The following is a 57,671-nucleotide window of genomic DNA, read 5'->3' on the forward strand; positions in this document are numbered from 1 at the left end:
TTAGAAACTAACAAAACATCCAAAAGGCTAAATCAAAATTCCCCTTAATATATTTGTCTAAACCCTTGCTAAAAATGTAAATACGTTTTGATAATCAACAAGTAAAGACGTATATTTTTACAAGGGTTATAGCTAATATACTTCTACTAAATATAAGATAATATAATTTGAAGACTAGGGAATGTTTAGTGTAATAACTTTCATGCCCTAGTTGATATTTAGCGATTTAATTCAAAGAGAAACCTTGCTATTAATAGGCTGATCCAGCCATTGATAAGGGCGATATTCCACTAAGCGGATATTCCAAGGCCCTTTAACCCGATAGCTGACACCGCGCCAGGTAACTGTTGATGTCCACAGGGATGATAGCATCGCTAACCCATAAACCCACTGTGTCAACGGAATTCCAATCAACATTTTAATGATTGTAGCAGCTGATAATTTGGCGATCGCCTGGTCATTAGAGCGAACCACTCGCTGTATCTCTAATTCCAACACCAGCATTATCAAGAGTAATCCGACAGTGTAAACTCCATAGCAGACTAACAACAGAGCCGCAGCTTCCCATTTTGCCTCTAACAACGACTCTAGAACTAACACGCTCAGTAGAGTCGGAAACAAAATGCTAGAAACAGCTTCACTAACAAGAGCTAACCAACGGGGATGATACAGTCGAGAAAAAAGGATAAGGCGCTTGAGATAGTCTATTAAGTTGAATAAATCAGTCTCTTCACGATTAACTATTAGCAGCGAAGGCACAAACTTTACCTGAAAACCATGTTTTTTCAGGATGTCGTGCATCATAAAATCTTCGCCTAAAGCTTGTCCCCACTTATCTAGCAGTTCTGTTTGGCGAAGCACTTCTGTTTTCACAGCCAAAGTTCCACCCCAAGGAATCTGGAAGATAAACATTTGCACTACTGTGGATACATTGCCGACGTACCGCACTAAAGAACCCCAATACCTACCTGTTGGTACGTACCAACGATTGCCGGTTGTTGCTCCCACTTTGGCATCGCCTAGAGGACTGACTAATTCTCGCAGCCAATTCAGATGAACTATAGTATCAGCATCGACTAAAGCAACCACCTTGTAGGAGTCGTCCAACTCTCGGACAGCTTGGATTAAAGAACTGCATTTGAGACTACAACTGTTACGTACTATTCTCAAAGGACTGATTTGAACGTTGGTCGCTTCTTGCTCTGTGATGGTTTCACTAGCAATTTTCCAAGCAGGATCTTCGTGACTATCAACGATTAACTTTAAATCATACTGTGGATAGTTTTGATTTAGGAGCGATCGCAAACATCTAGGCAAAAACGGATCGGCTCCGCGTAAGCAAAGAATTACTGCTGTTTTGGGCAGCTGGTCATCTGGTAATAAGTTTTTTTTAGACGAGCGCAGATACCATATAAAGACAAGCGTAAAACACACCTGAATAACCAGCCAACCCATCAAAGACTTAGACAGAAATATTGCCAAATCTTCCATTAAATTTTTAATCTCCGACAGAATAATGGATTGGGCATTGGGCATTGGAAAGAGGACAAGGGGTGTGGGAGGTGTGGGAGGTGTGGGGGGTGTGGGAGGTGTGGGGGGTGTGGGGAGTGTGGGAGGATGGGGAAGATAGTCTTACCCCCCCACACTCCCCACACTCCTCTTCCCCCTCTGCCCCCTGCTCCCCTGCTTCTTCCCCACTCCCCATTCCCTTTACGAATCCAGCGAATATTTCATGATGATGTTAACTGTCGTATTTTTGTTTACAACAAAACTGGCATCACGAAACTTTGGTGTACCTGTTTGTATGGACACAGTTGGATTTTTGGAAATTCCAAAACCTTCTTTGGGAATACCGAAAAAGTCTTTATTGAGTTTGCGATCGCCATTTTGATCGTCAACCACAGCGACAGCATAAGTTCCAGGTTTCAAACCGGAGAATTCTTTTTTTACAGAAGTGCCAGTAATCTTAGCGCAGCCACTTTGAGCTTCACTAGTACTACTCATTGGAAATCCTTTTTCATTTGCATAAACTCGGAAGCAAATCTCACCTTTTTGGTGATGTATTCCATTTACTACAACATTAAGTGTTGCAGTTGGCTCTGCGTTCACTGTTTTAGCAAAGCTGATGCTCACTAAAGTAGCAAGCAAAACATGAGATAGTTGAGATAGTTTCAGCATAGTTTTGTAGTCAGAATAGGTGATTTTGATTCGTTAAAAGTGTGGCTTTTTGTTTTTTTATTGATGCTTTTCGCCAACCTTTCCAAAGTCTTGGCAGCACTATTAGTAAATCTTTCAGCAAAAGATATTCTGTCCCTTTTAACTGCTGGTGTAGACTTATATGACAACATAGCCGCTCATTCAAACTCAGTGGACTACGCCATATAGAGAGTATATACTCCCAGATTATTCTCCAATGTGGGAATAAAATTTGTCCTTTCTTTGCTGAATCAAACCACACTGTATACCCATAAAAATCGGGGAGCATACTCAATAATGGTTTTTTGGTTTTGTCAGCAAACAGCAAGTAATTTGGAAAGAACATACTCATTGATTGTTGCGGATGACTTCTGATGAAAAACAGGGATTCAGGAATTTCATAAAACCTACCGAGAATACCAAGTCTTAACAAGAGAATTCCATCTGCATTACCGTAACCACCCATAGGTGGTATCCTTTTCAAAACACTAGCGCGAATTACCCCGTAACATTGATAACATAAATGCTTGGTTAGCAATTCGTGAAAACGCTCCTGTGGCTTTAGTGCATCGGCCTTGACTTTGATATCGTAATTTTGGATAAAATTCCCCTGTTCATCAATGAAATATGCCTGGGAATGACACAAGATTATAGTAGGATCTTGGTCAAGCACCTCGACACACTTCTTGATAAAATCTGGAGAATGTAGATCGTCATGGGCAGCCCATTTAAAATACTCACCCGAAGACAGTTTTAAGACGCGATTAAAGTTACCAGCACAACCGATATTCGTGTCATTGCGGTAGTAACAAATACGTTGGTCTTGCTCGGCATAAGCTCTACAAATTTCCTCAGTTTTATCTGTCGATGCGTTATCTGAAATAATCAGTTCAAAATCTTCAAAGGTTTGAGCCAAGAGTGAATCTATGGCTTCTTTGAGAAATTTTTCACCATTGTATACAGGTAATCCGATGCTCAATCGTGGCTGATTGCTACTCATAGAAAATAAGTATTCGGAAAATCTGTGGATTATTGTATGGTTAATCGTAGTAAGGTAAATGCAATGTAAGAATTCAGAAGTCAGAATCCAGGAGTCAGGATTAAGGATACTTTCATACCAAGCTGAAAATCATTTCAAGTCAATCAAGTGTCTTCTAGCTTCTTCATTTTGCAATCATTCTGTTAGCGGATAGCTAAGGTTTAGCCAATTCTGACTCCTGAATTCCCGAAAATCTGTAAACTATTTCATCAAGCTTTGAATATCTGTTTTTTGCAGCCATTCATGTGTTTGCTGCATTCCTAATTCTAGATCAACTGCTGGTTTGTAATTTAACAGATTTTGGGCTTTGGCAATGGAACAAGCATAAGGACGAGTCATAAAATCTATGGACTCTGGTAAGATATCAACTTTTTTCCGAAAAAGTTTTTGTCCTTGAACGCGTAGCTTTAGAAACAACTTGATTTCATCTTTCGATAATGAAAGGGGTGCTTGCAAATCTTCCATTGCTGCTAAACGCATAAAATACTCTCTCCACGAAGTTTCTTGTCCATCGGTGATATTAAATATTTCACCGTAGATTTCTTTTTCTATCGCGAGAAAGATACCATCAATCAGATTATCTATATATACGTGATTGATAACTCCCTTAGCATCATTGGCACAAGCAAATAATTTTTGACGCATCATCAGAATTGGTCTGACTATCCAGGGAATACTTCCTGGGCCGTAAACATCTCCGGCTCGAATAATGATGATCCCAAAATCTGAGGGATTATTAAGTTCTAATACTGCTGTTTCGGCTTCTATTTTCGTTTGACAGTAGGGATTATTGTCGCCAGAAAGTGGCCCGGATTCTGTAACACCATCAGGATAGTTAAAACCGTAAACCATCACACTAGATAGATGCACAAATGTTTTGACACCAGCTTGTTTAGCGGCTTTAGCCATGTTGACAGTACCGCCAACATTCACATCACGAAAATGCTTAATTGCACCAGCTTCTTCGGCAATTTGCTCTGTATGTAAAACGATATCTACTCCCTGACAAGCCTTTTGAGCAATCGCAGAATCGGTGATACTACCAATAATTACCTCTACACCTAAATTCTGTAATTGTTTGTTTTGTTCTGTCGAACTTTGCAGTCCACGAACCTTCATTCCTTGCGCTATTGCTAACTCGGCTGTACGCAAACCGACAAATTCATTAATTCCGGTAATTAGGAGAGTTTTGTCTTTGAGGTTCATATAGTAAGGGTTATACCAATTTTGGATTTTTGATTAAAAGAAAAGTGCTAGTTTTGATGGTTTGTAGTAAGGACTTTAGTGCTTAGAAAACAAGGACTAAAGTCCTTACTACGAACTTGCTTGTCTTTAACAAGTTACTCCGAGCAAGTTATCTTGCTTAGAAAATATCTCCCGGATCTGCGGAGCGGAGTTTATTGATAGCAAGTGCTCCTGATGTTATACACATTAAAACTGTTGAAGTTAAGACAATAACTGCATTATTAGTGGTCATCATTATTGGTAGTTTAGTTGCTTCTGCTGCAAAACTATATAACAAGACAGAAGTAATAAATCCTGGAATATAACCTAAGATTGCCAAAATCAAAGCTTGCTGAAATACCACATTTAATAAATAGCTATTGGCATAACCTATGGCTTTTAAAGTGGCATAAGCAACGAACTGTGTAGCAATATTGCTGTAAAGAATTTGATAAACAATAACCACACCAACGACCGCAGCCATTGTCAACATCAAGTTAAGAATAAAACCAATGGGTGTTCTGACAGCCCAATATTTTTTTTCAAAATCAATGAAGCCTTGGCGGGTAAAAACTTGGACATCATTAGGCAAACTTGCTTGTAAATTTTTCAGTACTGTTTCTGCATTAGTACCAGGTTTGAGGGAAATCAAACCAATATCGATCATATCGGCCGGACGAGTATTGGGATTTATCCTCAAGAAAGTGGAGTCACTAACAAGTAAGTTTCCGTCTACACCAAAGGAAGGCCCTAATGTGAATAAGCCACCAATTCTGACTCTATAGCCAATTAATGAATTGAAGGGAAATATTTCAATTGTCTGTGCAGTTTCTCCCGCATTAAATTTTTCAGCTATTGGGCCAAACTCTGGGCGAGAACCCCGGTCAAAAAGCATGACATCGGGAGTTTTGAGTCTATCTAAATTTTTCTCAACTTCTGGGAGATTTATCACAGGTCTACCGGGATCGAAACCAATAACGTATATTGAATATTTCTCACCAGTTGCCGGATTTTTCAGTTTGGCAAATTGCAAATACATGGGGCTAACTGACTCTACGCCATCAAACCCCAAAGATTGATATAAACGAGTCCGCGAAAAACTTTGATTTGAGGTCAAGGATTTATATTGCGAACTAACTAAAAATAAATCTCCTTTGAGATTCTGATGAACTGCGGTTGCACTGGAATAGAGGGCATCTTGAAAACCAAGTTGCACAAACATTAGCAGCACAATAAAACCAATCCCGGCTACAGCTACTAATAAACGAACTTTTTGCTGGGCTAGCTGTAGCCATGCTAAAGGAATTTTCAAAATCATGGATTTATTTGTTATTTGTCATACCCTGCGGGAAGGCAAAGCGCCTATGTCATTGGTCATTGGTCATTGGTCATTTGTGAATGATTAATAACTAATGCCTAATAGACTAAATATGAATGGCAACATCCACTTGTAAATTGGTTAAACGGGCGACCTTTTCACTATCGGCGGGATTATCGATGGAGATTTTAACTTCCACTATTCTGCGGTCTGTATCTGAACCAGGGTTTAGGCTAAAGATGTTTTGTTTGTCAACTTGCCAACCAATCTCTTTCACAGTTCCTTTTAATGTTCCGGTAAATGCAGTGCTGTTAATGGTGGCTTTTTGTCCTACACGCACTTTTTGAACATCGGTTTGATACACCTCTGCAATCACATACATTTGAGATGTCTTACCTATTTCAGCAAATCCTCTGGTGGTACTAATTACTTCTCCGGTTTTGGCGTGAATTTTCAAAATTTTGCCATTTATGGGAGATTTGATGTAGCTTAAATCCAAGTCGGCTTTTGCTTGTTGAACAGAAGTTGTTGCACTATTGACTTCGGTTTGTGCAACTTGAACATCTACGCTACGCACTTCGCTAATACTGGTGAGTTGCGCTTGCGCTTGTTTGCGTTGTTCTTGGTATGTATCTTGAGTGCGCTTGAGGGTGGCTTGAGCTTCTGTTAGCTGCTGTTGTGTAGTCTTTAGTTGCAAAGCTTTGCTATCTGCTACAGAAGCCGCGATCGCACCTTGTCTATATAATTGCTGATAGCGATTATTCTCGGCTTGAGCGTTGTCTACTTCTGCCTGGATGCGGTTTATTGTCGCCTGTTGTGTCGCAACATCCCCTTTATATTGTGGCTCTAACCGGGCAATTACAGCCTTTTGAGCATCAACATCTCCGGTTTTACCTCCAGATTTCACCTGCGCTAATTTGGCTTTGGCAACTTGCAGTTGGTCTAAAGCCTGTTGTAATGCGGTTCTAGAACGACCATAATTTTCGAGATAGGCCAATAGTTGCCCTGCTTTAACCGTATCTCCTTCTTTTACCAACAGTCTGTCTACTCGTACCCCATTATTAGAAGTAGGAGCAGTCAAAGTAGTAACTTCGCCTTCTGGCTCCAAACGTCCCAAAGCTGTTACAGCAACTTTCGCAGGCGTGGCAGCTTTTGGAGGGTTGGCTGGCGCTGTCACAACTTTCGGTTTAGACCAATAGGGTGTCAAACTATAGAAAGCGATTAATCCAGCCGCTAAAGTCAGAGAAGCTGCTAAAATTAGTTGCGATCGGCCTACGGGTTTTGTGAATAATCGACTTTCTTTATTTACTGCCATATTTTCATTCCAATTCTGCTTTTTTAGAGAATATCCTGGTTATATTTAGTCGATTAGAATAGACTCATCCGCAAATTACCAAGAGGGCTTTTCCTCTAGGGTTTCTACCTTAAATTCCGTGGATGGATCTAAATTGGTTTTATATGAATTGTTGTACGCTTTTACCGCCCAAACTTAGTATTGTGGCGTGAAAATTAATGGCGTGTTACTTCAAAGCTTCCTAAGTTATATCCTATTTTGTCATCTAATCCCGTAGCGTAAAATACAATAGCGCTAGTCAGAAAACTGAACTTTTAAGAACAACGAAGCGCTAATAAAAATGAACTCAGAATTGGGATAAACTTGTCATTAATTATGGCGTAAAAATTAAATTTTGTCAACCAAATAACTTTGCATAAATCCTGATTCTCTCACGAAAATATTTCATCACAGTAAGATTAGATGCTGAAAAAGTTACTTGTCACTAATCCCTTGTATAGCAATTGAATACCAACAGATAGTTAGCTATTAAGCAGATTTGATATTACTAACAGATTATTATTAACAAGGTTGTGTACTATAAGACATTATTATTGCTTTTGATTCTACTAATTCAATGCATGAAGTGATACCTTTGGTGAGTTAACGGACGTTAAAAGGGCGGGTAAAAACTGCGTCTACACAGGCAAAACCCACACTTCTCTACGAGACGCTGCGCGTAGCTTGCTTCCCCGGAGGGGTACGACAAGTTCAGTGACCGCCTCCGTGAGTTTAAAACACCTAATTTTTCTTAGTCCGCGCAGGCGAATTACTCTGCGGGTTTGCTGTTGGAGGTTGTTTGAAAAGTGTTTCGCTGTGAATTTAGGTACTTTTCGATCCCCCCTAACCCCCCTTAAAAAGCTACCGTGTATACACAAGTTGAATTACCCCCCTTAATCCCCCCTTGTAAAGGGGGGAAACCGGAAAATCTTGTTCCCTCCCCTTTGCAAGGGGAGGGTTAGGGTGGGGTAAAACTGAGGCATAAACCAGGTGAGTAAACTACTTCAGACTTGTGTATACACCGTAGCCTTAAAAAGGGGGGAACCGGAATTAAAGTCCCCCTATTTAAGGGGGATTGAGAGGGGGATCTAAAACTTTTGATACTGACAAAAGGACTTTTAAAACATCCTCTTAGCGTTCTTGTAGAGTAGCCGCAAATTCTATTCGCCCTAGCTTTCTAACCGTCCTTTTAACTGATGCAATCATGATTATGTTTATCAAGTAACATACTAAAAATTAATATTTGCTTTATAAATAACCGCTTTGCTTTTTAACTTGACTTATATTGAAAAATAACCAAAAACTTTGATTAAATTATGATGTTTCTCTGAGAAAACATACTTCATCGCTATTCAATTTATCTATGTATTCATTGAATTGTGACTTATTAGACAACAGATTTCATTGTTAACTTAATTCAGGACAAACTTATGGCTAACTCGTAGACAACAAAATCTTTCACAAATTTATAGAGTTACAAATTATACTTTTCTGCTTAATTTTATTCAAATCAACATCAGTAATTGTGGATGTTTATTTATAAAATAACTTTAAAGAAATGATTTAGTTTCTGTAAAGTATGCTAATGTTTTTATTAATTCAATGCTTTAAAGTGGTTAGACAAACTAGTTATTCAATTGAAATTTTTAAATTAAAAATAACTAAAGATAACTGCTTTGTCATTACCTTGTAACCGTTTAATTACTTGTTCAAGTTACATAAATTCGGATTAAAGGTGGTGTCTTTTGTGTAACAAACTTGTCAACTTTCCTGGTTTAAATAGCATAAAATATATTATCCCGGACGTTGAAACTGGCTATGACATTGAACAAGATACAGAACGTTGTCATAAACAACAGTTATGTTGCTGTAGTTAGCCTAGATAATCAAATGCTTTTGGGTGAAAAAACGTTTCTGTTCTCTTAGCTACTCCTCAGTTCCCATCACTCCAGTAGGATACCATTACTCAAAATCTTTACCATTACAAATGGATTAAATTCACTGGTCAAGCAGCTATTACACTCCAAGACTATTTTACCAGTTTTAACAACGTCATTGACCTATTGCCACAATTTAAAGAGTCTAGCGTTGGATAACATTTTTGTGCGATGTCTACGACGGGCTACGCCTACGCAGTGTGCCAAAGTCGTCTGGAAACATCAGGATTTCCACTGGCAGTATGTGTCGTGTGGTGTCGATTTGGAAACAAGCATTTAGCGGAGATAGGATAGCTAACTGCTTACAAAACGAGAGTTTTTCATTATTTAGTAGGCAACAGAAATTACTGTAGCTACACAATTCACAGTACTAACTATGCCCTATGTCTGCTTATTCAATTGATACTGCCTTAGCGGAGTTAGAAAGCCTTGTCAATAATTGTGAACAGGCTGTGATTAAGTCTATCGAGGGAAAAAAAATGAAATCGGATAAATCAGTGTCAACCAATAAAATTAACAGACAATTACAACACAATCCTATCGCCATTGTTGGGATGGCTTCTCTATTGCCTAAAGCCAGAAATTTACGGGAATACTGGCAAAATATTGTAAACAAAATTGACTGTATTACTGATGTTCCTTCCACTCATTGGAGCGTCAAAGATTATTACGATCCAAATCCCAGAACTACTGAAGATAAAACCTATTGTAAAAGAGGCGGGTTTATTCCAGAGGTAGATTTCAACCCGATGGAATTCGGTATTCCGCCCAGCATTTTGGAAGTTACAGATGTATCGCAACTATTAAGCTTAGTGGTTGCGAAAGAGGCGATGGAAGATGCTGGTTATGGCGAAAAACGTGATTTTAACCGCGAGATGGTTGGGGTAATCTTAGGCGTGGCTATGGCCAAGCAATTAGGAATGCCACTTTCGGCGAGATTGGAATATCCTATTTGGGAAAAAGTTCTCAAAAGCAGTGGTTTATCTGACGAAGATACCCAAAAAATCGTTGATAAAATCAAAAGCGCCTATGTGAAATGGGATGAGAATGCTTTCCCTGGAATGTTAGCTAACGTAGTCGCGGGTAGAATTGCCAATCGCCTAAATTTTGGCGGGATGAATTGCGTAGTTGATGCCGCTTGCGCTAGTTCCTTTGGTGCTTTAAAAATGGCAATCAGCGAACTAGTTGAGCATCGTTCTGACATGATGCTGACTGGTGGCGTTGATACCGATAACACCATCATGGCTTACATCTCATTCAGCAAAACACCGGCTGTTACTCCCAGTGAAAATGTCAAACCTTTCGATGCTAAATCTGATGGGATGATGCTGGGTGAAGGTATTGGGATGATTGTCCTCAAACGGTTAGAAGATGCTGAACGGGACAACGATAAAATATATGCCGTAATTAAAGGTATTGGTACTTCCAGCGATGGGCGTTACAAGAGTATTTATGCTCCCCGCAAAGAAGGCCAAGTCAAAGCCTTAGAACGTGCTTATGAAGATGCCGGCTTCTCTCCCGCTACTGTTGGTTTGATGGAAGCACACGGCACCGGTACAATGGCTGGAGATCCGACAGAATTCGGTTCTTTAAAAGACTTTTTTGATGTGCATGATGACAAAAAGCAGCACATCGCTTTGGGTAGTGTAAAATCACAAATCGGACACACAAAAGCGGCTGCGGGTGCGGCGAGTTTGATTAAAACTGCTTTGGCTTTACATCACAAAGTATTACCGCCGACAATTAACATTACTGAGCCGAATCCCAAACTCAACATTAAAAATTCATCCTTTTATTTGAATACTGAAACCAGACCTTGGATTCGTCCAGAAGGCGAAGCGCCAAGACGCGCGGGTGTGAGTTCCTTTGGATTTGGTGGAACCAACTATCACGTTGTTTTGGAAGAATATGAAGCCGACCAAAACGCCGCTTACCGCTTACACAGTGGTGCTAGTGAAGTGTTGTTGTTTGCTCCTACAGTAGAGCAATTGTTGAGCAAATCTGAAGAGATTTTAGGTAAGTTGCGATCGCCTGAAGCACCTACACACTACGCACAATTAGTCAATGAGTGCAAATCACAACAAATTCCCCTTTCTGCTGCCAGATTTGGGTTTGTCGCTGAAAATATCGAAGAAGCTTGCAAGTTGCTGCAAACTAGCATTGACTGGCTGAAACTCAAAGGGTCAGCAGCATCTTGGGAGCATCCCCAAGGGATTTATTACCGTTCCTCTGGTATGGAGTTGGGCGGAAAAGTTGTCTCTCTATTTTCTGGACAAGGTTCGCAATACTTGGAGATGGGACGCGAACTGGTGATGAATTTTCCTTTGATGCGCCGTCTGCATGGTTATATGGATAGCCTGTTAATCAAAGATAATTTGCAGCCGTTGTCAGAAATCGTTTTCCCTCATCCTGTGTTTGGAGAGGCAGAAAAAAATGTCCAAATTGCTGCCTTGCAACGCACAGAATATGCTCAACCAGCCATCGGGGTGTTGAGTGCAGGGATGTACAGCATACTGCAACAAGCTGGATTTAAATCAGATTTTGTGGCGGGACATAGCTTTGGTGAATTAACCGCACTATGGGCTGCGGGGGTTTTGAGTACAGAAGATTACTTGTTCTTAGTGAAAGCTAGGGGTCAAGCAATGGCTGCACCCGAAGATCCGGATCATGATGCGGGAAGTATGCTGGCTGTCAAAGAAGACATCAGCAAAGTAGAAGCAGTGTTGAAGCAGTTTCCGCAAGTTGCGATCGCTAATCAAAATTCTCCAACTCAATTTGTCTTGGCTGGGCCTACCGCAGAAATAGCGAAAGTCAGAGAGATTTTACACGAGAAAGGATATACAGCTGTACTCTTACCTGTTTCCGCAGCGTTCCATACACCGCTAATCGCCTTTGCTCAAAAATCATTTGCGATCGCCACCAAGTCAGTCAAATTCCAAAGTCCGAAAATCCCTGTTTACAGCAACGTTACCAGTAAGCAGTATCCCAAAGAAGCCCAAAATATTCAAAAAATCCTGGAAACGCACCTTTCAAACTCAGTGCTGTTTAAACAGGAGATTGAAAATATCTATGCGGCGGGTGGTACTTGCTTCGTGGAATTTGGGCCGAGGAGAATTCTTAGCAATTTGGTGAAAGAGATTCTTGGCGATCGCCCACATATTACCGTATCTTTGAACCCTAGCACTCAAAAGAATAGCGATCGCTCTTTGCGAGAAGCAGTTGTGCAGTTGCGAGTGATTGGTTTGGCTTTGAATGACCTCGATCCTTACCAACTTCCCCAAACTATCCCCCCAATTGAGACGAAGAAGACATTAAATGTCCGTTTAAACGGCATCAACTACAGATCCGAAAAAACGAAAAATGCCTTCGCTCTTGCTTTGCAGGATGGGCATAAAGTCACATTACCCACTCCCGAATCTTCTGAAACTGTGGCTCCTTTGTTTAGCAGCCCCGGTGTAACTCCACCTGTAGCAGTGATAGAGACTAACGGACATAAAAAACTTACCCCAGTAATGAACGGTGTGACTGCTAATATCATCACCCAGCCAGAGCAACAGATGAATCCTGTTACCCTGTCACAACCAGTCCAGGAATCTAAGATGCAACCAACACCAGAAAAACTTACAAATTACGAACAACTTTTAGCAAGTTTAGAATATCTCCTGACACAGTTCCAGGAAAATCAAGCCGAGAATTTACAAGTTCACGGTACTTATCTCAACCATCAAATGGAATACGCTAAAGCGTTTTTCCAACTGATGCAGCAGCAGAATTCTTTGTTGAGTGAAAGTAAATCAACAGCCGAAACTGCCAAAATGAAGCTAGTTGTCATGGAAAGCTTAGAGCGTAGCATGATGCAGTTTCATTCCCAACAAGGTGAAACTCTACGCATCCATGAGCAATATCTCCAAGAGCAGTTGGAATATACTAAGAGCTTTTTCCAACTCATCCAGCAAGAATATTCTCTAATCATCTCAGGTGACGGAGCAACTCAACTAACAGAGAAACTCAGCAATTTCACTCCGTTCACCACAGAAACAACTGTTACTGACGCACCCGTACCTGCTACTACCAAGATAGTAGAAAGCCAGCCTTTGCCTGTAACTGAGCCTGTAGCTAAAAACGGCTCAACTGTTATCCAAGAACCTCTCCCACCTGTTGTAGAGCCTGTAGTTGCAACTTCTGTATCCACTACTTCTAAGAAGGATGAAAATTCCTCTTCTTTGCTCCCCAATCTCTTCTCTCCACTCCCTACTTTTGAGACAGTGGAGCCTGTAGCGGCATCACCTGTTCCTCCAGTAGTAGAACCTCAAGCCGAGGTTGTAGTCAAAATTAGCTCACCTCCAGCCAACGAAGTTGTTGCCTTTATCCCAGAACCAGCACCCACAACTGCTGCACCTGTATCTGGCGCAACCATCGATATTGTTGACTTGGATAAAAACCTCTTAGCCATCACCAGCGATAAGACCGGCTACCCAGTCGAGATGCTGGAAATGGACATGGACATGGAGGCTGATTTAGGAATTGACTCTATCAAACGGGTGGAAATCTTGGGGGCGCTACAAGAAATGTACCCCAACTTACCCAAGCCCAATTTAGAAGAACTGTCAGAAAAACGCACCATCGGCCAAGTTGTAGAGTATCTGCAATCTCACGCTTCCAAAAGTATTACTGTAGAAATTGCAGTTCACGAAGTACAACAAGCAACTGAGATTCCAGTAGAGGCTGCACCAGTAGTTGAGGTAGTCATTGCACCGGAACCAAGCGTAGTTGTCGCATTCACTCCAGAACCAGAAGCCGCTACAAGTGATGAATTTGCAAACTTAGGTGAAACCCTGTTAGCCATCACCAGCGATAAAACTGGTTATCCAGTCGAGATGCTGGAACTGGAAATGGACATGGAAGCTGATTTAGGGATTGACTCGATTAAACGGGTAGAAATCTTAGGGGCGATGCAAGAAATGTACCCCAACTTACCCAAGCCAAATATCGAAGAACTCGGCGATCTCCGCACCATCGGTCAAATAGTTGATTACCTACAGCAGTTGGCTGGAGGTGAAAAAAAAAAGTCTGAACCTGAGTTTGTCCAACAGCAGCCACCCCAATTAGAGCATAATATCCAGCGCCATCTCGTCAAACTCAGAAGTCTACCACAGCCCGATTACTTGGATTTCACGTTACCAGAGGGACACATCGGTTTAATTACCGATGATGGTTCCCTCACCACTTATAAATTAACTGAATCCCTAATCGAGAAAGGCTGGAAAGTAGTAGTTATCAGCTTTCCCCAATCGCTCATCGCCCAACAAGCGCCCTTACCCACAGGAGTAACCCGCGTCACCTTAGCAAACTTGAGTGAAGAACATCTCCAACAACAATTGCAAGCGATCGCATCTCACTGCGGAACGATTGGGGCTTTCATCCACTTACATCCGATGTTTGTAGGAAATCACACCGGAAGTATTTCTTATAACGAATCAGAAAAGGCGATCGTCAAGCACGTATTTTTGATGGCGAAACACCTCAAGCCCTCTCTAAACGAAGCTGCAAAGCATGGACGTAGTTGTTTCTGCACAGTAGCTCATCTCGATGGAGCCTTTGGGTTAGAGTACAAAGTTAACTTCGGTGCGATCGGCGCTGGTTTATTTGGATTAACCAAAACTCTGAGATGGGAATGGCCCAAAGTTTTCACTCGTGCGATCGACCTAAGCCCCAGACTCGATGCCAAACAGTCAGTACAAAATATCATCGCCGAACTTCACGATCCCAACCTTTATATAAGTGAAGTTGGGTATGGTTCACAAGGACGAGTCACTATTATCGCCGATTAATTAGTTCTTTGATATAGCAGTCTTATTTGAGTTGTGAAAATTCCTGTTTTTAACGAACCGCAAAGGACGCAAAGAGCGCGAAGAAAAGAAATAAACAGAGAATTTCACAAACTTTTAAGACTGCTACTAGTATATTTTTCCTTTCTTGCTACTAGAAGAATATTGCTTATCTCTCTTACTTTGCGTCCTTTGCGCCCTTCCCTTTGCGGTTCGTATATCAAAAAACCCAATTTATGCAGGTATTCACGAGGATTTATGACACAAACAGCCCAGCTTAGTCCATCATCTGTCTTTGTCGTGAGCGGCGGTGCAAAAGGGATTACGGCTGAGTGTACTATCAGATTAGCCCAACAGCAACCCTGTAAATTCATCCTCCTCGGTCGCTCCGAACTATTAGAAACCGAACCAGATTATGCTCAAAATTCCGATGACTCCGCATTGAAAAAATGCATCATGGAAAATCTTCTTTCTCAAGGAGAGAAGCCCACACCCATGAATGTGCAAAAAATATATAACAAAATAACCTCCAGCCGCGAAATTAAAAAGACTCTAGCAGCAATTGAAAAAACCGGAGCTAAAGCAGAATATATCAGCGTCGATGTCACAGATACGCCAGCTTTGCAAGAAAAACTTGCCACTGCTGTACAACATCTCGGCCCAATTACTGGAATCATTCACGGCGCGGGAAACTTAGCTGATAAGTTAATTGAAAAGAAAACAGAAGAGGATTTTGAAAAAGTTTACACCGCCAAAGTTCAAGGTTTAGAAAACCTGCTAACTTGCGTTAACCCTAATCAACTTCAGCATTTAGTTTTGTTTTCTTCAGTCACAGGCTTTTACGGAAATCCTGGACAATCTGATTATGCGATCGCAAATGAAATTCTGAACAAATCAGCCCATATATTTAAGCAAACTTATCCCTCATGTCACGTAGTCGCTATCAACTGGGGCGCTTGGGATAGTGGGATGGTGACAGCAGAATTAAAGAAGATTTTTCAAGAGCGAAAAATTGAAATAATTCCCATTGCAGTCGGCGCACAAATGCTTGTTAAAGAAATGGATAATACCAATCATGCAACCGCACAAGTTGTTATTGGTAGCCCACTCGTTCCGATGGCAGCGGAGTTAGATTCAGAACTGCGAACTTATCGTATCCGTCGCCAAATGACATTAGAGGCTAATCCATTTTTACACGATCATACTATTGCTGGTTCTCCAGTTTTACCAGCAACTTGTGCAATGACTTGGATTATTAATGCTTCTGAACAATTATATCCAGGTTACAGATTGTTCAATTACCAAGATTTTAAAGTTTTGAAAGGAATTACTTTCAATGAAACATTAGCGAAAGAACATATTTTAGAAATTGAAGAAATTTCCAAGGTTAATCTTGAAAGTATCGAACTTAAAGCCAAAATTTCGAGTAAAAACCCAGAAGGCAGAATCCATTTTCATTTTAGCGCTCAACTCAATCTCCAGCGAGAAATTCCAGTTGCACCCACTTATGAATCTCTCAATCTCCAAGAAGATAATATTATCACCGCTACAGGAAAAGCATTTTACCAAAATGGTGGGGCTACATTATTTCACGGCCCCGGTTTTCAAGAAGTTAAGAGAGTTTTAAACATCAGTCCTGAAAAAATCACAACAGAATGTCTGTGGCCAGAACTCACCCTACAGCAACAAGGACAATTCCCTGTTCAATGGGTAAATCCTTATACAACAGACTTGAGTATGCACGCCTTATGGATTTGGACACAACACTTTCATGAAGAAGGTTGTTTACCTGGAAAAGTAGAAAAATTTGAACAGTTTGAAGCGATACCACATAACGAAACATTTTATGTTTCTTGTGAAGTACTAGCTAAGACACCAAGTAGTGCGATCGCAAACTTCATCATACACGATCGCCAAGGTAAAATTTATTCACGAATGCTCGGCGCTCATGCCATTATCTGGTCAATGAAAATGCTTAGAAGCTAATAATCTTCTTTTACCACTCAACACCTATAGCATTCCTAAAATCCCTGTGAAATTCTTTCTCTTCTTTGCGTCCTTCGCGCCCTTTGCGGTTCGTTAAAAAGAGTATTTATCACAACTCAAATAGGATTGCTATAACTTGCCTCGTTCAAAGTTTGGGGAACAGCGTAAATCCTGCCTTTTAATTATCTCTTGCTAAATACCCAAACTCGGAGCATATAAATCGTGGAAAAAATAGCCATCATCGCATTATCATGCCTATTCCCCGATGCTAAAAATCCTGAAGAATACTGGCAAAACATCGTTAATCAAAAAGATTCGACATCCTCTGCAACCGTCGAAGAAATCGGAGTAGATCCGACAATCTTTCATAATCCAGTTAAAGGTACACCAGACAAAACTTATTCCCTCAAAGGCGGTTACATCCGCAACTTCCAGTTTAATCCATCTGAATACAATCTACCACCAGAATTTGTTGCTGGTTTAGATAACACCTTCAAATGGTCATTGTATGCAGCTAAACAAGCAATTGTACAGAGTGGTTATTGGGGTAATCAAACTGTTCTAGCAAAATGTGGCGTAATTTTAGGTAATTTGTCATTCCCGACAAAATTATCTAATCAATTATTCTCTCCAATTTACCAGCAAGCTATTAATCCTGCTGTCAGAGAACTTTTGCAGGATGAAGACTTTAATTTAGCTGTACCAAGTGCAACCAAAGCATCTTTATACAATGCGATGATATCTGGTTTACCAGCATCTATCGTAGCTCAAGCACTATCTCTATCTCAGATTAATTTATGTCTGGATGCTGCTTGTTCTTCCTCATTTTATGCGATTAAACTAGCATCTCATTACTTATGGTCACACAAAGCTGATGTCATGTTAGCTGGAGCCATCAGTTGTGCAGATTCCCTGTTCGTGCGGATGTTGTTTTCCGGTGTTCAAGGGTATGCAGAAAATGGCATTAGCCGCCCCTTAGATAAATCCTCTAGAGGGCTAATCCCCGCCGATGGTGTTGGGATGGTGATGCTGAAGAGATATTCTGATGCCGTCAGAGATGGTGATAATATTCTCGCCACTATCTGTGGTAATGGACTCTCGAATGATGGCAAAGGTAAGCACTTACTCAGCCCTAATCCTAAAGGACAAACTTTAGCTTTTGAACGAGCCTACAATGAGGCAAATTTTAGTCCAAAAAGCATCGATTATCTAGAGTGTCACGCCACTGGCACATTGCTAGGAGATACAACCGAATTCAACTCTATCGAAACATTCTTTGGTCAACACCAAGCTGCGCCTCTAGTGGGTTCTGCTAAGGCAAATACTGGTCACTTGCTAACTGCTGCTGGCATGGTTGGCTTGACTAAAGTGATTTTGAGTATGTCTCATGGTGTAATTCCAGCAACCATGAATGTTTCGGAACCTTTAACTTCAGAGAAAGGTACAATTTCTGCCGACAAAATTGTTAGAACAGCTACAGCATGGCCTAATAATAACGCACCAATTAAACGGGCAGCTATTAGCGCTTTTGGTTTTGGCGGTACTAATTCTCATCTGATTTTAGAACAAGGAAATACAACACAATCAGTTGAATCAACCCCACCTGTTCCACCTACCAAAATTGCCATTGTCGGCATGGATGCCTTTTTTGGTAACTGCAATGGTTTAGATGCTTTTGAACGCAGTATTTATGATGGAACACAGCATTTTACTTCCTTACCGCCTCAAAGATGGCATGGGATAGAAAATCAAGAGAATGTCCTGAAAGAGTACGGTTTAGCAGACGGGAAAGCACCATTAGGGGCATATATCAAGGATTTTGAAATCGATACTTTATCGTGCAAAATCCCACCGAATGAAATAGAGAAGTTAAACCCACAACAATTGTTGCTTCTGAAAGTTAGCGATCGCGCCGTCAAAGATGCGAAACTACAGGAGGGTGGCAATGTCGCAGTGATTGTCGCCGCCGAGACAGAATTCTCTGTGCATCAGCTACAGCAAAGATGGAATCTATCTTGGCAAGTTAAGGACGGCTTACTCAACCAAGGAATTTCTCTACCTGCTGAACAGCTTTCCCAACTGGAAACCATTGTCAAAGATAGCATTCACCAACCAGTAGAAATCGGCGAATATGTAAGTCACATCGCCAACATCATGGCGAGTCGGATTTCTGCTTTGTGGAATTTCACTGGTCCTGCATTCACCGTCAGCGCTGGCGAGAATTCTGCCCTCAAAGCCTTGGAAATTGCCCAAATGCTACTCGCTACTGGAGAAGTAGACGCGGTGGTTGTGGGTGCGGTAGATTTAGCCGGTGGTGTGGAAAATGTCTTATTCCGCAGCCAATTTGCCCCAATTAATACGGGTGTCAACACGTTGGGTTATGACCAACAAGCTAATGGCTGGACGGTTGGCGAAGGTGCGGGTGCTGTCGTCCTCAAGCGCTACGAAGCTGCTAAGGAAGATAACGAACGCATCTATGCAGTAATTGATGCCATGAGTTTCGCACAAGGTAATTCTACTTTGAGTGACGCTCTGGTAAAACCTGATGCTTCAGCTATCAGTGATGTCTGCAAACAAGCTTTCGAGATGGCAGAGATTCAACCTACGGAGGTTAACTATGTGGAAGTCTTTGGTAGTGGCGTTCCCCAGGAAGATGAAGCGGAAATCACAGGTTTACTGCAAGCTTATCCGAAAGTGGGCAATGGTTTGCATTGTGCATTAGGCAGCGTCAAAGCCAATATCGGCCACACCTATACAGCATCGGGAATTGCTAGCTTAATCAAAACCGCTCTCTGTCTTTATTACAGGTATATTCCCGCCACACCAAAATGGTCTGGTGTCAAAACACCGCAAGTATGGGAAGGTAGTCCCTTCTATGTGGCAATGGAATCAAGACCTTGGTTTGTCGATAAAGGCGGCACACGTAGAATAGCAGCAATTAATAGCATGGGTATAGATGGCAGTTACGCCCATTTAATCTTATCGGAAGAACCCAGCCAAGAGGAGCGCGACAACAGATATTTGCAACAAATGCCTTTTCATCTGTTTCCTATCGCAGTTAGCGATCGCACCACCATCTCTGATCTTCTCAACAATCTCCAAAATACCATAGAAGCGAGTTCTTCTTTATCAGCTACCGCCAGCGAGACATTTGCTAAGTTTGAACAGCATTCTAATCCAAAATACGTCTTATCAATCACAGGACGTAACACAAAAGATTTACTCAAAGAAATTGAATCTGCCCGCAAAGGTGTAAATAATGCTTTTGAAAACGGTACAGATTGGCAAACACCACTAGGAAGTTATTTTACAGCAAAACCATTGGGTAAAACTGGAGCAGTTGCTTACGTTTACCCCGCAGCAGTCAATTCTTATATTGGCATTGGTAGGACTGTTTTTCGCTTATTTCCTAAAGTCTTCGAGGACTTAAAAAGTAACAATCTCTACAATCGGGCTGCCGATGTTGAAAAGCTGGTTTATCCCAGAAGCTTGCCTAAATTGACAACCAGACAACTAGAAACTCTCGAAAAGCAATTGTTAGATGATTCCCTGGCAATGTTTGAAAGTGAAATTGCCTTTGCTAGATACATGACGGCAATTTTTCGAGATGATTTCCAAGTCAAGCCACAATCTGTATTTGGGTATAGTTTGGGTGAAACTAGTATGATGGTTGCCCAAGGAGTTTGGAGTGATTTTGAGGGCGGAAGCAACACCTTAAACTCATCACCTCTATTTGGCGATAAGTTATCTGGGCCAAAAAATGCTGTGCGCGAATATTGGGGATTAACCGATTCACCAAACAACAATTTTTGGAATACCTATGTTCTCATGGCTACTCCATCGCAAGTTAGAGAATGCCTGAAACATGAGAATCGTGTCTACTTAACTCAAATCAACACACCAGAAGAAGTATTAATTGCTGGTGATGATGCCGCCTGTAAGCGAGTGATTGAAACACTAGGTTGCAACGCCTTCCCCGCGCCCTTCGACCATGTGATACATTGTGAAGCGATGCGATCGCAGTACGAGGAAATCAAGAAGGTAAACACCTTACCATCACAAAATCTGCCCGGTATTGTTTTTTATTCTGCCGCCGATTATCAACCAATTACACTTGATAGCGATACCATTGCCCACAACATCGCCAAAGGATTGTGCCAAGAACTTGATTTTCCGCAATTAGTTAATCGTGTCTACGGTGATGGAGTCAAAATATTTTTAGAAGCAGGCGCAGGTAATGTCTGTTCCCGATGGATTGATAAAATTCTCGGCAACCAAGAACATATCACAGTCTCTCTGAATCGTAGAGGGATGGATGACCATGCTGCAATGGTCAAAGCATTAGCAAAACTACTCAGTCATCAGGTGAATGTGAATTTATCACCGTTGTACAACAAAGCCCAAGAAAGTGCTAATTCAAACAAAGCAACATTGAGAACAGTTACCTTGGGTGGGAAAGCGATCGCTGCTACAATTTTGAGCGAAGAAAATCGCAAACTTGTTGAAAATTTGGTTGAGGATATTAAGTGCGATCGCTTTAAAATACAGCATCCAGATATACCTAATATCCAACAATCTGAAATCACAGATTTTCTTAACACTTCCAACCAGATAACCCAACAAGAAAGTCATTCCCCTAACATCTTGCCTCAGCCAGAAGAAGTAAAACTGAAAAATATCATTGATAACGTTTTTGAACCGAGAGAACAATTACAATCTTCTGAGTCAAGCGCAATTAGACAGCCAATTCCTCTTTCTTTCCCACCCGTCAGAACTCAAAAAATTAGTAGCATCATCAGCATGTTCGATTTAAATAAGACCCAGTATCAAAAGCTCAATGCTAATAATTCAAAGATAACTAAAGCACACACAGCCTTCTTACAAGCTAGACAAGATTACAGTCAGCAAATGAGCGAAATAATTCAATTGCAACTAGCTTGCGCTCAAAACCTGCTTAACGAAGAATCTTAATATCTCATACCAATTCTCTCTAAACCTTCTCTTCCTTAGCGCCCTTTGCGTCCTTTGCGGTTCGTTTAAAAATTATTACGTGCATCTCCCAGAGAATTGGTATTACTCTCTTACTCTGTGCCCTCTGCGCCTCTGCGGTAGCCTGCGGCAAGCCGAAGCGTCTACGTTAACAGAGTCCACACCCTTCATATCATCCATTGTTTGTATAATCCGAGGGATAACTACCGTGACAACCGTAGATACGGTACTAAGTAAACATGATAATGGTCTTAACTTCTCCACTTGGTCGCATAACAAAAACCAAGTTTGGAAAGGTTCTTTAGAAACTGTATCTTTTGAGAAACAAACCATCAAAGATAAATTGATGGTGTTAAATAAACCCTGCTACATCGTGAAAGTTGCCGGAAAAATCGGTGTCACTAACGAGGGTTATTTATCCCCTGGTGATAATGGCACAACAGCACAAGTAGAACTGCTAACCTTTGCAGCACCAATCCGCATTCAACAATTTGGAGATCCGAATTTTCTCTCCTCTTATGGAGTAAAATATGCCTACGTTACCGGCGCAATGGCTGGTGGAATTGCTTCCGAAGAAATGGTCATTGCACTCGGAAAAGAGCAAATTTTGAGTTCCTTTGGTGCAGGTGGTTTAACTCCAGAACGTTTGGAAGCAGCTATCAATCGCATTCAACAAGCCTTACCTCAAGGGCCTTATGCATTTAATTTAATTCACAGCCCGAATGAACCAGCGAATGAACGCCGGGCTGTGGATTTATACCTCAAATATCAAGTAAGAACAGTAGAAGCCTCTGCATTTCTCGACTTGACCCCCAACATTGTTTATTACCGTGTTGCTGGATTGGCGTTGAATAGCGCCAATCAAATTGAAATCAAAAATAAAATCATTGCCAAAATTTCTCGCCGAGAAGTTGCTACTAAATTTCTGCAACCAGCACCAGCCAGAATACTCAAAGAACTTCTTGAACAAGGGTTAATTACTGAGTTACAAGCAACCCTTGCAGCCAAAGTTCCGATGGCTGATGATATTACCGTCGAGGCTGATTCTGGAGGTCATACAGATAACCGTCCTCTGGTTTGTGTGTTACCTTCTATTATTGCCTTGCGGGATGAAATTCAAGCACAATATCATTACCAAACACCCATTAGAATCGGCGTTGCAGGGGGAATTGGTACACCACAATCAGCATTAGCAGCTTTCATGATGGGTGCTGCTTATATAATGACTGGTTCCATTAATCAATCATGCATTGAATCTGGGGCTTGTGAACATACCAAAAAGTTATTAGCCCAAGCAGAAATGGCTGATATGATAATGGCCCCAGCAGCCGATATGTTTGAAATGGGAGTCAAATTGCAAGTTCTCAAACGGGGTACAATGTTCCCCATGCGAGCGCAGAAATTATTTGAACTCTATCGCGCTTATGATTCCATTGAAAGCATCCCCCTTGCAGAAAGAGAGAAATTAGAAAAACAAGTTTTTCGCAAAACTATTGCTGAAGTATGGGAAGGAACTGCGGCTTATTTGTCCCAAAAGAATCCTGAGAAACTTGGGAAAGCAGTCAATAATCCTAAACTGAAAATGGCGTTGATTTTCCGCTGGTATCTAGGATTATCTTCTCGCTGGTCTAGTTCTGGTGAAAAAGGTAGAGAAGTCGATTATCAAATTTGGTGTGGCCCGGCAATGGGCGGTTTCAATGACTGGGTACGCGGTTCTTACCTGTCTGAACCAAATAATCGTGGTGTAGTTGATGTTGCTAATCAAATTATGACTGGTGCAGCCTTTTTGTACCGCGTCCAAAATTTGAAAATTCAAGGGCTGCAAGCTTCCGATTATTACAGTCAATATCACCCTGTTCGTTCTACATCATTGTTGGAGATTTAAAAATGACTATAAAACAGTCTTTCACAGCAGACGATATTCAAGTATTTTTGGTATCTAACTTAGCTAAGTTGTTAGGAGTCGCAACTGATGAAATCGATGTCACAGAACATTTAGAAAACTATGGTTTGGATTCAGCCCAAGCAATGATTCTCGTAAGTAACTTAGAAAAGTTGCTAGGATTTCAACCATCTCCGCTGCTTCTGTGGCATTACCCAAATATTGAGGCTCTTTCACAGCGTTTAGCTGAAGAAGTGCAAGATGGTTCGCCAGTTCAAGATACAAAGGTAGTAGCCTCTAATGCCAATACTGCACCCTCTGTTCTAAATTTAGGTGCTGAGGCTGTTCTTGATCCTACCATCCATCCCGGTGCTGCATCTAATGTGCTTGTGGGTGAACCCAAGAACATCTTTTTAACTGGAGGAACGGGCTTTTTAGGAGCTTTTATCATCCGGGAATTGCTACAAGAAACTAATGCGGATATCTATTGCTTAGTGCGTGCTGCTAATGCTGAAGAAGGCAAAAGCAAACTCCAAAAAAATCTAGAGCAGTATGCAATTTGGCAGGAAGAATTTAACTCCAGAATTATTCCGATTATCGGCGATTTATCTCAGCCTTTGTTAGGTATTGGTTCGGAACAGTTTCAAATTTTAGCTGCCAATATTGATACCATCTATCATAGTGCTGCTTTGTTGAATTATGTTTTTCCATATTCAGCACTGAAGGCAGCCAATGTTTTAGGAACACAGGAAGTTTTGAGATTAGCTTGTCAAATTAAAGTCAAGCCTGTACATTACGTTTCTAGTGTTGCTGTTTTTGAATCCACCGCTTATGCTGGTAAGGTTGTCAAAGAACAGGATGAATTTAATCATTGGGAAGGCATTTATCTTGGTTACTCACAAACAAAATGGGTAGCTGAAAAGTTAGTCAAAATTGCTCGTGACCGGGGACTTCCTGTAACTATTCATAGACCACCACTGATTTCCGGTGATAGCAAAACAGGCATTTGTAACACACATGACTTTATCAATCTGATGACTAAGGGCTGTCTACAAATGGGATATTTCCCTGATGTAGATTATATGTTGGATATGTCACCTGTTGACTATGTAAGTAAAGCGATCGTTTATCTATCACGGCAAAAAGAATCCATAGGTAAAGCTTTCAATTTACAACATCCCCAACCTGCTGCTTTGAAAATGCTAGTTGAGTGGATACGCTCTTTTGGTTATTCAGTTGAGATGATTCCTTACGAAAAATGGCAATCAGAGTTAATCAATAATGTGACTTCTGCTGACAATCCTTTGTACACTCTGCGACCATTTTTGCTGGAACGTTGGTCTGATGAACAACTGACTATTCCTGATTTGTATTTACAAGCTAGAAGACCCCATATTAGCTGCCAAGATACTCTCCATGCACTAGCAGGTAGTTCTATTGCTTGTCCTCCCATTGATTCTCAATTGTTTATGACTTATACCGCCTACTTGATTCAAAGCGGTTTCTTAAATATCGCTTAGTAATTCACAACTTAGGTAGGATATGTTAGGAATGTAACGCACCATCCTCGATACTTTTGGTGCGTTACGAACCTAAAAAATAAGTTTATTTAGTCCAAGCTTTTAAAACTCAGTACTACTGAACAGCCAATATTTCAGATGCCAGCAACAACTCATGCATTAACAGCGGCAATATAATTGCCCTGTTTTTTTATGCTCAATCATGTAAATTTTTAGTATTCACCCCTTGACAGAAACAATTGAGGATAGAATGGTTAATGTCGGGCATAAAAGTTTTATTTTACCCGCTGGCTTTTGTGAGCGATCAAAAGCCAAATGCTAGTAGTCTGAAATAACCGAACTTATTTAATGCCCAACTTTTTCGATGCATAAGTCCTAAATTTGCGTTTGGACTGCTACATCTATTCAATGCACCAAACAAGCATTTGAAAGGGTAATAACTCAAGATATTTCTTGTAGGTTGAGATATTACGCGTACTTAATTGTAGAGCGAGAATCACTGTAAATGCAACGCAGCTTCATCAAGTTGAATTCACCAATATTCTTAAATGAACACAACACATCAAAGACAGAGCAAACAAACTGCTCTTATTACCGGTGCAGCCGGTGGAATTGGCTACGAATTAGCATGTATTTTTGCTGCTCATGATTACAATCTGGTATTAGTAGACAGAAATGCACCAAAGCTAGTAGAAATTGCAGTTCAATTCCAAAAAAAATTTGGAATTTTTGTCAAGGCTATTGTTAAGGATTTATCCATATCAACGGCTCCTGAAGAAATTTTTACAGAACTGCAAAAAGCCGATATTAATGTTGATGTGCTGGTAAATAATGCCGGATTTGGTATCTATGGATTATTTCACGAAACAGACTTAGCTGCTGAATTGGAAATGCTACAGGTAAATTTGGTGTGTCTCACCCATTTAACCAAGCTATTCCTGAAGCACATGGTCAAGCAAGGTGAAGGTAAAATATTAAACGTCTCCTCGGCTGCTGCTTTTCAACCTGGGCCTTTAATGGCGGTTTATTTTGCTACTAAAGCTTATATCTTATCGTTTTCAGAAGCGATCGCTAATGAATTAGAAGGTACAGGTGTCACTGTGACAGTTCTTTGCCCAGGCTCAACCGCATCTGCTTTTCATGAAAGAACCGGAATGGCTGACTCTAAGTTGCTCAAGGGTAAGAGGATGATGGATGCACGAACAGTAGCTGAAGTTGGTTTTCGTGCCTTAATGAAGGGTCAAACCATTGTCATTCCTGGTTTACTCAATGCAATACTGGCAAAAAGCGTCAGATTTGTACCCAGAAACTTAGTGACAAAAATTGTGCGAAATATGCAGGAGGATAAGTAAGCTGGTTGTCATTTGTCATTTGTCATTGGTCATTTGTCATTTCTCCGCAATATCTCTCTTGTTTCATCCAGGAGATGAGCTTAGTCAACATCAGTATTGCCAACACTTCAAATCCCAGCTAAAATTCTCTACCGCAACAGCAGCAACATAATTGTTAGCGGGTACTAGTTCAAAAAGACTCCAGTCTTCAGTTATCTCTAACTTGGCTGGTTGTGTGGGAGTCAGCGATACTTCAACTTGCTCTAACTGGGATAGTCCGTCTCCAGTTGCTTTTAAATAAGCTTCCTTACAAGTCCAGTAACGAAAAAATACTTCTTGCTGTTGGTTGGGAGATAGCGATCGCAACATCTCATATTCTCTCGGTAAAAAGAACCGTTTGGCAAGAGCCTCAATATCAGACATCGGGCGAATATATTCTAGGTCTACACCAATTGGGCGAGTGCAATTCACCGCACACAAACCCAAACCTTGGGAGTGAGACAAGTTAAACTCCAGTCCACTATCGGCAAATCTATCTGCTAATCCTGGTTTGCCACGCTGCTGATAATTAAACTGCACTTGTAAGGGCTGGATACCCAAATAGCTACCTAATATAGTTCGCAGAATACCACGACCAGCGATGAAACGCTGTCGATGTTCCTGAAAATAGAACCGTTCAGCACGAGCCGTTTCGTCACTGGAAAGAGTTGCTGCTAAATTTTGCAGTTTTGTTTCCGGTTGGTCAAGGTCTATGCGCCAGACATGAATCTCATCCGGTAGCAAAGTTAAATCCGTCGGTGCAGGTAGCCAAATATAATTAGAAGCGGTCATTGAGTCAAAAAGTCAAGGGAGTTGTACTTTAATAGTTTGTTTAATTACGACGATTATTATGGTTGGATCTGGTTTGACGCTTTAGCATTACTATATACAACTGCGCGTGTTTTTCCTAGAATCTGCCATAGGTATTGTTAGATATTAAGTCTAGCTGTAAACATAAATATAGGTAGCCGCGATCGCTTTTGCCAGCTAAATATTATAATTTATTACTCTATATCTATGCTCCTCAACTCCACATTAAATCCCCTGAGAAAGCATACTTTAAAACTCTTGACAGAGAATCGCAAATTTTATTTCGGCTACAACATTAGCTATTACAGTATTGCTCAAATGAACTACGACCAATGTCTGCAAGTGTTCTGAAGTAGATATCTCTTCAGTAGTAAATAGTTTTTCTCAGAAAGTGTTAAATCTGGAACAAAAAAACCTTGCCAAAGCTTGTTAAAAACCTATTACAACTACTTTTTTGTAGAACATAGTGAGGATGAATGATTATAAATTTGGAGTACTTTGCCTTTTTTATACTGCTACTAGCAGCGCTGCTATTAGCAATTAGGCAAATGAGCGTTGCTTTGGATGAGTTAGATATTGCGCGTTTTACTCTCTGGACAGGTATTGCTTCTGTTCTTGCTGGTTTACCAATGATATTGTGGTAGCTTCTGGGTCAATGCCATCCTCTCTATTTTGGACTTCCAAGCAATACGACTCCATCCGTAGAATATGCTAGCAACTAGAATATCGTCTCGCCTACTACTAGTTTGTCAAATTCATTTTGACGGTTAGAGAGACGCGATAAATCGCCGTCTCTACAAGGAATTTATCCGTCAATTAGTTCTTGACAGACTACTACTCTGTTCGGTTTTGCTCCAACCATTCTAAAACCCGATTCCATGCCCACCAAAGATCGGGGTCTTGTACTTGACGCTGGCACTCTTTGCTGCTCAAATAGCCAACATGGCCGCCGTATTGAGTGAGTAACAAATCTATTGCGGAATTGCGATCGCACGCTTCTTCTAATTCTGGTATGATAGCTGGGTCAAAAAGTGGGTCATCAGCAGCATATAAAATCAAAGTTGGTTTCGAGATTTGCGGCAATATTTGTAAAGCACTACTCGCTTGGTAATATGCTTCCACGGAAGGAAAACCTAGTCGGTTAATTACCAATTCATTGTCAAAACCCCAGATGCTATTCGCCCGTTCAATCGCTTCTGGGTCAATACTTCCAGGATGGGCATCATGAATCCGCCACGCTAGTTTTTTTAAATTTTGGGCAATCCCGGCTTCCAAATATCTGCCGAAGGGCTTTGTAACCAGATAAGATAGCGATCGCTCCGAATCCAAACTCGGACAAATCACCATACCACCGCCAATATCGCTATCTTCTAGCCCTAAATCTCCATACTCCCTAATCACCTCACCAGCCACCTTCAGCGCCCATAGCGCCAATTGCCCCCCTAAAGAAAACCCTGTAAACCAAAATTTCCCCGGACATCCCATTGCCTTCGCAGCGGCGGCAATGCGAACAAAATCTTCCCCCTCATACAAACCATCAGAAGTCAGAGTCGGGGATAATTCGGCAGTTTTCCCGTGGGCACGCCAATCAAATAACACCACAGCATACCCTTGAGCATAAGCCTTACGTCCTAGCACTCTCAAAAACCATTCCGTTTTTAACTCTCCGGTAATGCCATAAGTACCGATAATCGTGCTGTGAGCATTTTCCGGGATGGCAACCAAGCCAAAAATTGGCACACCTTGGCCACCAATGAAGATTTTCTCGTGATAAGACGGTTCTGGGTCTTTAATAGTACTTTGCCAGTTACGTTTTCCCCACAAAGCGGTGTATACAGTCATCATCACACCGTTTTGTAAAAACCAAGACGGATTGTAGGGGGGAGTATAACACATCATAGACTATAAGATTTCGTGTAATTGAGTCTTGATTTCACAGTCATTTAATCTTAATATTTATGTAAGATTTAAAAACTTTTTCATCATTGATTCAAAAATCTTTGTATCTATCAAAGGTTGTTAATTATCCTTAATAAGTAGTAATAATTTTTTAAGAATGCCGAGGATTCTTGTCATAGACGATGACCCAGCGATTTCAGAACTAGTTGCCGTCAACTTGGAAATGGCTGGCTACGATGTTAGTCAAGCTGAAGACGGCATCAAAGGTCAAGCGCTGGCTCTCCAGCTACAACCAGACTTGATCATGCTCGATTTAATGTTGCCCAGGGTAGATGGGTTTACCGTTTGCCAACGCCTGCGCCGAGACGATCGCACCTCTGAGATTCCCGTGTTAATGTTGACGGCTTTGAGCCAAACTCAGGACAAGGTGGAAGGCTTTAATGCTGGCGCAGATGACTACCTCACCAAACCTTTTGAAGTTGAAGAACTGCTGGCGCGGGTGCGGGCACTTTTGCGGCGGACTGACCGGATTCCCCAAGCCGCAAAGCATAGTGAGATTCTCAACTATGGCTCATTAACCCTCGTTCCCGAAAGATTTGAGGCAATATGGTTCAATGAGACGGTGAAATTGACTCACTTGGAATTTGAGCTACTTCACTGCTTACTGCAACGCCACGGTCAAACAGTTTCTCCCAGCGAAATCCTCAGAGAAGTTTGGGGCTACGATCCTGATGATGACATAGAAACGATTCGAGTGCATATTCGCCACTTGAGAACCAAGCTAGAACCAGATCCCCGCCATCCCCGCTATATCAAGACAGTGTATGGTGCTGGATACTGTCTTGAATTACCCGGTATACCTCCATCTTCTAATGAAGGGGCTTCGGTAACAGTCGTTGAATGAAATTCACGCTAAATTCCCTTATCTAAGCTATCACTTAGGCAAGAACTCTCTGTAACTCTTATTCCTTACCGCTTAGTTAAGGTTATTAGTGGGATTTAGTAGTATGTAGAGATGTTGCAATACAACGTCTCTACAAGTGCATCCGTGATTTTTAATAAAAAGCGTCTTTTGTCAATGAGTTAAGATACTCAAATTAATTTGAGTGAAAATGATAATCGTGTGATAGAGAGGGAGAGGATGTGATTTTCAGTCACACTCCTCTGCCTCTTTTTGATTATCATTATTTTCAAAGTCTTTGACAGCTTAAACATTATATGAAAAAGTTATGAAAAAGTATTGTAACGACAGAATAACTTTGTCAAAAACGTGCTTAATTCTTAGGTAAATTCAATTATGAAATTGAAATAAGTTACAAAATTGGAGTTAATGAGAATGCGCTTTTTTATAAAAGGTTATTTGGTGAGTATGTTGGCTGGAGTTGTAAGCTTAGTGGCGAACCAAGCTTTGGCAGTAACGGGGCCAGGAGCTACTATGAAGAATTCCTTTCCCCAAGATAATTCATGTTTAAGCACTTCGAGTTATGGGGGAATTATTAATAACTGTAGTTACAGTGTTCAAGTCGTAGGAACTCTGCAACTGTCACCAGGTTCTCACCCAACGTCAATCAGAATTTATGGAAATAATAGCTCGTGTCAAGCAGTTTCGATTAATGGTGTTGGAAACGGTGGCGCGTTTAGTTCTCTAGTTTATACTACTTCTGGGCCAAAAGATTGGCAAACCCTGAATCTCGGTAGCCTTTCTGTATTTGATGGGCCTGATGGGAATAGCGAAACAGGTACACTTTTTAGGTGTTCGCTCGAAGCTGGTGGCATTATAGGCAATTTCACAGCAAAGTAAGGTTTCTGAAGGTAGATATTAGCCGTCATTGAATTTCTTAAATTGTAGTGCGATCGCGCTGTTTTACCACAGCGCGGTCTTGTTTCTACTTATTACCGCACAATAAACCAAACCGAACTAACCCGCGCTCATAACCGCGACGCATCAACCCCAGTGATAACGCCCCTTGAATGGTAGTCCAACCGGCATTGAGTAAGCCCCAAAGTGCTTGGGGAGTAAATGCCGAATCAATGACTACATTCCAAAAAGGGGCGACGGCGGTTGACCAATCGGCGGTGCGAATATTGTTTAATGGAAGTTGAAGTGCGATCGCTTCATACTCTGGTAAAGAAATCACATAAGGCAAACAATACACCCGATAAATATCCTGCAAATGCTTTTCCTCATCCGCCGTCAGTGCTAACTTATCAGTCGGTCGATGACACCAAGTCACCATAATTAACTTTCCGCCAGGTTTTAACACCCGATAGCACTCCTGGAGAAACTTAGTTTTATCTGGCATGTGTTCGCCGCTTTCCAGCGACCAAACCAAGTCAAAAGAATTATCAGCAAAGGGCATTGCTTGAGCATTGGCGACCTGAAACTGAGCTTTTAGACCCAAATTCGCTTCCGTTGCGCGTTCCGTTGCTCTGGCAGCTTGCACAGGACTCAAAGTAATCCCTGTAGCCTTAGCATTAAACTTTTCTGCCAGATATAAAGAACTGCCACCAATGCCACAACCTACATCAAGGATATTTTCTGCTGCTTGTACCCCCGCCCAATTGAGCAGTTCCTCGATTAAATCAATTTGAGCTTGACGGCGGTCTTTTTTCTGGCTGCCATCGACACCGTAGTAGCCGTGGTGCATATGTTCGCCCCAAATCTGTTCCCACAGACCAGAGGAAGCATCGTAGAACTGCTGAATTTGCTGGTAAAGTGTTGCACTCATGAAAAAAGTAGTATTGAGACGAAGTAGAAGTCAAAAAAAACTATACAGGTAGGCTACCATGTATGTTTTTAATTAAATAAGGGTATTTTTACTTCCAGGGAAGGTAAACCGAGATTTATCCTCCTGGGAAAAATTTCTCAGTTTTACCTTAATAAACTGTTATTGCTCAAATTTATACCAATTCTCTAAAAAAAACTACATATAAAAGAAGTGTAAATCCAGATTCAATCTAACTTTCTGAATTACGAATTACGAATTACGAATTACGAATTAATTATGACTGTCGCTCGCACAATTTGTTTGGGGTTTCTGGCTGTCATTGCTGTTGGTACTATCCTGTTGATGATGCCTTTTTCAACTAGCGATGGTACATGGAATAACCTGATTGTGGCACTATTTACCTCCACATCCGCGGTTTGTGTCACAGGTTTATCAGTAGTCGATCCTGGTACTTATTTTTCCTTTTGGGGTCAGTTATTTATTGCACTTTTAGCTCAGATTGGTGGGTTGGGCTACATGACAACTACCACATTTCTGATTTTGCTCATTGGTCGGAAATTTGATATGCGGCAAAAAATTGCTATTCAACAAGCTTTAGACCGACCGGGGATGAGTGGTAGTTCCCAAGTCATCCGTTCAATTATTGCCACAACTTTAATTTTTGAAATTACCGGAGTCTTCTTACTTCTACCAGCATTTGTTCCAGAGTATGGGTGGAGTCAAGGACTTTGGCTGGCGATTTTTCATAGCATCAATGCTTGGAACAATGCTGGGTTTAGTTTATTTAAAGATAACTTAATTGGCTATCAATCATCCTTTTTAGTAGTCTTCACCATCAGTATGTTGATTATCTTTGGAGGAATTGGCTATCAGGTAATTTTGGAAATGTATCTTTGGTTGCGCGATCGCATCCTCAAAAAAATTCATAATCAGACATTTTCCCTAGATTTTAAAGTTGCAACCAGCACAACTATTATATTATTAGTAATCGGGTTATTTGCCTTTTTCTGTATAGAGATTAGAAACCCTCAAACATTTGGATCTCTAAACTTTCGTGACCAGCTATTAGTAGCTTGGTTTCAATCAGTTACTCCCAGAACTGCCGGTTTTAACACCATTGATATTAGCAAAATGACTACTGCTGGTCTATTTATTACGATTGCGCTGATGTTTATTGGTGCAAGTCCAGGTGGTACGGGAGGAGGCATGAAAACAACAACTCTGAGAGTTCTAACCAGTTGTACAAAAACGATTCTCCGGGGAAAAGAAGAAGTTTTATTGTACGATCGCAAGATAGCAATAACTTTAATTTTGAAAGCTGTAGGTGTGTTAGTAGGATCGGTAGCAACCGTGATTTTTGCCACCATTTTAATTAGCCTCACAGATCCAACATTAGATTTTATTCAAATTTTGTTTGAAGTAGTATCAGCCTTCGCTACCGTGGGGCTTTCTACAGGCATTACAGCAAGTATCTCTACAGCGGCAAAGCTGATCTTAATTGTCACCATGTATGTTGGAAGAGTAGGTGTTTTGCTACTGATGTCTGCCGTACTAGGAGATCCCCGTCCTACTAGAATTCACTATCCTGAAGAAAATTTACTCGTGGGATAGTTAAAGGAGAGGGCATACAGAGTGCCAGAGAAAAAATAACCAATGCCCAAACTGATAAAATATACATTCTAAGGCAAAAAATAAAATTTTTAATTCAAGCGGTATAACCGTTTTTTGCCCTAAATACAGGGAGCCATAATAAGGATAAAAAGGGTGAATCTGTCATCATTAAGTTTTTTTCGCAGTTTACGTAAAGATAACCAGCAATTTGCTGTAATTGGGTTAGGTCGTTTTGGTAGGTCTGTTTGTTCCACACTGCACAATTTTGGTTATCAAGTGCTGGCAACAGATATTGATGAAAAACGAGTTTCAGAAGCATTAACTGAGGGAATAGTTGGTCATGCTTTGCAACTAGACTCTACAGAACCAGCTGCACTCAAAGAAGCTGGAATTTTTGAATTTGATACTGTAATTGTCGCGATTGGCAACTACGTTCAAGAAAGCATCATAACCACCCTAAATGTGAAAGAGGCTGGTGTCCCTCATGTAGTTGCCAAAGCTTCTAGTGAAGTTCATCGTAAACTGTTGCGGCGAGTAGGAGCAGATCATGTTGTTTTTCCTGAGTATGAAGCGGGTTGTGCCTTAGCGCGTACTCTTACCAAACCAGCAATTCTAGATCGGTTTGATCTCGACCCAGATAATAGTATTGTAGAGTTGATTGTGCCTGATGAATTTCACGGCAAAACCATCACTGAACTGCAACTTCGTAACCGCTACGGTTTAAATTTGCTAGCAGTAAGCCAGGATGGAAAATTTCAAATTAATCCTGATGCTACCAAGCGTTTAGAGCGTGGTTCAGCAATGGTTGTTATTGGTTGCAATAAAGATATTAATCGTTTGCCGATTTAAAAAAGTTAGGAGTTAGGAGTTATGCAGTGTGCAACTTTTACTCAAACCTAACCTCCAGTAGAGAATAGACTTATTGCATGAATCAAAAGCCCTCACCCTAAATCCCTCTCCCAAGCTTGGGAGAGGGACTTTGAAATTGGCTCCCCTTCTCCCAATTTTGGGAGAAGGGGTTGGGGGATGAGGGCAAATCGCCTTAACTCTGAGTTTTTTATTGTCAGGGACTTGTTGAAGTGGATTGTGGTTCAACTGAGACAGGCACATCGCTAGGGTTCGCGGGCGTTTCTGGTTGATTTGGCGTCTGTGGCTCAGGTGTTTGTACTGTAGAATCTGAACTCTGAGAAGGAGTAGCTGTTTGACTGGCTTGAGGTTGCTGTTGCCCAGTTTTCTGAGCAATTTGCTGCATTAGCTGCTCAATTTTCTGGGCTTGTTCAATGTTACCTTGCTTACTGTATTCATTGTGAGCGCGTTTCAAAGCTTCACTGGCTTTTTTGAACTCGCCCTGATTATATAAAGTTACTCCCAAGTTATAGTAAGTTGAGGCGCTTTTCGGATTTAGGCGAATCGCTTGCTGATAAACAGAAACAGCCTCAGAAGCTTGACCATGCATTGCTAGCAAACTTGCCATGTTGCTGTAGGCTGTGGCATTTTTAGGATCTAGCTTCAAAGCTTGGCGATAATTGGCGATCGCAGGCTCGATTTGACCTTGTTGTTGCAAGGCGATCGCTAAGTTAAGATAAGCATTGGCATTGCTGCCATCTAGATTAATTGCTTGCTGGTATGCAGCGATCGCTTCCTCTAACTTTCCTTGTTCATATAGCAACAAACCCAGATTATACAGCGCTGCCACCCTTGTGGAATCTATCACCAAGCTCTGGCGATAAGCTGTAATTGCTGCATCTTTTTCTCCTTGTCGATGCAACACTAACCCTAAGTTGTAATAAGCTTCGCTAGAATTGGGATTAACTTTTATCGCCTCTGTAAATTCTTGTAAAGCTACATCCAGGCGATTTTGCTCCATAAATATATTACCCAGATAATTTCGTGCTGCCCCAAGGTTAGGATCTCGCTGCAACGCTTGGCGAAAGGCATATTCTGCACCTTGTAAGTCTTGGCGGTTATAGCGCGTAACTCCCTGCTGGAAAAAGCTAGCTGCTTCAAGATCCTGAGAAATTGCAGTTTCTGCCAGCAGCTTGCTAACTGGGAAATTAGTAATTGTCGGTGCAGCCAAGAGCAAAAATGCAGAACAGCCACCGAGTGTCACCTGACAAAATAAATTTAACCAATGAGAAAATGGGTATTTTTCAGACATTAATAGCAGACCTGTACTTATTTTTAACTCCTCATAAGTCAGAGTACCCACCACGAAAGAAAAAATTCCCAATTTCCAACTTTTAACTTCTAACTCTTGTACAGACGCGATTAATCGCGTCTCTACTTCTAACTCTTGTACAGACGCGATTAATCGCGTCTCTCCCCACTCTCTACTCCCACAGCTGACGGCAAAATTAGCATGGCATCGCCGAATGAATAAAAGCGATATCCAAAAGCGATCGCTTCGTTGTATATATTTAATAACCGTTGTCTGCCAATTAGGGCACTTACCAACATCAACAAACTAGAACGCGGTAAGTGAAAATTCGTAATCAAACCATCTACCACCCGCCATTGGTAGCCGGGATAAATAAACAAGTCTGTTTTTCCGCAAAATGGTTGTAAATTACCCGATTGCGCTGCCCCTTCTAAAGCCCGTACTGCCGTTGTTCCCACAGCAATAATTCGACCGCCAGCAGCTTTAGTGGCGCGGATTTGCTCTACTGTAGCAGCAGGAACTTCAATCCATTCTTCATGCATCTGATGGGTAGTTACATCCTCCACTTCCACAGGGCGAAATGTGCCGACACCAACGTGTAGTGTGACAAAAGCTTGATTGATTTGGCGATCGCCCAACTTTTGTAATAATTCTGGGGTAAAGTGTAATCCTGCCGTCGGAGCTGCGATCGCTCCTGGCTGTTTAGCATAAACTGTCTGATACTGCTCATCAGCAGCTTCTGAGGTAGTGATGTACGGTGGTAACGGTACTTCACCAAATACCTCTAACAGTTCCACCAAAGTCTTTCCCTCTGGTACATCAAATTGCAACAAACGCCCTCCGGTTGCTGCGTCTGTTTCTAGAACCGTAGCGGTGAGTTGGGGGTTAGGGGCTGGGGACACTTCTCTACGAGAGGCTGCGCCAACGACAAGCTCAGTGCATCGCTGGGGGCTGGGGATTGGGGAAGAATCTTTATAATCCCGAATCCCTAATTGCCTTGGTTCAAAAATAATCTTCGCTCCCAGTTTAAAGCTTTTTCCTGGCTTGACTAAAGCTAGCCAACAGTTATGCTGCCGTTCTTCCAATAGCAACACCTGGATTTTCGCACCAGTGGATTTATGACCATAAAGCCGCGCTGGAATCACTCTTGTATTGTTCATAATCAACAAATCACCAGAGCGCAGCAATGCAGGCAAATCATGGAAAATATGGTGTAGAGGTGCTGCTTCGATGCCTGTAGTCGGAGAATCAACTACCAGTAACCGTGAACTATCTCTAGGAACTGCTGGGTTTTGGGCAATGAGTTCTGGAGGTAGTTCGTAGTCATAGCCAGCTACCGAGCAATCTAATTCAAAATCTTTTGCTTGTGGACGAGATGTATCTTTCAAATTGACTTGTACTAGTTTTTGCTTTATTTAGTATTTATACTCTCTTAAAAAGGTTGAGTTAAGTTTTCCCTTCTAAAGGAACTTTAAGGCATTTTCGCTCAGTTTTGTCGCTAGGCTATAAGATTGTTACTATTAAGTAACACGGAAAAATTAACATAAAAATTGGGTAAACCTCCCCATCTAAAAACGGGGGCTTTTACCCTACCGGGAACAGGTACTTATTGACGAATATAGATATGTAGGATTGGCTTTGATCCCAAGCACCAACAAACATGGAATACTTGTACTATCTGGCAAATGCCAGTCTAACCCTGAGGGTCGTTCAACACCTCCACGCTAGACCCCAGACACCAGTTTCGTTCGTCACCGTAATTCATCAAATTGATGGCTGGGTGGTTAGGATCAAACTCAAAGGTCAAGTCTCGGCCCAAGAAGATGGCGACTTTCGGGCTTTTCTGAATGAATTAGGAATTAGCTACGAACCGCCAATGAGGGTGCAAATGGCACTTTGGAGTTTGGAAGCGGGACAGTGCCCTGTGGATGTGATGCGTCGCTATCAGGTAGCGATCGTTTCTCATGGTAGCCCAGAAAGAGACGAAATTGAAGCGTTCCGGCAGCAGTTTGTCCGGGGCTTAGGTTACTGTCCAGAAACTTTGGCGTGATGACTATTTGGTTGTAACGCCACTACAAAATTATTGGTCATTGGTAATTAAGATATTTTATCGATTACCGATTAACCATTATCAATTAAAGAGTCGAAAGCTGCTGGAATGTATTCTTGCAGCTTAAGCTTATATCCGTCTACTGATGAAGTAGCTAGAGCTTCCTGATTTGCTGTAACCCCAGTTAGATTTTTTGATATTTTTTGGCAGTAGACAATAGCAACATCAAACCTACAAGAATAATCTGCCTTCTCAGGGTACTGGGCTAAAAATATTCCAGCTGTACGCCAAATTTTTGCTTGCTTTTGTGGGGTGATTGCGCTTCTTCCCCCGGCATCCCAACTACCTGAACTACGGGTTTTGACTTCAACAAATGCCAATAATGAGTGCTGAGTAAGGAGTTTTTCACCAGTTCGTCCATCATGTTGAGCAATAATATCAATTTCTCCCCAGCGGCTAGAAAAGCGACGATGGAGAATTACCCAACCTGTAGATTGCAACCATTGGGCTACTAAGTCTTCTCCTAGATGACCAATATCTGGATAATGAGATGGAGGAAGGTTAGCCATTGACTAAAAATATGATGAATTCTGTAAATTCTAGGTTAAGCGATGCCCTTCGACAGGCTCAGGGTAAGACCTGCGGCGGGCTACGCCTACGCACTGCGGGTTTTATACTCGACTCATCCAGCACTGAGTTGGGGTTTAAGCGTAAAAAAAACCATCACATTTGGGTAAGTATACTTAGCTTATTCCTTTGGGGAATAGTTGGCATCACCGCAACAGTCGGTTTTACTCCAACAGCTTTGGCACTTGAATATAATAAAGAAATTTTGGTTGAGGCTGATTTTTCAGGACGTGATTTAACAGACTCTAGCTTTACTAAAGCTAATCTTCGCCAGAGCAACTTCAGCCGAGCTAATTTGAACGGTGTCAGTTTCTTTGCAGCAAATTTAGAGTCTGCGAATTTGGAAGGTTCTGATTTGAGAAATGCCACTTTAGACTCGGCTCGTTTAGTCAGAGCAAATTTGACAAATGCACTGTTGGAAGGTGCCTTTGCTGCTAACGCCAGATTTGATGGTGCAATCATAGACGGAGCAGATTTTACCGATACGCTGCTACGTCCCGATGAGCAAAAAAAATTGTGCAAACTTGCCAAAGGAACTAATCCGATTACAGGACGAGATACGCGTGACACGTTGTTTTGTCCTTAATATTTTCTACCTGGATATGGGGTATGGGGTATGGGGCATTAGTTATTAATTCTTCTCCCCCTGCTCCCCCTGCTCCCCCCACCTCCCACTCCCTACTTAACCTACCAACCATCTGCACCAATCTTTTGACAAACAATTTGCATCCCTTTGCCTGGTGAAGAATTAGCTACAAAAGGTATTTCTCCTTTTTCTCGATCCTCTTGAAGTAGCTGTCCATCGGAACCATAAATCGCAATGCGATTCCGAAAAAGCCGCGATTCTTTGCATGAAGCATCGAATGTAGTCTCGAAAATGCCATCACCATACATTCCGTAAAGCTTGTATGTAGTGCCTTTTATAGTTTCCGTATCCAGAGCTACACTGTTTCCTAATTTATCATGCCCTACAGTGATATATCTTTGTGCATTTTCAGCGATGGCACTACCATTACTTAATAAAATAGCGATCGCTCCCACCATGCCGCCTATTTTAAAATACATACAGTTTCAAAATATCAGATTTCATATATTTCTACCCGCAATTAAAGGAGTTCTGGCAGGGTAAAAGCACTGAAATCAAGACAGAGCAAGGTGTTATACTAGTTAGTAACACTTTATGGGAAGCGTCAAGCACTAAATAAAACAGGAGTCAGAATACAGAATTCAGAATTCAGAATACTCTACTCATAAAGGGATAGAGTTTTCAGGCGAGAATATTTTAATTTTTTTCGCCCACCAGGGGCGAAAGCGCGTAGCAGGACGAAGTACGGTTTTAACCAATATTCATTACCCACTCGTACAGAATTCATACTGAATTCTGACTCCTGAGTTCTGAATTCTTCTTATAAATAGCTGCAATACTTTTCAAAGTATGAGTGAAACACTTGCCGATATTGGCATACCGCCCCAGTTTCCCGATCACACTCAACTACCAGAGTCGGATGGTACGTTTGTGAAAAATTTTCAAGAGCATCCCCAAACCGTCATTTTGACAGACTCAATTGCTCAAGTTTTGCAACGTTTACATCCAGATGGAGAGTATTGCATTGGTCAAGATTGTGGTATTTACTGGCGAGAAACCGAACCACCAGAAAAAGGAGCAGCAGCACCGGATTGGTTTTATGTCCCTGGTGTACCACCAAGGCTAGATGGCAAAAACCGCCGCTCCTATGTTTTATGGCGGGAATACATACCGCCATTGATTGCCGTAGAACTAGCTAGTGGTAATGGCGATGAAGAACGAGATGTCACTCCTTTACCTCTAGCTGGTAGTAGGGAAGGCGCAAAACCAGGTAAATTCTGGGTATATGAGCGAATAATCAGAATTCCCTACTATGCCATTTATGAAATTAGTAATGACAAACTGGAAGTTTATCACTTGGTAGATTTTTCATACCACAAAATGCAGCCTAATGAGCGAGGTCACTACCCAATTCCTCCTTTAGGAGTAGAACTAGGGTTATGGCAAGGAAGCTACTTGAATAATCCTGAGCAATTTTGGTTGCGCTGGTGGGATTTAGAAGGGAATCTGTTACTGATTGGTAAAGAAGAAGCCGAGTTGCAAAGACAAAAAGCCCAGCAAGCAGAACGAAAAGCTGCACAATTAGCAGAACGGCTCAGGGCAATGGGTATCGACCCAGAAGTAGAGTAATACTTACTAAGTTATGGTAAGCCGAAAAACTTAGTAATCACGGATAAAAGCTTACCATAGACTTCAACTAGCTTCACCGTAGTAGGCAAATCAGCGATGTCTACGACGCTCACTGAGCGTAGCCGAAGTGCGGGCTACCCCAACGCACCTTTCAAGAACTTGAGGGCTGTTTTTGCTATCTTCTGCATGGCTCCATTTTTTAGGTTTGGCAGTGCTGCGATGTCTACGACGGGCTACGCCTACGCACCTGATAACAAGTCAAGATTGTATCTGATTTTGTAAGTTACTTGCAAAATTTTCAAAGTTCTGAATTAAAATTGTTTACATACGTGCGATCGCTAAAAAAGCGAATTATGAATACTTTTGTTGTCAAAGTAAGCGCTTTTTGGGATTCTGAGGTTGATGTTTGGGTAGCTAGCAGTGATAATCTACCTGGGTTGGTTACAGAAGCTTCTACTATTGAGTTGTTAACAGCAAAACTCAAAGCTATGATTCCAGAACTTATTGAATTAAATAGAGTTGAATCTGGCAACAAAGATTACATTGATTTATACTTAACAACCCATCGTCATGAATCAATCAAAGTGGCTGGCTAATGAGTGTTTCCTTTACTCCTGAAGTTAAAAAGCTTTTAACAGAAGCCGGATGTTATTTTAAAAGGCCAGGGAAAGGAGATCATGAAATTTGGTATAGCCCAATTACAGATAATAACTTTGTAGTTGATAGTCAAATAAAATCACGTCATACTGCAAATTGAGTATTGAAACAAGCTGGTTTAGATAAGCATTTTTGAGTTTATTAGGAGAGCGTAGGCGTTGGCGTAGCCTCTCCAAGAGTTGCCCGCCGCAGGCATCGCGCCAAAATATGACAGATTAAGATGCTTATGATTTCACTGGAGGCGATCGCATCTGTGTTCAAATGGGAACCATAAAAAAATAAGCTAATACATCACACTAGATTGGTTTACCCATGTCTGACGAACAAGAGCGTAATTCCGCTTTTAACGCTGCTGCCAACATTAACGTTCAACACGCCCAATTACAGGATTTATCCTTAAGTGCAGCCCGTAGATTATATAAAGGTGGGATTCGATCTGGCGATCGAATAAGAACCAGAGTGCAAGCCCAAGAAATGTTAGATAAAATCCCTCCATCTCAAAGAGCAGGGATTGATGGCAAATCTACTGATATTAATACCCAAAAATACCTATCAGATAAACACGCTAGTCATATCAAACCGCATAGCAAAGGCGGCTCAAATGATCCCAAAAATATCAAGTGGGAAAACGCCAAAGATAATTTAGCCCGTGGCGATAAACCCATGACTTCGCAGGAGCAAATGAGACTAGATGCTAAATGGCATTTTGACAACCTAACAGGTGCAGTCAAAGCAGGTGTTAAAGCCGCGCCTCTGGGAGCAGCCATTGGTGTAGCGACGACAGCACCATTTTCGTTACTAACCAACGCGCTGCGGGTAGTTCGGGGTGAAATTTCTGCACAAGAAGCCGCTATAGAAACATTGAAAGATACCGTAAAAGGCGGCACAGTTGGCGGTGTAACAGCGTTTGTAACCACAACATTAGCAGCAGCTTGTCCACCAATTGCGATCGCTTTAACCGCAGCAGCACCAGTTTTAGCTGTTGTTGGAGTTGCGGGTATGGTTTACGAGTTTTTCAAAATCCTCGATGACCATAAACAAACGGTGAAAATCTATTATGAATCTTTAACTCAACAAGAATTAGAAAGATTACAAACAATTGAGAACGAACTGATTTATGAACACCAGAAAAATCTAGAGTTTTTGGCCGAAGCGCAAGTAATTAATCAAGAAATTACAAATCGTCCAATTGCACCGGGAATAGAAGGGGCTATGCAACGGTTACGTGAATCAGTAGCTATTGCTCAGTCTTTAGGACTAGCATCAACTGATAGTAAATTACTGCCTGATTCTCAACTTCTTTACCTTCCTCCTCATTCCTAGAGAATTAGTCAAAAATTGTATGATTTTTATAATTCCTCTTCTGTTTGGTGCTTTAGGGGCGGCAGTTGGTGCTGTCGCAGGTGCTTTTACTGCTCATGCTGCTGGAGAAAAGGACAGACAAGCAGGCAAGCATCACAGACAAGTTGCAAATGAATTAACAGACAAATACGCCAATTTAGAGAAGAAATATTATGAATTTGCTGATCAGAGCAAAAGGCAGATTAATGATTTAACTCGCCAACACGCATTAGATGAAGTAGAAAAAGACTGTTTGCGTTTGGCAGTGCGATTGCAACAGAATCTCATTTCCTTAATGTGGGAGATTGATAGAGAATCTACAACAGATGCTTTAAATAGATTTCAAGCAGCAGTGGAGCAAACTAACCAAGTTCTATACCTCTTAAAAGAGAAGTTAATTATTGTTCCTAATGACTACTATGCACGTCTTTTAACAGAAACAGCAGCAACTAAACAAATCAATACTGTCAAACCCAACGATATTGGCAGTAAAACTATTCTCAGTGTTGATTTAGGTAGAACTTCCACAAAAAGTTGCGTGAGTCGTGAACCAAGCAATGTGGTGTTCGTACCTGCCAATATTAAGCAGATGTCAATAAACCAAGTACGCGGCAATGTGTTTGAAGCTCGTGCTACTGACCCTCTGATGGATTTGTGGCTAGAGTATCAAGATAATGGATATGCTCTTGGTCAACTAGCAGCAGATTTTGGGGCGAATTTAGGAGTTGGCCAATCTAAGGTAGAAGCTGCACTAGTAAAAGTGTTAGCAAGTGCTAGCTACTTCAAACTCAGAGACGATATCTCAGTTGTACTGGGTCTGCCTTTTCTTTCCTTAGAGCAATTTGAAAAGGAAAAAGCATACTTGATTAGTCAAGTAGGCGGACCTCATGTGTTGAACTTCCGAGGCGAATTTGTGTCGCTGAACGTCAGTAAGGTATGGGTAATGCCAGAGGGCTATGGCAGCCTGTTGTGGTCTGAAGCTCAACCTAAAAAAAGTCCTGACAGTCCCGATTTTACAAAAATATCGGTAGCGATCGTTGATATCGGACATCAAACCGTCGATCTTTTGATGGTAGATAAATTCCGTTTTACTAGAGATGCTTCTAAGAGTGAAGACTTTGGTATGAATAAGTTCTATGAACTGCTATCTGCTGAAATAGAAGGTGCTGATAGTCAATCTCTAGCGCTGATTTCTGCTGTTAACAAACCCAGAGGCGAGCGTTTTTATCTTCCTAAAGGCGCAAGCAAACCCACTAACTTAGACGATTTTCTTCCCAACCTCACGGAGATGTTTTCTCGTGAAATCTGTAGCCGTGTTCTAGCCTGGTTGCCAGAGCGTGTAACTGATGTGATTATTACTGGTGGTGGCGGTGAATTCTACTGGGATGACGTTCAACGTCTACTCAAGGAAGCAAAGATTTATGTCCATTTAGCGGCACCCGCTAGGCAAGCTAATGCTTTGGGGCAGTATATTTATGGTGAGGCGCAATTAGACGCCATTGATCGCCGTGCTAGGTCAGAAAACTGATGTTACTTTGAATTTATCCCAAAGCAAAGATAATTTTTGGTAGCTGTAAAAATTTATTTAAAATACCAGTAAAAAATGAAAATTCAACTTTCTCATGATGTTAAAGATAAACCTTATAAAGAGTGTATTACTCCTAAGCAAGGGAAAAATTTTAAGGCAGGACAAGAATTACTTGTCAATGTAGAAAATATTCAAAAGTTACCAGATAAATGGGAGTTTTGTTATTTTGATTTAGAAAAAGAAGTGACTTACCAATTTTATATAACGCACGATGAGATAAAAAATGATTCTAGAGAAGAAATAAAATTTTTATTAATTGTTATTGAATCTGAGTTTGAAGAACTAATTACAATACCCGAAATAAAGGAATTGATAGACTCTCAGAGGGTAGCGATATTTCTTACAATGACTACATTTGAATTCCTAGATACTTATCAACCCTTTGAGCGATATTATCAAAGGCTATCTTGAAATAGGTGCGTGACTATCAATCGATACAGCTTGTTAACAATCACCAATGCCCTATTCGCAGTCTTGCCCATGACGATCGCACTATAAAAGTCAAAAAGCTTGAACAAAGACTAATCGCAACATTGAGCAGGAACTAGCTAAAAAAGATCGATGTTTATTAAATTGACACTTAATTGATTAGTTCAGCATACTAGTTAAAGTAATTAAATCCAGGATTCGACAGAAAAGCTGTAAACTTGCTGAATCCTAGTGAAGTCGCTGTCAGCAGAGACGAGAGTAATATTATGATAAATTGCTGTTGCGGCGATCCATAGATCATTATCATCAAAACCTAGATCCTGAATGCGGGTACTGCGGCGTTTGTTTTTTTCTTTTGGGGCAAATTGACGAAAAATGCGGTTCTTCAGTTGACTGTATATCTCAGCTATTTATTTATTGATCAGATAAATATCAATCTCTGTCAGGAATGCTTGAACCACTTGTAAGTTCATCTCTCGACGCTCTGATTTTTCCGTCATGTAGAGCAACTCACCATAGCTAATGATGCTAATCCCAAAAGGATCTTGAGCATAGCTTTGAGCAGTTGCTACAACTTGAGGATTGTTGTTAATGAGATAACTACAGTGATTGGTATCCAGCAAATACATAAATTATTGGCTTAAAACTTCGCTTTTGAGCGGGTTGCATCCAGAAATGCTAGGCACTCTTCTAGGTCGTCTCCATGCCAAGTACCAGCAAATTTGAGCAAGTCTTGACCTGTAGAACCTCGTCGGATCACAGATTGAGAACGATCGCCACGTTGTTTTATTTCAGCGATCTTAGCAGCAAAATCTTCTGGTGGTTGTGCTAGCGTCTCATCCTCCAGAGGAGAATCGAGCGGAGTGTGTGCTTGCTCTAAAGATGCCAGAATCGAAGCTCCAGTGGAAGGTGATTTGGTCACTTCTGATTGAGATGGAACTGTTTTCTGAAAACCAAGAAATGCTATATATTGCTCAACTTGAGTTAGTTGGTCATCTGGAAGTTGAGCAATCTGTTGTTGAAGTTGACGGCGGCGCTCAAGCATAGTCATCGGACACCTCTCAGGAACTACTGAACTTTCATTTTACTTGATTGATACAGTAGGAGTGGTTTTGGCGATCGCACTATAAAAGTCACAAAGTTTGAACAAAGACCGATCGCACTCCACCAAATACAACTGTACCTCCAAATTTACTGCACACTCTTAAGCCACTCAGTAATCCCCTGAGCGATCGCATCAGCCATTTTCTTCTGTTCTTTTGGGTTCACTACCTGCTCAAATTCATCGGGATTGCTCATAAAACCCAATTCCAGTAACACAGATGGCGCATCTACTGGGCGTGTCAGCGCCAAGTTATCCCAAAACACACCATAAGAAGGTCTACCGAGTTTCTTGACTACATACTTCTGTAAAAATATTGCGAGGTTGTGGGCTTGGGGTTGATACCAAAAAGCGCCGAAACCCTTGATTTTCTCGGCATCACCATCATCGGGTAGGGAGTTGTGATGTATGGAAATAGCGATCGCAGGTTCTTCTTGACTGATAATTGCCTGACGTTCTACCAGCGAAACTTCCTTGTCGTCCTCTCGCGTCATCACCACCGTTGCTCCTCGCTTCACCAATTCGTCGCGCAACAACTTAGATACCACCAAATTCACATCTTTTTCTAAATATCCAGTTGGGCCACTGGCACCAGATTCTTTACCGCCATGCCCTGGATCTAGTACAATCTTGAAATTAGCTAAAGGCTTGCGTCTTGTGTTCCCAATTTTAGGTGGATGACGCAAAGCCAAAACCAGGGTTGTACCGTCGTATCTCAGCTTATATCCCCACTGTTGAGCTTTTTTGAGGTTAAAGGTGTATTTTACTTGTCCTGGGGCTTCCTGTTGCCAGTCTAGGCGATTAATTAGGGGGTTATCATCCAGGCGAATGATGTCTGTTTGGGCAGTGGTATTGTAGAGAGTGAGAGCGAGAGTTTGCTCACTTTGTTGTACGCTCACGGGTACGGGAACTTGCAAAGGGAAAACTATCTCTGTCGCACTAGGGAGTTGACGGTATCCGACACTGCGAATTATTGTTTGTGGCGGAACTGCACCAGGTAAAATGCGGGTTTCTTTGCTATTAATCCAAGCGCCATAATCTAGGCGCAACCATTCACCTTCCCTACCTGTAACTGTTGCGCGTGTGCCTTTGGGCAGTGGTGTAAGTCGAGAATGATCGGTGCTAGGGCCAGTACGAGCCACGCCTGATTCTACTGTAACCTCAGAAACTGGCAACTGCGATCTTGAGAGGATTTCAATCTTACCAGATCCTGGTTGAGTTATCGTCTTGCCGTCAAGTGTCAGTTGAAATTGAGGTTTTCCCAGATCGGCGGCTGTTGCCACTGTGGTGCAACCTTGATAGTTGCCTACGCTAGACTGGGCATGAGGCTGATTTTGACCTGTCAAAGCTGCCAAATTACTTGGTAGTTGTGCTTGTTGAGGTTGTGGTAAAAGGGCAATAGTTTGATTAGCCAGGGTTACAGAGACATTAGCGTTAGAGGGTGCGATCGCACTAAAACAAATTACTTCTCCTGGTAATCTGGCAATGTCAACTGCGGGAGTCAGGGAATCTTTCGCAAAGGCTACCCCCTGTGGTAGTTCCGGGCTAGCGTTAAGCCTGATCACCTTAATCTTAAGTTCTTGATTCTGGCGACGCACAGTAAAAAGATTCTCCCCCAACTGCAAGGGGAAACTAGGGGAAAAATGACCAGCTTTGCTGCGGGTAATTGGCTTACTATTGATCAAAACCTGACCATCTGGTGGTGCAGTGCCCAGAAAGAAGATTTTTTGGGCACTTGTCTGGTAGTTTGTCTGGGGAAAAACAACTATAAGAGATGGCTCTGCCAATGCAACTGAGGAGGTGAGAATACAGCCTAATATTACTAATCCTAAGAGGTTTTTCACAGCAAATCACAGAAGATGACACCACAACAACTGTGGCACAATGACGGGATGTATTTTTAGAAGTTGTTAGAAATTCAAAATACTATGACTAAGTTTATCTTTGTTACTGGAGGCGTAGTTTCCAGTATTGGTAAGGGCATTGTAGCAGCAAGTCTAGGGCGTTTGCTCAAGTCGCGCGAATATTCGGTGTCGATTCTCAAACTCGACCCTTATATCAATATCGATCCTGGAACGATGAGTCCCTTTCAGCATGGGGAAGTATTCGTTACCCAGGATGGGGCGGAGACAGATTTAGACTTGGGGCATTACGAACGCTTTACCGATACCTCAATGTCGCGCTTAAACTGTGTGACTACTGGCTCAATTTACCAAGCAGTCATCAATAAAGAGCGACGCGGAGACTACAATGGCGGTACTGTCCAGGTAATTCCTCATATTACCAATGAAATTAAAGATCGGATTTTGCGAGTTGCTAAAAGTACAAATCCTTCTGTAGTAATTACAGAAATCGGCGGGACAGTAGGGGATATTGAATCACTACCGTTTTTGGAAGCAATTCGCCAGTTCCGTAAAGAGGTGGGACGGCAAAATGTGCTGTATATGCACGTAACGCTGGTACCGTGGATTGCCTCTGCGGGTGAAATGAAAACTAAGCCGACACAGCATTCAGTTAAAGAACTGAGATCCATTGGTATTCAACCAGATATTTTAGTTTGTCGCAGCGATCGCCCCTTACCCAAAGGATTAAAACAGAAATTGTCGGGATCTTGCGATGTCCCTGAAGAATGCGTCATCACTTCCCAAGATGCCAAAAGTATCTATGAAGTACCGCTAAATCTAGAACGGGAAGGAATGGCAGAACAAGTGCTGAACTTGCTGCAAATGGAACAACGTAAACCAGATTTGACGCAGTGGCAAACCTTGGTACAACGCTTACATAGTCCCAAGCATGAAGTAGAAATTGCCATTGTTGGTAAATATGTACAGTTAAGTGATGCCTATTTATCTGTAGTGGAAGCACTAAATCATGCTGCAATCTCCACCTATGGCAAGCTGCGTCTCCGTTGGATAAACTCAGAAGATTTGGAAACTGAATCAGCTGAAACTCATCTTGAAGGTGTCGATGGCATAGTTGTACCAGGAGGTTTCGGGGTTCGGGGAGTCGATGGCAAAATTGCCGCTATTAAATACGCGCGCGATCGCCAAATCCCCTTTTTGGGTTTATGCCTGGGTATGCAATGTTCTGTGATTGAATGGGCAAGGCACGTAGGGGGATTAACAGGTGCTAACAGTGCTGAATTTGACCCCTATACAATTGATCCCGTAATTAATTTATTGCCAGGACAGCAAGAAGTAGTGGATTTAGGGGGTACAATGCGCTTGGGACTATACCCTTGTCGTGTTCTCCCTGATACTTTAGCTTTCAAGCTCTATCAAGAAGATGTGATTTATGAACGACATCGACATCGATATGAGTTCAACAACGATTACCGCGATTTGTTGTTAAAGTCTGGTTATGCGATCAGTGGTACTTCTCCTGATGGACGCTTAGTTGAAATTGTGGAATTACCCAAGCACCCATTCTTTCTTGCTTGTCAATTTCATCCAGAATTTCAATCACGCCCCAGTACCCCTCATCCCTTATTTAAAGGGTTCATTCAAACAGCGATCGCTCTTTCCCTTTCGACATCTAGCACACCAACACCATTGGAGGTGTCATAACAATTCGTAATTCGTAATTCGTAATTCGTAATTACGCTTGAAGACTCGCTACCGCTGCGCTAACGTAATTCGTAATTCAAAATTAATTTTTTAGATTTTGAATTGGTGCATAACAACATTAACTTAAGGCTTTAGTAGATTTGGACATCCAGGGTGCATCATTCGTAAATTTCGGACTTGAGGAGATGTTGTGGCGTACTGGGTGAAAATCCTTTACGAGAGGAAAGAATATGTGGTGAATTTTGAGCGTGTCCATGCTTTTTGTTATGAACTCAATGGCAGGGTGACTTTTTGGCTACCCGATAGTGCCATTCCCATAGTGATTAACCCGCAAAGTAATTTGGAAGATTATCAAAAGATTTTTGATTATTTAGAATGTGTGACAGGATTAGAATTAGATCACGCCCACTGGGTAAGAATAAATTACGAAAAAAATGAATATGTAATTAATCTCAACTGTATCAGTTCCTTTTGTCATGAACCGAACGGTAGGATAACTTTTTGGTTGCCAGATGGCACTATTCCCATCATCATCAACCCTGTGAGTAATCCTGAATCTTATGAAAAAGTTGTGAAATACGTTAAGAAAGCAACAGGATATTCTTTGTCTTAATATTAATTGTTAACGTGAAGCACGAGGAAGGATTTAATGAATACTGTTGTGCTTAATCTAGAACCGATTGCTCATTTAACCGATGAGCAATTTTATCAATTGTGTGTTGCCAATAGCGATTTAAGCCTGGAAATGAATGCCGCAGGAGAATTAATTATTATGCCACCAGTAGGAGGGGAAAGCGGAAATCAAGAAGCAGATTTAATTACAGACTTGAATAATTGGAATCGTCAAGCTAAATTAGGGAAAGTTTTTAGTTCTTCAACTATCTTTATACTTCCAAATGGTGCAAAACGTTCCCCTGATGCAGCTTGGGTAAAGTTAGAACGGTGGGAAGCTTTAACACTAGAACAACGAAAAAAATTTCCGCCACTTGTACCCGATTTTGCAATTGAATTACGTTCCGAGACAGATGTCTGGCGACAAGCCGCTACGCGTCTACGGCTTGCACCTATCCAAGCGAAAATGCAGGAATACATAGAAAATGGTTTGCGTTTGGGTTGGCTAATTAATCCTCAAGATAAGCAAGTGGAAATTTACCGACTCGAAAAAGCTGTAGAAATCATGCAAATGCCGGCGATTCTTTCTGGAGAAGATATATTACCTGGATTTGAGTTGCAAGTATAGGTAGATGATAAGCCTTAATCCCTATTTCTCAGTGGGTAAAAGTACAATTAATTCTCCAAGGCGCTTCAAGATACTGAGTACTTGCTGTAGTTCTGAATCACGTTCAATTGATAGCGCATCAGATCGGGCATACCAAGGATGTTCTTGTTGAATCAATTTGACAAAAACAAATTCTCTCCCGTTGATTAGTAAACCAAAAGTCGGTTGTGCAGGATTTGGAAGATCAAGCATATAAGCGAGTGCTTGAGGTAGGGCTGTCATCACATCAAATTTACTGCTTTTAGATTCGATGACAAGTACCCAAAAACGTTTTTGGATGACAAGAACATCAATGTTTCCTTTAACGAGAAAGCTTTCGTCTTCGGCAGAAATCTCCACAGAAGTCTCGGTTTCAATCTCAAAAGGAGGTTGATAAAACCCAGCTAAATCGAGTAAAGGAGATAGCACTACCATCTTTACCGCCTCTTCTGACATCAGACGGTGCTTATTCAAGTTTAAATAGTTGCTTTTGACTCGTGCGATCGCTTGCTTTTCACCATCAGTCAGAGTTGGTAAATTTTCTGTCCATTCTGGAAAGAAATTAATGTCTGTGGCAAGTTGCAAACCAAATTTTTCTTCTAATTCGTAAAGACTTATATCTCTAGCTGGGATTGTTTGAACCATAATCTAACATTCCGAATAGCGTTGCCATGCCAACTTTGCTGCACCTACCATCCCCGCAAAATTGCCTAACTCCGCTGGCAATATTTGTAAATCCACTCGTGATAAAGGCTGCACTCGCTTCTCAATTTCTGCCTTCACACCTGGTAAGAAAAACTCAAAGCTGCCACTAATACCGCCACCAATCACGATCGCTTGCGGTGTGAGTACATAAATCAAACTGGTCAAACCAATTCCCAAGTATATACCATATTCTTGCCAAAAAGTCAATGCTGCGGTATCTCCTTGTCGGGCAAGAACACCTAATTCGATAGGCTCCTTGAGAGTGCGGCGGCGAATTGCAGTAGCACAGGCATATTGTTCCAAAGAGCCTCGATTGCCACTATTACAAATTGGGCCATCAGGATTTAATGAAATTAAACCCAATTCCCCAGCGGCTCCTTGATGTCCAATAAATAGTTTGCCATCAAGGATAATTGCGCCACCAACCCCAGTACCTAAAGTTAGCAAAATCAGATTTTGAAAGTGGCGACCGGCTCCCAGCCAAGCTTCTCCTAAAAGAGCGCAATTAGCATCGTTAGCGATCGCAGTCGGTTTGTCAGTTTTAGCTTCTAACCAGTCTGCTAAAGGCACATCGATCCATCCAGGTAAGTTAATGGCGATTTTAGCAATGCGTCCTGCGGCATCGGATGGGCCAGGAGTACCAACACCAATGGCAACAGCTTGATTATCTGGATCGATTTGTGCGATCGCATCTACCAGCACTGCTAACACAGCTTCCGGCGTTGTTGGTTGGGGAGATACCACAGTCAAAGATTGCAGACAAGTACCATCATCTGCAAAACGCCCCAGCTTAATTGCTGTTCCCCCGACATCAATGCCAATTACTTGAGAACTCACCACTTTAAAATCCTCAGACCAAACCATAGCCACCTAGCAAACCTTTGCGTACCCTTTGCGTACCCTTTGCGCTTACCCCTGCGCCCCTGTGCGTTTAAATTTCACCCCTCAATTCGCCATTATTTTCCGCAAATCTATACTTAGCATCTTGGCGCGAAAAAATACTCAAATTTTTATTCTATTGAGTGCAAGTTGTTTTCATCACCGATTTTAAGATGCGCGGCTTTCAACTCCGCTCTCTGTAAATTAGCAACAGTTGTGGTACGAAAACTCGATTGTTCCTGCCAAGCAGTAATTGGCGCACCTCTTAAAATACCAGCAAGGGCAACAGAAAGGATAAACCCGCCAGTAGCGGCAGCAATTAACGTTAAATTATCTTTCATACAAATCTCTCTATTGTTTATTTGTCCTTTGTCATTTGTCCTTTGTCTTTTGCTAATGACTAATGACTAATGACCAATGACTACTTTCGGATTCTATTTTCTCTCCGTAAACGGGGATTGACAAATTCATTTAACCCCTCACCAAGTAGTGATAACCCTACCACCATAAATGTCATCGTTAAACCAGGGAAAAGCGTAGTCCACCAAATGCCAGTAGGTAGAGCTTCTAAGGCTTGTTTTAAATCATGTCCCCATTCTGCCACTTCTTCGGGAAGTCCTAGCCCCAAAAAGCCTAAACCGCCCAACACCAAAATCGCATCAGCGGCGTTGAGTGTAAATAGGACGGGTACGCTTTGAATGACGTTGAAAAACAGATAACGAGAAAGCACAACCCAAGTGGAAGCACCCATTGCTTGAGCAGCTTCGATAAACACTTCAGTTTTCACGCTCACGGTGTGGTTGCGAACAACGCGGTAATATTGGGGAATATAGGCAATGCTAATAGCGATCGCTGCATTTAATATCCCACGCCCAACCACAAATGCCAGGGTTACAGACAACAGTAGCCCTGGTAGAGTGTAAATGCTATCCATAATAAATAGCAATACCTTATCTAATTTCCCGCCGAGATAACCACTCAGCATCCCCAAAGGCACACCGATAATCATACTCAGCGCCGTTGCTAAAATTACCACCTGCAAAGCAGCTTGAGCGCCGAATAATGTCCGGGAAAACACATCATAACCCAGGCGACTAGTACCAAACCAATGTTTAGCTGAGGGTGGCTCGTGAATTGGATTAGAGAGAAAATCTTTTGGGTTTTGCAGCCATCCCCAAGCCTGCAATACGGGAGCAAAGAATGCCAGGAAGATGAAAAATAGGGTAATGGCTAACCCGATGAGCATGAGTTTTTGGGAAAGATTGAGACTTTTGCCAAACTGTAAAAATGTCGGTAGCCGCCGTTTTGTAATGGCCATAAAGAAAGTTAGGAGTTATGAGTTATAAGTTATGAGTTATAAGAGTAATTTTGTCAACTCAAAACTCAACACTAAACCCTACCTTACAAATGAGATTATTTCCACCCAAAATCCGATTAGACAAATTAGGGTGGGTAATATTGCTAGCAGCAGGTAGGCAGAGTAATAACTCTCAACCGCAGGCGCAGCATCTTTGCCTCCGCTCCTAACTCCTAACTCCTAACTCCTAACTCCTAACTCCTAACTCCTAACTCCTAACTATGATTACAGATTACTTTCAATCAACTGGCGGTATTCGCTCTTTTGCTTCACACCTTTGACTTCCTTCACTAGTTCCTTGTTTTTAAACAATTGAACTGTTGGCGTTCCTGTCACACCAGCATTTTCAGCAATATCTCGGTCTTTGTCGATGTCAATTTCTACAAAGTGAATTTTGCTGTCAAATTCATCCACCACTTTATTTAAAATTGGCTTCAGGGTATGACAAGGGCCACAACCAGGGGAGACATATTTAACAAGGAGCAAGCGATCGCTTTCATGGAACAATTTCCGTAAAGAATAACCTCCCTCATGGCGCGTCGCATCCAAGTTAAATCCAGCTTCTTCTTCAGCTTCAGTTTTTTTGGCTAGCTGATGTTCTAATTCATTAACCGCCGTTTCTGGCTGTTGATGGAATTCTTGAATCAAGCCAGTAGATGATAACCAGCGTTCTGCTAACATCGCCGCCATACAACCAGTGCCCGCAGCCGTAATTGCTTGCCGAAACTCATGATCTTGTACGTCGCCAGCAGCAAAAACGCCTTCTACACTGGTTTCTACAGTACCGTGCTTGGTGACAACGTAACCGATCTCATCCAGTTCTAGTTGTCCCTTAAATAGAGAAGTGTTGGGACTGTGACCAACGGCGTAGAATAAACCTTTAGCGTGCAGTTGGCTCTCTTCACCAGTTTTAGTATTGCGGACTTTCACACCTTCCATGTGACCATTGCCGAAGATATCCACGGCTTCTGTGTTCCAATGCACCTGGATTTTTGGGTTGCTCAAAACTCTGTCTTGCATGGCTTTAGAAGCCCGCATTTTATCCGTGCGTACCAACATATTTACCTTAGAACCGTATTTGGTGAGGTAAATTGACTCTTCCGCCGCCGAGTCGCCAGCACCAATTACAGCCAATTCTGCGCCGTGAAAAATTGGTGTTGCACCATCGCAAATTGCACAAGCGGAAATACCGCGACTCCAGAATTCATGTTCGCTGGGTAAACCCAAACGCTTTGCTGTTGCACCAGTAGCAATGACAATGCTATTAGTTTTAATTTCCCTTTCTTGCGATCGCACTGTAAAGGGACGCTGACTCAAGTCAACTGAGATAACATCTTCAGTATATAGTTCCGCTCCCCAGCGCTCCGCCTGCGCTTTCATCTGATCCATCAGTTCCGGCCCGGTAATTCCTTTAGGAAATCCCGGAAAATTCTCAACTTCCGTCGTTGTCATTAATTGCCCACCAGGTAAACCCCCGGCTTGGAAACCTTCAAATACAACGGGTTTCAGGTTAGCACGTCCAGCATAGATGGCGGCTGTGTAGCCTGCTGGCCCAGAACCGATAATTACCAAGTTTTCTACAGTTGGGTTAGCCATGAAAATATATGAACTCATAACGACTACGTTTAATATAGCATAACAAACTGTGATTGGCTACGTCAGATGGTAAGCGATGTCTGCGACGGGCTACGCCTACGCCAAATGCCTACGGTACTATGCGCTCAACACTTGCCAAACATGCTCTTAACCGCTAACTAGGGCTGTTCTTGCAGATATTTTCTGATAGTTTCAACATCTAGTTCTAAAAACTCTGCTATTTCTTGAATGCTCATACCTTTCTCAATACATTTGGGGACTAATTTCAACTTTGTTTCTAGTTCTGTTTTGGGCTTAGTCTTTGCCACGATACTCTCGTACAATGGAGTATTCAAAAAATATTTGTGGTAGTTCCTTGATAAGTTCATAAAAAATTACATCTGTTTTCATTGATGCTACCAATGGCAAACTATACAGCCGTTTTCTTTGAATGCAATAATATATTGTAGCTTTCGTAGGTTAGGGTACTTATGATAGATAGAAAAGCGTTATTTAGTGTATTATGTCCTTTGCGATTAGAGACTTAGAGCAGCTACAAACCGAGCATCCAGAATGGCAGATGGAGTTGGTAGAGGGGAAAATCGTAGTTATGGGGCCATCAGATTACGAGTCAGAGGAAATTGGCACTCGGTTGAGTACCTTCTTGAATATTTGGGTAATGTCGCGCAAGCTAGGACGAGTGACTGGCTCTAGCGCAGGCTTCATATTACCTAGAATAGAAGAGGAGGACTTGGAAAAAAGAAACTTACGTGCCCCTGATGTGTCTTTTGTTCGGGCTGATCGATTGAAGAAGACCAAGCGCGACTTTGTAGAGTTAGTTCCAGACTTGATGGTTGAGATTAAATCTAAAAGTGACAGAATTAAACCGCTTGAAGAGAAGATTGAGCTATTCTTGCAACTTGGGTCTACAGTCGGTATATTGATTGACCCTGACAAATTGACAGTAACGGTTTATCGACTAAACCAAGCTCCAGTGGTGATGCAGAATGGCGATACACTCACACTACCAGACTTGCTACCAGGTTGGGAACTGGCAATATCAGAGTTGTGGCCACCTGAGTTTGAATAAAGCGCTTCCACCTAGCTGTTGGTCATACACCAGGGGTTTCGTGATGTTTGTGCCATTTGGGATGTAAGGATTTTAGATTGTGTAATTGTACTTCCCCAAACTTTTTTTCTGAAGGTGATAGGAAAGCGATCGCAGCTGGGTAAGTTACATCTAGAACACCCAAGCACTTCCTACCCCCAGGAAAACACTTATGAAAACCGAACTAAAAGCCAAATTTATCCAACACATCCTCGCCAAGAAGAAGGGAGATGAGGGTTTTACACTTATTGAATTACTAGTAGTAATTATCATCATCGGTATTTTGTCTGCGATCGCTCTACCTTCTTTCTTGAACCAAGCTAACAAAGCCAAGCAGTCAGAAGCGAAAACTTACGTGGGTTCCATGAATCGCGCGCAACAGGCTTTCTACCTAGAACAAAACGCATTTGCACAGGCTGGTGAAATTGGGAAATTAGGTCTTGGTATTGCAACAAAAACATCAAATTACCAGTACACAATTGACGGCAGGCCTAGTCAAGTAACTAACCAAGGAGGAGTAATACTTGCGTCTGCACCTCTTAAAACTTATATTGGTGGTGTGGGTGTAGCAACGCAAGCTGCTACCAGTGAAGCTACGACTATAGCTATTCTATGTGAAGCTGATAAAGCTAGAGTTAATGGTGGTTCAGATATAGTTGTACTTGCAGCAGCCGACTTTCCCAGTGGAACACCGACTTGCCCCACTAGCTTCACCAGCTTATCTAAGTAGATATGTGAGTTAGTAGATCAAAATTACTCACCGACAACACTTGATATAGAACTTTAATTGTCATCACGACTTTTATTCAGCTAAATTACGCATTTTCTGAAGTGGGTAGATTCTTCTATCCACTCTATTTTAATTTTGTGATTTATTCACAATTAGATTGCCCATACCTTTTTCTATAAGAATCAAGATGATTACTGATATATATAATTGGCAAGTTCAGGCTAAAGAATACTTCATTCAAGAGAACTATTTGCAAGCAGCCAAATTATACGAGCAAGCAATAGCGATAGAACCAAATACTATCTCCTATTATTGGGATTTAGGACTACTAATGCTACTACAAGGGCAAGAAGCGGAAGCTCAAATGACTTGGATGCTGCCAATGACAGAGGCAGATGAAGAACAGTTACCTATTTGGACAAATCAACTATTTCAAATTTTGCAAATAGAAGCTGAAAGGCGTGAAACACTGGGAGAATATTCTCTAGCTTGGTTAATTCGCCAGCATATGCGGGAAATTAATCCTAGTTATATAAATAATTTACTTCAAATCCTTATACTTTGTCTCAAGTTAGAAAAAATTGAAGAAATTGATGATTTGAATAAGTGGGGATTAATTGAGAGCTTAAAAGCAAAAGAAGATATAGAAATCGAT

General features: G+C 41.6%; 48 protein-coding genes and 1 pseudogene (1 of these 49 running past the window's edge). 25 read left to right on the forward strand and 24 right to left on the reverse strand.

Features of this window, described 5'->3' with window-relative positions:
* Positions 1–231 precede the first annotated feature (231 nt).
* The 6 genes from V7K61_RS14495 to V7K61_RS14520 all read right to left on the reverse strand — a co-directional run bounded on the left by V7K61_RS14495 (position 232) and on the right by V7K61_RS14520 (position 7,092).
* Positions 232–1,491, reverse strand: coding sequence for a glycosyltransferase (locus V7K61_RS14495; protein WP_335054122.1), 1,260 nt, complete (start codon positions 1,489–1,491; stop codon positions 232–234).
* Between the two features lie 219 nt (positions 1,492–1,710).
* Positions 1,711–2,178, reverse strand: coding sequence for a DUF2141 domain-containing protein (locus V7K61_RS14500; protein ID WP_334895248.1), 468 nt, complete (start codon positions 2,176–2,178; stop codon positions 1,711–1,713).
* A 10-nt stretch (positions 2,179–2,188) separates the two neighbouring features.
* A complete protein-coding gene (locus V7K61_RS14505) occupies positions 2,189–3,196 on the reverse strand; it encodes a glycosyltransferase family 2 protein (protein WP_335054011.1) in 1,008 nt (335 codons plus the stop codon).
* Between the two features lie 240 nt (positions 3,197–3,436).
* Positions 3,437–4,441 (reverse strand): NAD-dependent epimerase/dehydratase family protein, encoded by a 1,005-nt coding sequence (locus V7K61_RS14510; protein WP_335054013.1) that lies wholly within the window; start codon positions 4,439–4,441, stop codon positions 3,437–3,439.
* A 157-nt stretch (positions 4,442–4,598) separates the two neighbouring features.
* Positions 4,599–5,777, reverse strand: coding sequence for an ABC transporter permease DevC (devC, locus tag V7K61_RS14515; protein WP_335054015.1), 1,179 nt, complete (start codon positions 5,775–5,777; stop codon positions 4,599–4,601).
* 106 nt (positions 5,778–5,883) lie between these two features.
* On the reverse strand, positions 5,884–7,092 hold the full coding sequence (locus V7K61_RS14520; RefSeq protein WP_335054017.1) for an ABC exporter membrane fusion protein: 1,209 nt from the start codon (positions 7,090–7,092) through the stop codon (positions 5,884–5,886).
* 1,836 nt (positions 7,093–8,928) lie between these two features.
* Here V7K61_RS14520 and V7K61_RS14525 point away from each other — a divergent pair.
* The 7 genes and pseudogenes from V7K61_RS14525 to V7K61_RS14555 all read left to right on the forward strand — a co-directional run bounded on the left by V7K61_RS14525 (position 8,929) and on the right by V7K61_RS14555 (position 26,604).
* Positions 8,929–9,206 (forward strand): annotated as a pseudogene (locus V7K61_RS14525) (hypothetical protein).
* Positions 9,207–9,430: 224 nt separating this feature from the next.
* A complete protein-coding gene (locus V7K61_RS14530) occupies positions 9,431–14,878 on the forward strand; it encodes a beta-ketoacyl synthase N-terminal-like domain-containing protein (protein ID WP_335054019.1) in 5,448 nt (1,815 codons plus the stop codon).
* A 255-nt stretch (positions 14,879–15,133) separates the two neighbouring features.
* Complete coding sequence (locus V7K61_RS14535; RefSeq protein WP_335054023.1) at positions 15,134–16,861, forward strand: SDR family NAD(P)-dependent oxidoreductase; 1,728 nt, start codon at positions 15,134–15,136, stop codon at positions 16,859–16,861.
* 222 nt (positions 16,862–17,083) lie between these two features.
* On the forward strand, positions 17,084–21,832 hold the full coding sequence (locus V7K61_RS14540) for a PfaB family protein (RefSeq protein ID WP_335054025.1): 4,749 nt from the start codon (positions 17,084–17,086) through the stop codon (positions 21,830–21,832).
* A 226-nt stretch (positions 21,833–22,058) separates the two neighbouring features.
* Positions 22,059–23,735 (forward strand): PfaD family polyunsaturated fatty acid/polyketide biosynthesis protein, encoded by a 1,677-nt coding sequence (locus tag V7K61_RS14545; RefSeq protein ID WP_335054027.1) that lies wholly within the window; start codon positions 22,059–22,061, stop codon positions 23,733–23,735.
* Positions 23,736–23,737: 2 nt separating this feature from the next.
* Positions 23,738–25,252: a thioester reductase domain-containing protein gene (locus V7K61_RS14550; protein ID WP_335054029.1), complete on the forward strand. Its 1,515-nt coding sequence runs from the start codon at positions 23,738–23,740 to the stop codon at positions 25,250–25,252.
* Positions 25,253–25,800: 548 nt separating this feature from the next.
* On the forward strand, positions 25,801–26,604 hold the full coding sequence (locus V7K61_RS14555) for an SDR family NAD(P)-dependent oxidoreductase (RefSeq protein WP_335054031.1): 804 nt from the start codon (positions 25,801–25,803) through the stop codon (positions 26,602–26,604).
* 90 nt (positions 26,605–26,694) lie between these two features.
* On the opposite strand, the gene hetI is transcribed toward V7K61_RS14555, so the two are convergent.
* The gene (gene hetI / locus V7K61_RS14560) at positions 26,695–27,414 is read right to left on the reverse strand and encodes a 4'-phosphopantetheinyl transferase HetI (protein WP_335054033.1); all 720 of its coding nucleotides are present in this window, start codon (positions 27,412–27,414) and stop codon (positions 26,695–26,697) included.
* 494 nt (positions 27,415–27,908) lie between these two features.
* Between hetI and V7K61_RS14565 the strand changes: the two genes are divergently transcribed.
* Positions 27,909–28,076 (forward strand): hypothetical protein, encoded by a 168-nt coding sequence (locus V7K61_RS14565; RefSeq protein ID WP_180277755.1) that lies wholly within the window; start codon positions 27,909–27,911, stop codon positions 28,074–28,076.
* Positions 28,077–28,266: 190 nt separating this feature from the next.
* On the opposite strand, the gene V7K61_RS14570 is transcribed toward V7K61_RS14565, so the two are convergent.
* The gene (locus tag V7K61_RS14570) at positions 28,267–29,331 is read right to left on the reverse strand and encodes a YheT family hydrolase (RefSeq protein ID WP_335054035.1); all 1,065 of its coding nucleotides are present in this window, start codon (positions 29,329–29,331) and stop codon (positions 28,267–28,269) included.
* A 157-nt stretch (positions 29,332–29,488) separates the two neighbouring features.
* On the opposite strand from V7K61_RS14570, the gene V7K61_RS14575 reads away from it, so the two are divergent.
* Positions 29,489–30,235: a response regulator transcription factor gene (locus tag V7K61_RS14575; protein WP_094347548.1), complete on the forward strand. Its 747-nt coding sequence runs from the start codon at positions 29,489–29,491 to the stop codon at positions 30,233–30,235.
* Between the two features lie 432 nt (positions 30,236–30,667).
* Entirely contained in the window at positions 30,668–31,132 is a 465-nt protein-coding gene (locus V7K61_RS14580; RefSeq protein WP_335054037.1) for a hypothetical protein, read from the forward strand.
* Between the two features lie 85 nt (positions 31,133–31,217).
* On the opposite strand, the gene V7K61_RS14585 is transcribed toward V7K61_RS14580, so the two are convergent.
* The gene (locus tag V7K61_RS14585) at positions 31,218–32,060 is read right to left on the reverse strand and encodes a methyltransferase domain-containing protein (RefSeq protein WP_335054039.1); all 843 of its coding nucleotides are present in this window, start codon (positions 32,058–32,060) and stop codon (positions 31,218–31,220) included.
* A gap of 276 nt (positions 32,061–32,336) precedes the next feature.
* Between V7K61_RS14585 and V7K61_RS14590 the strand changes: the two genes are divergently transcribed.
* Together V7K61_RS14590 and V7K61_RS14595 are read left to right on the forward strand one after the other, a co-directional pair.
* Positions 32,337–33,671, forward strand: a complete 1,335-nt coding sequence (locus V7K61_RS14590; protein ID WP_335054041.1) for a TrkH family potassium uptake protein — start codon at positions 32,337–32,339, stop codon at positions 33,669–33,671.
* Between the two features lie 153 nt (positions 33,672–33,824).
* The gene (locus tag V7K61_RS14595; protein WP_292726573.1) at positions 33,825–34,520 is read left to right on the forward strand and encodes a potassium channel family protein; all 696 of its coding nucleotides are present in this window, start codon (positions 33,825–33,827) and stop codon (positions 34,518–34,520) included.
* Positions 34,521–34,734: 214 nt separating this feature from the next.
* On the opposite strand, the gene V7K61_RS14600 is transcribed toward V7K61_RS14595, so the two are convergent.
* Entirely contained in the window at positions 34,735–35,829 is a 1,095-nt protein-coding gene (locus tag V7K61_RS14600) for a tetratricopeptide repeat protein (protein WP_335054043.1), read from the reverse strand.
* Between the two features lie 149 nt (positions 35,830–35,978).
* Positions 35,979–37,244: a tRNA preQ1(34) S-adenosylmethionine ribosyltransferase-isomerase QueA gene (queA, locus tag V7K61_RS14605; RefSeq protein ID WP_335054124.1), complete on the reverse strand. Its 1,266-nt coding sequence runs from the start codon at positions 37,242–37,244 to the stop codon at positions 35,979–35,981.
* A gap of 245 nt (positions 37,245–37,489) precedes the next feature.
* Between queA and V7K61_RS14610 the strand changes: the two genes are divergently transcribed.
* On the forward strand, positions 37,490–37,879 hold the full coding sequence (locus V7K61_RS14610; RefSeq protein WP_099103349.1) for a hypothetical protein: 390 nt from the start codon (positions 37,490–37,492) through the stop codon (positions 37,877–37,879).
* A gap of 71 nt (positions 37,880–37,950) precedes the next feature.
* On the opposite strand, the gene V7K61_RS14615 is transcribed toward V7K61_RS14610, so the two are convergent.
* Positions 37,951–38,448 (reverse strand): YraN family protein, encoded by a 498-nt coding sequence (locus V7K61_RS14615; RefSeq protein ID WP_335054045.1) that lies wholly within the window; start codon positions 38,446–38,448, stop codon positions 37,951–37,953.
* A gap of 11 nt (positions 38,449–38,459) precedes the next feature.
* On the opposite strand from V7K61_RS14615, the gene V7K61_RS14620 reads away from it, so the two are divergent.
* Positions 38,460–39,092, forward strand: coding sequence for a pentapeptide repeat-containing protein (locus V7K61_RS14620; protein ID WP_335054047.1), 633 nt, complete (start codon positions 38,460–38,462; stop codon positions 39,090–39,092).
* A 101-nt stretch (positions 39,093–39,193) separates the two neighbouring features.
* Here the strand turns inward: V7K61_RS14620 and V7K61_RS14625 are convergent, their stop codons facing one another.
* Positions 39,194–39,571 carry a hypothetical protein gene (locus V7K61_RS14625; RefSeq protein WP_335054049.1) on the reverse strand — a complete coding sequence of 126 codons (378 nt, stop codon included), beginning with the start codon at positions 39,569–39,571 and terminating at the stop codon, positions 39,194–39,196.
* Positions 39,572–39,941: 370 nt separating this feature from the next.
* Here V7K61_RS14625 and V7K61_RS14630 point away from each other — a divergent pair, with 370 nt between their 5' ends.
* The 5 genes from V7K61_RS14630 (at position 39,942) to V7K61_RS14650 (ending at position 44,718) form a co-directional block, all read left to right on the forward strand.
* Positions 39,942–40,721, forward strand: coding sequence for a Uma2 family endonuclease (locus V7K61_RS14630; protein ID WP_335054051.1), 780 nt, complete (start codon positions 39,942–39,944; stop codon positions 40,719–40,721).
* A 353-nt stretch (positions 40,722–41,074) separates the two neighbouring features.
* Entirely contained in the window at positions 41,075–41,317 is a 243-nt protein-coding gene (locus V7K61_RS14635) for a DUF1902 domain-containing protein (RefSeq protein WP_335054053.1), read from the forward strand.
* A gap of 373 nt (positions 41,318–41,690) precedes the next feature.
* Positions 41,691–42,701 (forward strand): hypothetical protein, encoded by a 1,011-nt coding sequence (locus tag V7K61_RS14640; RefSeq protein WP_335054055.1) that lies wholly within the window; start codon positions 41,691–41,693, stop codon positions 42,699–42,701.
* 475 nt (positions 42,702–43,176) lie between these two features.
* Positions 43,177–44,247, forward strand: coding sequence for a ParM/StbA family protein (locus tag V7K61_RS14645; protein WP_335054126.1), 1,071 nt, complete (start codon positions 43,177–43,179; stop codon positions 44,245–44,247).
* A 75-nt stretch (positions 44,248–44,322) separates the two neighbouring features.
* On the forward strand, positions 44,323–44,718 hold the full coding sequence (locus V7K61_RS14650; RefSeq protein ID WP_335054057.1) for a hypothetical protein: 396 nt from the start codon (positions 44,323–44,325) through the stop codon (positions 44,716–44,718).
* A 203-nt stretch (positions 44,719–44,921) separates the two neighbouring features.
* Here the strand turns inward: V7K61_RS14650 and V7K61_RS14655 are convergent, their stop codons facing one another.
* From V7K61_RS14655 to V7K61_RS14670, 4 genes are all read right to left on the reverse strand, one after another.
* Complete coding sequence (locus tag V7K61_RS14655) at positions 44,922–45,146, reverse strand: PIN domain-containing protein (RefSeq protein WP_335054128.1); 225 nt, start codon at positions 45,144–45,146, stop codon at positions 44,922–44,924.
* The gene (locus tag V7K61_RS14660) at positions 45,147–45,365 is read right to left on the reverse strand and encodes a type II toxin-antitoxin system VapC family toxin (protein WP_335054059.1); all 219 of its coding nucleotides are present in this window, start codon (positions 45,363–45,365) and stop codon (positions 45,147–45,149) included.
* Positions 45,366–45,376: 11 nt separating this feature from the next.
* Positions 45,377–45,787, reverse strand: coding sequence for a hypothetical protein (locus V7K61_RS14665; protein WP_335054061.1), 411 nt, complete (start codon positions 45,785–45,787; stop codon positions 45,377–45,379).
* A gap of 140 nt (positions 45,788–45,927) precedes the next feature.
* Positions 45,928–47,682, reverse strand: a complete 1,755-nt coding sequence (locus tag V7K61_RS14670) for an N-acetylmuramoyl-L-alanine amidase (protein ID WP_335054063.1) — start codon at positions 47,680–47,682, stop codon at positions 45,928–45,930.
* An 84-nt stretch (positions 47,683–47,766) separates the two neighbouring features.
* Between V7K61_RS14670 and V7K61_RS14675 the strand changes: the two genes are divergently transcribed.
* From V7K61_RS14675 to V7K61_RS14685, 3 genes are all read left to right on the forward strand, one after another.
* Entirely contained in the window at positions 47,767–49,404 is a 1,638-nt protein-coding gene (locus V7K61_RS14675) for a CTP synthase (protein WP_335054065.1), read from the forward strand.
* A 190-nt stretch (positions 49,405–49,594) separates the two neighbouring features.
* Positions 49,595–50,017: a hypothetical protein gene (locus V7K61_RS14680; protein ID WP_094347562.1), complete on the forward strand. Its 423-nt coding sequence runs from the start codon at positions 49,595–49,597 to the stop codon at positions 50,015–50,017.
* Between the two features lie 36 nt (positions 50,018–50,053).
* On the forward strand, positions 50,054–50,644 hold the full coding sequence (locus V7K61_RS14685; protein WP_335054067.1) for a Uma2 family endonuclease: 591 nt from the start codon (positions 50,054–50,056) through the stop codon (positions 50,642–50,644).
* Positions 50,645–50,665: 21 nt separating this feature from the next.
* On the opposite strand, the gene V7K61_RS14690 is transcribed toward V7K61_RS14685, so the two are convergent.
* From V7K61_RS14690 to V7K61_RS14715, 6 genes are all read right to left on the reverse strand, one after another.
* The gene (locus V7K61_RS14690; RefSeq protein WP_335054069.1) at positions 50,666–51,307 is read right to left on the reverse strand and encodes a type I restriction endonuclease subunit R; all 642 of its coding nucleotides are present in this window, start codon (positions 51,305–51,307) and stop codon (positions 50,666–50,668) included.
* A gap of 3 nt (positions 51,308–51,310) precedes the next feature.
* Entirely contained in the window at positions 51,311–52,231 is a 921-nt protein-coding gene (locus V7K61_RS14695) for an ROK family protein (RefSeq protein ID WP_335054130.1), read from the reverse strand.
* 146 nt (positions 52,232–52,377) lie between these two features.
* Positions 52,378–52,587 carry a hypothetical protein gene (locus tag V7K61_RS14700; protein ID WP_094347563.1) on the reverse strand — a complete coding sequence of 70 codons (210 nt, stop codon included), beginning with the start codon at positions 52,585–52,587 and terminating at the stop codon, positions 52,378–52,380.
* Positions 52,588–52,667: 80 nt separating this feature from the next.
* Positions 52,668–53,564, reverse strand: coding sequence for an ABC transporter permease (locus V7K61_RS14705; RefSeq protein ID WP_194043829.1), 897 nt, complete (start codon positions 53,562–53,564; stop codon positions 52,668–52,670).
* Between the two features lie 264 nt (positions 53,565–53,828).
* Positions 53,829–55,199, reverse strand: a complete 1,371-nt coding sequence (gene trxB / locus V7K61_RS14710; RefSeq protein WP_335054132.1) for a thioredoxin-disulfide reductase — start codon at positions 55,197–55,199, stop codon at positions 53,829–53,831.
* A 158-nt stretch (positions 55,200–55,357) separates the two neighbouring features.
* Entirely contained in the window at positions 55,358–55,507 is a 150-nt protein-coding gene (locus V7K61_RS14715; protein WP_180277633.1) for a hypothetical protein, read from the reverse strand.
* Positions 55,508–55,701: 194 nt separating this feature from the next.
* On the opposite strand from V7K61_RS14715, the gene V7K61_RS14720 reads away from it, so the two are divergent.
* On the forward strand, positions 55,702–56,268 hold the full coding sequence (locus tag V7K61_RS14720) for a Uma2 family endonuclease (protein WP_335054071.1): 567 nt from the start codon (positions 55,702–55,704) through the stop codon (positions 56,266–56,268).
* Positions 56,269–56,290: 22 nt separating this feature from the next.
* Here V7K61_RS14720 and V7K61_RS14725 read toward each other — a convergent pair whose 3' ends face one another.
* Positions 56,291–56,431 (reverse strand): hypothetical protein, encoded by a 141-nt coding sequence (locus V7K61_RS14725; RefSeq protein ID WP_335054072.1) that lies wholly within the window; start codon positions 56,429–56,431, stop codon positions 56,291–56,293.
* 27 nt (positions 56,432–56,458) lie between these two features.
* Here V7K61_RS14725 and V7K61_RS14730 point away from each other — a divergent pair, with 27 nt between their 5' ends.
* Positions 56,459–57,016 carry a type IV pilin-like G/H family protein gene (locus tag V7K61_RS14730; protein WP_335054074.1) on the forward strand — a complete coding sequence of 186 codons (558 nt, stop codon included), beginning with the start codon at positions 56,459–56,461 and terminating at the stop codon, positions 57,014–57,016.
* A gap of 187 nt (positions 57,017–57,203) precedes the next feature.
* Positions 57,204–57,671: the 5' portion of an O-linked N-acetylglucosamine transferase, SPINDLY family protein gene (locus V7K61_RS14735; protein ID WP_335054076.1), read on the forward strand. It continues 1,752 nt past the right edge of the window; only the first 468 of its 2,220 coding nucleotides appear in the window; the start codon lies at positions 57,204–57,206; its stop codon lies beyond the right edge, outside the window.

Origin of the sequence: Nostoc sp., from assembly GCF_036918015.1 — a bacterium.
Classification (GTDB): Bacteria; Cyanobacteriota; Cyanobacteriia; order Cyanobacteriales; family Nostocaceae; genus Nostoc.

What these genes read in the sequence shown, in the direction of transcription:
- V7K61_RS14495 (WP_335054122.1), bottom strand. Translation starts at nt 1,491, where the DNA reads ATGGAAGATTTGGCAATATTTCTGTCTAAGTCTTTGATGGGTTGGCTG.
- V7K61_RS14500 (WP_334895248.1), bottom strand. Translation starts at nt 2,178, where the DNA reads ATGCTGAAACTATCTCAACTATCTCATGTTTTGCTTGCTACTTTAGTG.
- V7K61_RS14505 (WP_335054011.1), bottom strand. Translation starts at nt 3,196, where the DNA reads ATGAGTAGCAATCAGCCACGATTGAGCATCGGATTACCTGTATACAAT.
- V7K61_RS14510 (WP_335054013.1), bottom strand. Translation starts at nt 4,441, where the DNA reads ATGAACCTCAAAGACAAAACTCTCCTAATTACCGGAATTAATGAATTT.
- devC (WP_335054015.1), bottom strand. Translation starts at nt 5,777, where the DNA reads ATGATTTTGAAAATTCCTTTAGCATGGCTACAGCTAGCCCAGCAAAAA.
- V7K61_RS14520 (WP_335054017.1), bottom strand. Translation starts at nt 7,092, where the DNA reads ATGGCAGTAAATAAAGAAAGTCGATTATTCACAAAACCCGTAGGCCGA.
- V7K61_RS14530 (WP_335054019.1), top strand. Translation starts at nt 9,431, where the DNA reads ATGTCTGCTTATTCAATTGATACTGCCTTAGCGGAGTTAGAAAGCCTT.
- V7K61_RS14535 (WP_335054023.1), top strand. Translation starts at nt 15,134, where the DNA reads ATGACACAAACAGCCCAGCTTAGTCCATCATCTGTCTTTGTCGTGAGC.
- V7K61_RS14550 (WP_335054029.1), top strand. Translation starts at nt 23,738, where the DNA reads ATGACTATAAAACAGTCTTTCACAGCAGACGATATTCAAGTATTTTTG.
- V7K61_RS14555 (WP_335054031.1), top strand. Translation starts at nt 25,801, where the DNA reads ATGAACACAACACATCAAAGACAGAGCAAACAAACTGCTCTTATTACC.
- hetI (WP_335054033.1), bottom strand. Translation starts at nt 27,414, where the DNA reads ATGACCGCTTCTAATTATATTTGGCTACCTGCACCGACGGATTTAACT.
- V7K61_RS14565 (WP_180277755.1), top strand. Translation starts at nt 27,909, where the DNA reads ATGATTATAAATTTGGAGTACTTTGCCTTTTTTATACTGCTACTAGCA.
- V7K61_RS14570 (WP_335054035.1), bottom strand. Translation starts at nt 29,331, where the DNA reads ATGATGTGTTATACTCCCCCCTACAATCCGTCTTGGTTTTTACAAAAC.
- V7K61_RS14575 (WP_094347548.1), top strand. Translation starts at nt 29,489, where the DNA reads ATGCCGAGGATTCTTGTCATAGACGATGACCCAGCGATTTCAGAACTA.
- V7K61_RS14580 (WP_335054037.1), top strand. Translation starts at nt 30,668, where the DNA reads ATGCGCTTTTTTATAAAAGGTTATTTGGTGAGTATGTTGGCTGGAGTT.
- V7K61_RS14585 (WP_335054039.1), bottom strand. Translation starts at nt 32,060, where the DNA reads ATGAGTGCAACACTTTACCAGCAAATTCAGCAGTTCTACGATGCTTCC.
- V7K61_RS14590 (WP_335054041.1), top strand. Translation starts at nt 32,337, where the DNA reads ATGACTGTCGCTCGCACAATTTGTTTGGGGTTTCTGGCTGTCATTGCT.
- V7K61_RS14600 (WP_335054043.1), bottom strand. Translation starts at nt 35,829, where the DNA reads ATGTCTGAAAAATACCCATTTTCTCATTGGTTAAATTTATTTTGTCAG.
- V7K61_RS14610 (WP_099103349.1), top strand. Translation starts at nt 37,490, where the DNA reads ATGGAATACTTGTACTATCTGGCAAATGCCAGTCTAACCCTGAGGGTC.
- V7K61_RS14615 (WP_335054045.1), bottom strand. Translation starts at nt 38,448, where the DNA reads ATGGCTAACCTTCCTCCATCTCATTATCCAGATATTGGTCATCTAGGA.
- V7K61_RS14620 (WP_335054047.1), top strand. Translation starts at nt 38,460, where the DNA reads ATGATGAATTCTGTAAATTCTAGGTTAAGCGATGCCCTTCGACAGGCT.
- V7K61_RS14625 (WP_335054049.1), bottom strand. Translation starts at nt 39,571, where the DNA reads ATGTATTTTAAAATAGGCGGCATGGTGGGAGCGATCGCTATTTTATTA.
- V7K61_RS14630 (WP_335054051.1), top strand. Translation starts at nt 39,942, where the DNA reads ATGAGTGAAACACTTGCCGATATTGGCATACCGCCCCAGTTTCCCGAT.
- V7K61_RS14635 (WP_335054053.1), top strand. Translation starts at nt 41,075, where the DNA reads ATGAATACTTTTGTTGTCAAAGTAAGCGCTTTTTGGGATTCTGAGGTT.
- V7K61_RS14640 (WP_335054055.1), top strand. Translation starts at nt 41,691, where the DNA reads ATGTCTGACGAACAAGAGCGTAATTCCGCTTTTAACGCTGCTGCCAAC.
- V7K61_RS14650 (WP_335054057.1), top strand. Translation starts at nt 44,323, where the DNA reads ATGAAAATTCAACTTTCTCATGATGTTAAAGATAAACCTTATAAAGAG.
- V7K61_RS14660 (WP_335054059.1), bottom strand. Translation starts at nt 45,365, where the DNA reads ATGTATTTGCTGGATACCAATCACTGTAGTTATCTCATTAACAACAAT.
- V7K61_RS14665 (WP_335054061.1), bottom strand. Translation starts at nt 45,787, where the DNA reads ATGACTATGCTTGAGCGCCGCCGTCAACTTCAACAACAGATTGCTCAA.
- V7K61_RS14675 (WP_335054065.1), top strand. Translation starts at nt 47,767, where the DNA reads ATGACTAAGTTTATCTTTGTTACTGGAGGCGTAGTTTCCAGTATTGGT.
- V7K61_RS14685 (WP_335054067.1), top strand. Translation starts at nt 50,054, where the DNA reads ATGAATACTGTTGTGCTTAATCTAGAACCGATTGCTCATTTAACCGAT.
- V7K61_RS14690 (WP_335054069.1), bottom strand. Translation starts at nt 51,307, where the DNA reads ATGGTTCAAACAATCCCAGCTAGAGATATAAGTCTTTACGAATTAGAA.
- V7K61_RS14695 (WP_335054130.1), bottom strand. Translation starts at nt 52,231, where the DNA reads ATGGTTTGGTCTGAGGATTTTAAAGTGGTGAGTTCTCAAGTAATTGGC.
- V7K61_RS14700 (WP_094347563.1), bottom strand. Translation starts at nt 52,587, where the DNA reads ATGAAAGATAATTTAACGTTAATTGCTGCCGCTACTGGCGGGTTTATC.
- V7K61_RS14705 (WP_194043829.1), bottom strand. Translation starts at nt 53,564, where the DNA reads ATGGCCATTACAAAACGGCGGCTACCGACATTTTTACAGTTTGGCAAA.
- trxB (WP_335054132.1), bottom strand. Translation starts at nt 55,199, where the DNA reads ATGGCTAACCCAACTGTAGAAAACTTGGTAATTATCGGTTCTGGGCCA.
- V7K61_RS14720 (WP_335054071.1), top strand. Translation starts at nt 55,702, where the DNA reads ATGTCCTTTGCGATTAGAGACTTAGAGCAGCTACAAACCGAGCATCCA.
- V7K61_RS14730 (WP_335054074.1), top strand. Translation starts at nt 56,459, where the DNA reads ATGAAAACCGAACTAAAAGCCAAATTTATCCAACACATCCTCGCCAAG.